Genomic DNA, 57,671 nt, shown 5'->3' on the forward strand with positions numbered 1-57,671 from the left:
CTGCGGCGATAGGCGTTGGCAACGGTGGCGGCCGGGACGCTTTCGAAGCCCGGGAAGAAATCGTCATAGGCTGCGGCGGATTCACTGAGCACGGTTGGGCTAATCAGGTTGATGCGCAGCCCACGACCCAATTCACAGGCTGCTGCGCGAACAAACCCTTCCAGACCGGCATTGATTGTTGCCGCATTTGTGCCTTGCGCGATGGGTTCATGAGCGATAATACCGCTAATGAGCGTAATCGAGCCGCCATCATTGAGGTAATGCTGCCCGGTTAAGGCCAGTCGTATTTGCCCTAACAGCTTATCCTGTAAACCCTGATTAAAATCCCGATCGGTCATGGTGGATAACGGCCCAAAGAACAAATTGCCGGTGGCGGAAACGATCGCGTCTACCCGACCGACTTTTTCAAACAATGCCTCGACACTCTTCTGGGAGGTGATATCGACCTGGTAATCACCCTGGCTGCGACCCACACGGATCATTTCATGTTTACGGCTTAATGTTTCTGTAACCGCACGACCCACCGTACCGCTGGCACCAACAATAACAATTTTCATAACCACCTCCGCAATAGTGTGAGCCGCTATTCTTTAATGAAAATGAAATCGGATAAACTGGCTAAAAGTTAGATGATTACTAACCAGGGGTTTGCAATATGGATAAACTGCGCGGCATGGAAACGTTTATCGCGGTGGTGGAGAGCGGGAGCTTTACCACCGCGGCAACGCGACTGGGGATGTCTGCGGTGATGGTGGGGAAATATATCACCCACCTTGAAGCGCAACTCGGTACGCGCCTGCTGGAGCGCAACACGCGTCGCCAGAGTCTGACCGATGCCGGTCGTGTCTATTTTGAAGAAGCCCGGCGTGTGCTGGAACAGGTGACGATAGCCGAACGTTCAGTGGAGCGTCTGCGGCTGGCGCCTGCGGGGACGCTGCGCATCAGCGCGCCAACCTCCTTTGGTGCCTGCGTGATCTCGCCGTTGGCCGCCTCGTTTTTACAGGCCTGGCCGGAAGTGCGAATTGAACTGGATCTGACCAATCGGATGGTCGATCTGGTGAATGAAGGGGTTGACCTGGCGATCCGCATTGGCGATATCCATCAGACTGATGTGGTGGCGAAATATCTGTGTCCGTACCGTATGGCGATTTGCGCTTCGCCGGATTATCTCGCTCGTCATGGCACCCCCTTCACGCCCGCGGATCTGGTGGATCATTTGTGCCTGTCCCACACCGTCTGGACGGCCCGCAACGAATGGATGCTACCGGGCGCAGGGGGCGAAGTCAGATGGAAACGCGATGCGATCCTGCGCTGTAACGATGGTCATGGCCTGCGTATGGCGGCAGTGGCGGGGGCGGGGCTGCTGTTACAACCGGAGGTGCTGCTGGCGGAAGAGTTAGCTACTGGCAGACTGGTGCGGGTGCTGGAGGCGTTTACGCCGCAGCCGCGACCCATTCATCTGCTGTGGCGGCAAGATTTGCGTGCGTTGCCGAAACTGACGCGGTTTGTCGAGCACGTTCTTAGTGCAGTTCAGGAATTAAGATGAAAATGCCGGATGGCGATGCCCATCCGGCATATTACTAGCCGATATCCACCTGCGGTTTGCTGTTACGCTTACGGATCAGGCGCAGCACCGGCGGGATCACGATAACCAGTACCGCCATCACCAGCAGCACTTTTGCTACGCCGCTGGCCCACAGAATATCCATGCTGCCGTTACTGATAGACAGCGCCCGGCGCAGATTTTGCTCCAGCATTTCGCCCAGCACGAAGCCTAAAATTAATGGCGACATCGGGAAGTGCATCTTACGCAGAATGTAGCCTAGTACGCCAAGGGCGACCATCAACACCAGATCAAAGGTAGTGCTGTGAACGGCGTACACGCCTACCGCTGAGACTGCTGCGATAGCGGGCACCAAAAACCACAGTGGGATGGTCAGCATACGGGTAAACAGACCGATCAGCGGGATGTTCATCACCAGCAGCATCACGTTGGCAATCAGCAGCGCCGCAATCAGTCCCCAAACGATATCCGGTTGTTCGGTGAACATCGCCGGGCCAGGGGTGATGTTGTACAGGGTCAGCGCGCCCATCATCACTGCCGTGGTGCCGGAGCCTGGAACGCCGAGCGTCAGCATCGGAATAAAAGAGCCACAGGCCGAGGCATTGTTCGCGGCCTCAGGTGCCGCCACACCGCGAATATCCCCTTTGCCGAAGCTGTCGCTGTTGCCGCTGAGCTTTTTCTCGGTCATGTATGTGATAGCGCTGGCAATGGTGGCCCCTGCGCCAGGCAGGACGCCGACGAAAAAGCCGATCACCGATGAACGCAGGGTGGCGCCCACGCACTGCGCACCTTCTTTGGCATTGAACAACATGCGGCCCGTTTTACGCACCAGCGTCTGGCCACTGCTGGTATGTTCCAGCATTAACAGTATTTCTGAGACAGAGAACAACCCAATTACTACCACGATAAACTGCACGCCGTCGGAGAGATGAACACTGTCAAAGGTAAAGCGATAAACCCCGGTGTTGGCGTCCACGCCGACGGTCGCAAGGCCGAGACCGATAAGCGCTGCCAGAAATGATTTCAGTGGATTTTGCGCCATCATGCTGCCGAGACAGGCAATGGCGAAAACCATTAAGGCAAAGTATTCCGCCGGACCGAAGGCCAGCGACCATTGGGCTAACGCTGGGGCAAACAGAATGATGCCGCCGATAGCGATAAGCGAACCAAAGAATGAGCTGACCGCCGAGATAGAGAGCGCGACGCCGCCGCGCCCTTGCTGCGCCATCGGGTAGCCATCCAGCGCAGTCATAATCGCTGCCGCATCGCCGGGCACGTTCAGCAGGATGGAGGAGATACGCCCGCCGTATTCACAACCAATGTAGACCGTCGCCAGCAGGATCAGCGCGGATTCAGCCGGCAGGTGCAAAGCGAAAGCCAGCGGCAGCAGGATCGCCACGCCGTTGATAGGCCCGAGGCCGGGCAGCAGCCCGACGATGGTGCCGACAAAGCAGCCAATCAAGGCGATAACCAGGTTTTCCGGCGTCATCGCCACCGCGAAACCCTGAGAAAGATAAATCCAGGTATCCATCGTTTCTCCGTTAACCCAGCCAGGCGCCGAGTGGTAAGGTGACGTCAAGCAGCCGGTCGAAGGCATACCACAACAGAATACCGAGGACCGCGCCGGAAATACCCGCAGCCGGAATGGTTGCGCCGAACAGCATGCCAATCACCACGGTAAGAATGGCGGTGGCGATGGGAAAACCGAGCCATTCAAAACCCCAGGCGTACATCAACAGAACAATCACCATCGTCAGCAGCTTTTGCAGCACATGACGGCGAGGCCAACTGATGGTGTCCGGGTGGCGCAACAGCAGCGCCACGGCGCATAACAGCATCAGGCTGATAATGCCCAGCGGAAAGGGACGCGGGCCAACCGGCTCATAGCTGTATTCGCTGCTGATTTGCCAGGCCACGAACAGCCCGGCTATACAGAGCAACAGCCAGATACCTGCAAAAATACGATCGCTCATCATCTTTGCCTCTGCGCTTATTTCGCCAGACCGAAGGCTTTCGCCTGCTCACGATAATCCGTGACCTGCTTCTTCACGTACTCGTCGAGCTGCTTACCGCTCATGTTGAACTCGAACAGGCCGCGGAGATCGCGCTGCTTTTTAAATTCCTCGGTTTGCTGGAGTTTGTTAAAGGCATCGACCCACCACTGGTATTCGGCATCACTGACTTTTGGTCCAACGTAGAAGCCACGAATGATCGGCCACACCAGGCCGTAACCCTGCTCTTTGGCGGTTGGCACATTGGCTAACTGACCCGGCAGGCGTTCTTCCGAGAACACCGCCAGCACGCGGATTTTTTCGCCGCTGAGATAAGGCACCATCTCGCTGAGATCGCCGGAAACTACCTGTACGTGATTGCCCATCAACGCGGTAACCGGTTCGCCGCCGCCTTCAAAGGCTACATAGCGCATCTTGTGCGGATCGACATTGGCTTTTTGCGCCAGCAGCGCCGACTTCATCCAGTCCTGACTACCGATTGAGGCACCCGCGCCAATAACTACGCTGTTAGGATCTTTTTCCATTGCCGTCAGCAGATCTTTCAGCGTCTTCCATGGTGAGTCCTGGCGTACGGCGATCATGCCGTAATCCGTGCCCACGCTTGCCAACCAGCGCACGTCATCCACGCCATAGCGACCAAATTTACCTTGTGACAGGTTCAACAGGGAGCCGCCGGAGAAAGCCACCACGGTACCTGCTTCAGCCGGGCGTTGAGCGACGATTGCGTTATAGGCCACAGCGCCAACGCCGCCGGGCATGTAGGTTACGCGCATCGGTTTTTCGATAGCGCCGGTTTCCATCATGCTCACCTGAATCAGCTTGCAGGTGAGATCGAAGCCACCGCCGGGTTTCGCCGGGGCGATACATTCGGTGCGCGATGGCGCTTGTTCTGCCAGAACAGAGGTACTCATCAGTAAAATGCTTGCAGTAAGGGTACGAAGTAATTGTTTTTTCATTGTTTATCCTCACACCGGAAAACCGGATTTTCAGGTACGAAAGAAGATTTTTGTGATTATGTGAGCCGATGTGTAGCAGTTCGGTTGCGTGATTGTTAAAACATTAACCTTTCAATTCCCTTTCAATGCGGCAGAAACTTTACAGGATGTGATATGCGTCTCTTATTAGCGGAAGATAACCGTGAGTTAGCTCACTGGCTGGAGAAAGCGCTGGTGCAAAACGGTTTTGCCGTTGACTGCGTTTTTGATGGTCAGGCGGCCGATCATCTTTTACATAGTGAAACGTACGCGCTGGCGGTGCTGGACATCAATATGCCGGGGCTGGACGGTCTTGAAGTCGTCCAGCGGCTGCGCAAGCGCGGCCAGACGCTCCCCGTTCTGCTGTTGACGGCGCGCAGCGCGGTGGCCGACAGGGTGAAAGGGTTAAACGTCGGGGCCGATGATTATCTGGCAAAGCCGTTTGAAATTGAGGAACTGGATGCCCGGCTGCGGGCTTTGCTTCGTCGCAGCGCGGGGCAGGTACAAGGCATACAGCAACTGGGCGAACTGGCATTTCATGATGAAGGCTACTTTCTGTTGCAGGGGCAACCGTTGGCGCTTACGCCGCGTGAGCAGGCCCTGCTGACGGTGCTGATGTACCGTCGGTTGCGCCCGGTTTCGCGCCAGCAGTTGTTTGAGCAGGTCTTTAGTTTGAGCGATGAGGTCAGCCCAGAAAGTATCGAACTGTACATCCATCGTCTGCGTAAAAAACTTCAGGGAAGCGATGTACGCATCGCCACGCTACGTGGTCTGGGCTATGTGCTGGAGCGTAGCGATGAGGTGGGTTAAGCCTCAGTCGTTGTATCTGCAACTGCTGATGTTTCTGGGATTACCGCTGCTGTTGCTGTGGGGGCTGTCGGCGTTTAACAGCTATGTCAGCGCGTTACAGGCGGCGACGCAGGCGTATGATCGGACGCTGCTCTCGTCCGCCAGAACCGTCTCTGAGCGGTTAGTGGTGCGTAATAAACGGCTGGAAGTGAATGTGCCGTGGGTGGTGTTGGACAGCTTTGAACTGAATATGAACGACAGGCTGTATTACAAAGTGGTCGACCCGGCGGGGAAGGTGATATCAGGTTATGACGATTTACCTGCGATGCCGCCTGCCACCTCGCGCACACGACTTTATCCGGCGCTGGCGTGGTTTTATCACACTGAATATCGCGGCGAAGCAATCCGCGTGGCGCGTTTGCTACAGCCCGTCAACGAGGGTGGTATTATCGGCATGGCAGAGATTTATGTCGCTGAAACGCTGCAATCACGGCGTTATCTGGCGCGACAGTTGCTGTTCTCCTCGTGGGTTTCGCAAGGACTGCTGGTAATGCTCACGCTGGTGCTGGTTGGCTGGCTGCTGCGCCGGGTGCTACGTCCGATGCGCCAGTTGTCATCGCTGATGGTACGTCGCGAGCCTGGGCTGCTGACGCCGTTGCCGGAGCTGTTGCCGTGGTCGGAAACCCGTCTGCTGATTGTGGCGTTTAACCGCTATCTGGACCGACTGCGCGGCCTTATCTCTCGTCAGGAACGCTTCAGCGCGGACGCATCCCATCAGCTCAAAACGCCGCTGGCGGTACTGAAAACTCAGGCGGCGGTAGCCCTCGCCAGCCCGCAGCCTCAGCAGTGGTACGAGAGTTTACAGGCCATGAGCGTGACTCTGGATAACACGATTCAACTGACGGAAAGGCTGCTTCAGCTGTCGGCTGTGAAGCGCAAAGAGCAGGGAGAAAAGCACTTCTCACCGGTTAATTTGTATGAGGTGGTACAAAGCAGTTGTTTTACCCGGCTGGCGCAGGCACGCAGTAAAGCTATCGATCTGGGTTATGAGGGGGAACAGGGCGCGGTGTGGATTGAGGGCGATGAAGTCCTGCTCGGCGAACTGTGTGGGAATCTACTTGATAACGCCCTGAAATATACGCCGCCGCATGGTGTGGTGACAGCCCGACTGCAGCGTGAAGGCGAAGCCGTGGTGCTGATGATCGAGGATAGCGGACCAGGTATAGATGATCAGATGGTTCATCAGGCGATGCTACCGTTTCATCGACTCGATAACGTTGGCAATGTCCCAGGCGCAGGAATTGGTCTGGCGCTAGTTAACGACATTGCGCGTTTACACCGTACACATCCGCAGCTGACACGTAGCGAAATCTTAGGTGGGTTAAGCGTGCGGGTGCGCTTTTTAAGCGTTGCTGGCTGAGATATTTTTATTGTGGTGTTTAGCCGCAATGGAAGGGTGATTCAAAATAAATCAAATAACACCATTGTGAAATTTGTCATACCTAAAATGTTTTCGCGTAGACCATAAATTGTTAACTGTCAATGATGGTTTTGTTGTGAAAAATCGTCTTTTTTGATTTTATGGTAAATGGTTTGGTTGTGTTAATTTCCTTTGAAATCATAGTTATAAAATCACGCAGCGGCGAATTTTCACACATGCAAACATTATTTTTTACATTTACTGACAATGGAGCATTGCGTTTTTTAGACTTGTGATATAATTAGCATCATGAAATGAGAAAAAAATAATTAAATATCAATAGATAATGGGCTGAGATATGCTTAAAAAATCGCTAAAGATTAGCAGTCAAGGATATCCAGTCTTTTTAAAACTGGTTGATTTTATCGTTATTAATGTGACGTTAATTTTTAGTGCTCATCTGCTGGGGTTGATGCCATTTAACACCATTGCTATTCTGAGTATTCTGTTCTCCGTCTTTTTTTTATTGTTTGCGGAATATATCAAAATTTATCAGCAAAAGATTAAAACGATTGGTTTGCGTAATCAAAAGCGGTTACTTTTTTGTACGCTGTTGGCTATATTTTTTAACGAGCTGGTGAGTATGACGGTGGCAGAGCCGGAGTCCCTCGGTTACTTAGACAGGCTACCTTCGCCTTTTTATTCTGCCATTATTTACTGGTACTTTATTCCATTACCTTTTCTTTATTACATTCGCTTTTTTATTTTTAAATATTCAACGAAAAAGAGTATGCGCGTGGCGATTATTGGTTTGACCGACAATGGTCTGGCCGCGGAAAGCGCATTACTGAATGAGTACGCCGATATCAAATTGGATTTGGCTTTTTATGATGAGCGTGCGTTATCGCGCTGTGGCGACATCGTTGATAAGGTCAAAAGCCCATTTCGTGGCCCGGTGATTAATCTGGTTGAGGAAGCCCGACTGGGAAATATAGACGAAATCTATATCGCTTTACCGATGGTGGCGCTGCATCGCATCCGCCATTTTTTGACCATGATGTCAGACACCACCGTAGATACCTATATTGTTCCTGACTTTTATACCTACAGCAACAATATGTCCAAGTTACGTTCTATCCATAACCTGCAAACCATCGGCATCTTTAGCTCGCCGTTTGAAGGGGCGGGTTCGTTTATTAAGCGGGCAGAGGATTTGGTGCTTGGCAGTATCATTATGCTGATGATTTCGTCGCTGATGTTGGTTATTGCTATTGGTATCAAACTCACTTCTCGTGGGCCGGTGTTTTTCAAACAAGACAGGTATGGCCTGAGTGGGCAAAAAATTAAGGTCTGGAAATTTCGCACTATGCGCGTTATGGAGAATTCCGATACGGTAATTCAGGCCACGAAAAACGATCCGCGGGTGACGAAATTCGGTAGCTTCTTACGCCGTACGTCGCTGGATGAACTTCCGCAATTTATTAACGTATTGCAGGGAAGTATGTCGATTGTGGGTCCCAGACCCCATGCGGTTACGCATAATGAGCAGTATCGCAAACAGGTCGAAAATTACATGATCCGCCATAAGGTAAAGCCTGGCATCACCGGACTTGCGCAGATTAACGGTTTTCGTGGGGAAATCGATGCGCTTTATAAGATGGAAAAACGGGTTCAGTACGATATTGAGTACATTCAAAACTGGTCACTTTGGCTGGATATAAAAATTATCATTAAAACTATTTTCAAAGGATTTGTCGGTAAGAATGCATACTAAATTAATCGTTATTACCGGAATCGTGATATCGCAGCCCGCATGGGCTGATTTAACACCGAAATCACACATCGGCTTTGCGGGGATCGACTTCCAGGGCAAGGTCGCTGTGGATTATGGTTATAATGATAACGTGACTTATCAGCCACATAACAGCGATGCTGTCGGTTCCTCGTTTCAGAGCGCAGCGCCAGTGCTGAGTATGATCGGCGAGCGCGGTCAGGATAAGTATTTACTGATGTACTCTGGGGATTACCGTAACTACTCAAGCGATTCTGCTGATAACTACACCGATCATTTTTTCCGTTTTAATGGGGCCTGGCGTTATGGACTCATGCATGGCTTAACCCTCAATCTGGAGGATTCACTTGGGCATGAATCCCGTGGCCGCGGAATTACTGAGGGTTTTTTACCCAGTCAGTTTCAGCAATATGGGATTACCTCACCGCTGACGACAAATTTCATCAACAGTGAACTGCGCTACAGCTATGGCGCGCCTGATGGGCGTGGCAAAGCGGAACTGGCGTTGTTATACAAAAAACTGACTTTCGGTAATACTTCTGATGTACAGGATACCAGTGAGGATTTTTACCATTACATTCAGGAACAGGAATGGCATGAAAATAGCTTGGTCGCGGAAATTTTTGACCAATACACATCCAGAACACGCTTTCGCTATAGCTTTATTACTAACCAGCGTCGCTATGACAACAACTCAGAAAAAGATACTAATGAATACTATTTGCTGTACGGCATGAAATCGCAGTTGACTGGAAAAACCAACGTCGACATGAATATTTCATGGTTGTACAAAACATTTGAAAACAGCGCAAACTCGCATGATTTTAATGGTCTGAACTGGGACATAAAAGCAGAGTGGAAGCCGCTACAACAGTCGGTTTTCACGGCCCACTCGGCGCAAAGCATTAAAGACCCGTCGGAAGTTGGGGGATATATTTTAGTGACCCAGTATGGCATTTCTTACCAGCATTTCTGGTTAGGTAATCGTTTTTCGACTTTGCTGGATTATTCATACACTGCGGAAGACTATAAAAAACAGAACAAGGACCGGCATGATAAAGATGGGGTGTTTAGCGTCACAATGAGCTACGACTATACGCCATCGGTTAATTTTGAGATTAAATATCAATTAGATACATTGAATTCGAATAAGGATACTGACTCGTTTTATATCGGTCCTAACGACAACCAGGAAGTTATTAGAACGTTGGGTTATGATAATTCTATGATTATGCTTAAAGCTAAGGTTCAGATCTAAAATGAAAATAATAGAACTGTGCGCGTTTTTGCTATTCAGTATCCTGGTGGTCGGGTGCTCAGCGTCCGGCCCAAGATTAATGGACGATCCTGCTACAGTTCAGCAGGATTACCGGCTTGGGGCGGGGGATACTGTCAATATCGCTGTTCACGGTCAACCCGATATGACGATGCGGTTTATTTTGGATAAGAGCGGGGAGATTAATTTTCCGTTTGTGGGCGCTCTTAAATTAAAAGATAAAACTGTCGATCAAGTGACCAACGAATTAACTCAACGGTTGACGGGAGATTACTTTACCACGCCGATGGTGACGGTGAGCATTGCCGAGTTCCGTAAATACTATGTTTCAGGTGAGGTGAAAAGTCCGAACGGATTTGCCTGGGAGCCAGGTCTTACCGTCGAGAAATCTATTGCGCAGGCAGGGGGATTTACAGATCGTGCTGACCGACAAGATATCAACATTCGCCTGTCTGGCAGCAATCAGCTGCTTGAGAATGTCGATTTAACGCACTCTGTTCATCCTGGGGATGTCGTGATTATTGGCATGGGGTTCTTCTGACGATGAAACTATCTATAGTGGAAAACGGCAAAAAACGAGAAAACACTGTCGAATTCTCCCGCTTTGCCAAAGAGCTGAAAAAGAACGCCTGGAAAATCGTGCTGGCCGGTATCGTTGCCGGGGTAGTGGCATATCCAATAATCAGCATGATGTCCTCAAAGTATGTCTCAACGGCGACGGTACTGATTAAAGCCCAGGCCGATAACGTTTCTCCGTTCCCACAGGTTGATGGTTTCGATTCAACGCGCAGTGGTTACTACGAAACGCAATATGCGTTGATGCATTCACGTATTGTGCTTGAGCAAGCCGTTCGCGATATGAAGCTGGATGAAAACCCGGAATTTATTGGGGAAAAAACCGGTGGACAGGGGGCGGAAAGCAGTGAAAACCGACAGTTGAGGATGGAGCAAGCGCTGAAAACGTTGTCGAAAAACCTGAATGTTATCGGTATTCGTACAACGAACCTGGCATCTATCACCTATGAATCCCCCTCACCGCTGGTGGCTGCTGACGTTGCGAATGGCGTCGCGCAGGCTTTCATCAACTATACGGTGGAGCAAAAGCGCCTGAAAGTAGAGAAAGCCCGCGAACTGAATTTTGAAAAAATGGAAGAGATTCAGAAGTCGATAGCGAAACAAAAAGAGGAGATGGACAGCTATCTGAAAAACGCCGGGCTGCTGACCTTTCGCGGTATCGATGGTTTTGAAACCGAGCAGTTAAGTATCGTCACCAATCGCCTGGCTGATGCGACCCAGCGTCGCGTTGCCGCTGAATCTGTCTATAACGAGGTGAACAGCGGAGGGCGGTCGGCGGAGAGCGTTATCTCTCAACCTTCGATCTCTAACCACGCCCAGATTCAGGATTTACGTATCGCGTTAATTCAGGCGCAGCGCACGTTGTCTGAACTGCGCAAAGTATACGGGCCGAAAAATCCCGCAATTTTAAAAGCAGAAGCTGATGTCAAGTCGATCCAAAGTCAAACCGGACGGGTACTGGGTGAGCTGAAAGAGGGGTTACGTCAGCAATATCTGGCGGCGCTGGCGGATGAAAAGAACTATCAGCAGCAGGTGGCGCAGCAGAAAGAGATCTTCCAGAAAATGGCCTCAAAACGCGATGCCTGGAACAGCCAAAAGCTGTCGTTAGATAAAATGGAAGATCTGTATAAATCGCTGTATCAACGTACTCAGGAACTGTCGCTGTCCGGCGTGAATGCTGACGCGGTGTTATATGATCCTGCCGTTCCCGCGCTAAAACCCGCGAAACCGAATAAATCCCTCTTGTTGGTGATGGTGGTTCTGCTGGTGGTGGTGTTCAGTATCATGTATTTCATTGTCAAAGCGGCGATGGACAACTCAATCCGTACGTTGAGTCGTATGAAAAAACGCCTGAACGTTACTCCGCTGGGCGAAATCCGTCGTTTTAGCGGAACCTCAGGGCGCGCACAGGTTTGCGACATGATCCTCAAGAATCCACTGAATGCCGATATTGTGCACGGTATCCGTACCCGGATTATATTGGATAATCGACCATTGCAGACGCTCGCCGTGGCGTCGACGGAGCACTGTGAAGGGCGCTCATTGCTGGCGAGTCTGTTAGCAAACTCCTTTAGTTTCGACCAGAAAACGCTGCTTATCGATGCGGATTTCTTCAATACTGACGGACTCTCATCCGAGCTGGCATCGGCAACGTCCGCAGGCGTAGCGGAACTGCTGCGTGGGGAGACCCAGCTTGAACAGGCGCGGATCAAGCTCAGTGATAATCTCGATTTTATCCCGCACGGGAAGACCACCCTCTCTTCTCTGCTGATGTTGTCGTCCGGGCACCTTGAGCCTTTAATGCACGAACTGAAATCCCACTATCAACGCATCATTATTGATGTGGCTGCCGTGAATCAGAGTCAGGATGTGCAATTGATTAAACGTGCCGTTGATGGCGTTATTTTCATCGTGAAAGCCGGCTCGGGTTCGGCGGGGCATATAGCCAACGCGCTGGATAAGATCGAGGAAAATGATGGCGTTGTGATTGGCGCTGTGCTGAATGCGGTTGAAGAAAAGGACCTTGAAACGCAAGAGGGTCTGCGCTCACTGAACTTCAGTACCGATCAACTGATGACGACGCCAGGCCGCGTATGAGTCTACTGAAGAGCGCCTCCACGATAGCCGGTTCATCAGTCATCTCACAGTTGATTGGTGCGCTGTCTATCTGGTTGATCTCACATAAGTACGATATGGCTGAAGTGGGGCTTTATGCGCTCAACTACAGTATTGCCGTGGTGGGCGCTCAGGTCTGTACCTTTGCATCACAGCTTTTAATTCCTAAACAGCAGGATGATGAACTGGTACAGAATGTCGTGTTTTGTCTGATACAAAGCACGATTATTGCCTTACCCTACGCCGTATTGACCGCGTGGTTGTTCCACCAGAGCATCCTGTTCCTCTATTTACTGACGCTTGCTACGGCGTGGGTTCTCATCTCGGAAAACCTGTCGCTGCGCACAGCTAACTTTCGTTTTCTGATCTTCCAGCGCATTTCTGTTTCTGTGGTGGTATTACTTTCGATACTGGTTACGCATCATGTGCAGCTGTTTTATTGGTCGTGGGCCTGTGCGACGATGGTACTGACGGTAAGCTGTATATTGCATTCGTTTGATATTCGTTCGGTGGCGGTCCAGCATTTACGACCCGCCAGCAACTGGCATTTTTTTAAACAGAATATTCATCACATTACTAAAGTCGGCAGCGCTGAGGTGTTGGCAATGGCCAGCAGCAATTTGCCGATTATGCTGATTAACTTCTGGTTTTCGGCGCTGACCGCCGGTTATTTTTCCGTGGTCAGCCGCTTCTGCCTGGCGCCGGTGGTGATCATCGGGAACGCGGTACGTAATACTATTTTTTCCAAGTGGTCTATCGATTTTAGAAATAACACCTTTAATTATCAGGAATATACCCGGGTACGGATGCTGCTGCTGGTGTTGGGAGTTATCTGTACTCTTGGCGTGTTTATTTTCTATCCGATTGTGATGCGCCTCGGTTTTAGCGAAGACTGGATTAACTCCATTGAAACGTCTCGCTACATGCTACCCTACCTGTTCCCGGCGCTGGCGATAAGCCCCCTGACGGTCATAGAGCTAATTTTTGGCTCCCATCGCTATTTTCTGCGCATCCAGTTGGAGCAACTGGCGATTGTGCTATTCGCTTTTGTCGTGACGCCCTATTTTTATAAAGACTATGCAACGTCGGTGATTTTGTTTTCTTCACTGACATTTATTCGCTATGCCTTTATTTATTTGAAAATGAACAAGCGGGCTAATCTGCTGAAAGACAGGCCGGTGATACTATGACGCTGAATACCGGATATTATTTACAAGGTTATACCTTCGTTACGCTGATCCTGTGTGGCCTGGTGCAATACTTTACCGGCATACAGTCGGTGCTATGGATCCCCTTTTTTCTGACCCTGTTGATGGTGGGATTATTGGTGATGCAGACGCGGGATGGCTCGCTGCGTCTGGATGCGCAGGAGACGATAGTGCTGGCGCTGTATTTCTCGTTCCTGATACTGGCCGGGGCCTCAACTCTGATTCAGGGCGGGATCACCGTCGCGATTGTGGCCTTTAAAAATGAAATTGCGCTGTCGCTGGTGATGATCTGCTTGCTGCTGGGATTTTGCCGGGAGTCGCAGATTTATCGCGTGGCTCGCTATTTATACTGGGTGTTTTACGCGCAGATCCCGGTCATGATTTATCAGGTTTTACTGGTTGTTCCCCAGCGTGTCGCGGTGCGTGGTGAAGATGAAAAATGGGATTCCGTGGTGGGTACCTTTGGCGGCGACCCGATGGGGGGAGGTAACACTGCCGCGATGGGCCTGTTTTGCCTGCTGATTATGCTGTTAAAGGTCTCTGAGTATAAGCACGGACTGACCACGTTTAAATCCATGGCGTTGCACATTGTGCTCGGGATCGGGCTGTGCATTATTGGTGAAGTAAAGTTCGTTATCCTGCTATCGCCTCTATTCCTGGCGTGGGTGTGGATCTCACCGAGCTACGTTAAAGATGTTAGTAAGGTTAATCTGAAGACGTTGTTGGTTATTGTGGCGGGGATGTTGCTGCTGATTAGCCTGTCGATAGTTATCCTTGCATATTATTATTCTACTGCGTTTGGCGGCGATCCGTCGAAAAGCGCGTTGAGTATTTTTATCGACTCTTTGAGCTATATTTTTGACCCGAACTACATTATGTCTACCGGGGAGTTAGGGCGCTTTACGACTTTCCTGTTCTGGCTAAAAAATAATGATCTGTGGGGACTGTCAGGAACGTTATTTGGCTATGGACTCAACGCCACTAACAGCGGGAGTACGGTATCGCCGGGCTTTCTGAATATTATTTATAACTTAATCCTCGACTCGACTTCTCTGAGTATGCTGCTGTGGGAAGTGGGTGTGATTGGCACGTTAATCTTCATTAGCTTATTTATTTATATCCTGAAAATATGTCAGCCCAAGCCTTTACTGATGCTTGAACAACTGGACCCGCAGGATCTTCAGTTGTTGAGCTTTGCTCCGGCATTTAATGCTTTTGCGATTGCTTGCTTAATTAGCTTACCTTACAGCCAGATACTGATGATTACACCGATGTTACAATTCCTGTTCTATTTATCACTAGGATCAAGTTTAGTGATTCGTCGAACCGTCCTTCGCTGCGTAGGGTAATTGTATGGACAATAAACCGTTTATTTCAGTGAGTATCAAAACGCTCAATGAATCTGAATGTATTGAGAAAACAATTGATAGTATCCGTAAACAGCTTGTTGATTATCCACATAAAATTATTGTGGCAGATAGTCTGTCAACGGATAACACCCAGCAGTTGGCGATCGATAAAGGGGTGACTGTGGTGTCATTAACCGATCCAGGCGATCGTTGCTGTGGTGTCGGACATCAGTTGGGTTACCTTTATAGTGAAGGGGAATATCTGTTGCTGATGGACGGCGACATGGAGCTGGAAGAAGGATTTGTGGATCAGGCTGTCGCGTTTTTGCAGGCGGAACCGGAATACGCTGGCGTAGCGGGAACCGTCGAAATGGACGATGCCGTTAACTATGAATTTAAATCGCGTAAGCAACGCATTAATAAAATCTATCCCGTAGGGGATAGCGACCATTTAGGCGGCGGGGGGCTATATCGCCGCTCCGCCATTGAGAAAATTGGTTATCTCACCAACCGTAATCTGCATGCTTATGAAGAAGCTGAACTTGGCCTGCGGTTACTTGACGCGGGTTATAAATTACGTCGTCTGAATATTCCGTATTTTATTCATACTTCGCATACCATGCCGACCTTTCAGATGCTGAAGCATCGCTGGAAAAGCGGATACTATCAGGCTCCGGGCGAATTTTTACGTTGCGCCTGGGGAAAGCCTTATTTCATTAAAGCGTTAAAAATGGTTAAAAACGAGGCGATTTTTGCTGTTTACCTGGTTGCCTTGTTCATTGCGGCGGTGACCTTTAATCTCGAAATTTTCGATATCGCATTTCTGCCATTGCTTGCCTTTGTGATACTGAAAACCGTGCAGAATCGGTCGTTATTGAATGGCCTGCAAAGCGTGATGAACTTAGCTGTGCTTTCCGCGGGGCTTGTTAAAGGGTTAACACATCCGCTACGCGATCCGTTGACTCCGCCTGACAGTAAAATCATTCATGAATAACTAAGGCAGACGCCATGAAAGTTTTATTAGTAAATAAGTTTTTTTTCATCAAAGGCGGCGCGGAAACGGTTTATTTTCAAGAGCGCGATATGCTGAAACAGGCCGGAGTGCAGGTGATTGATTTCTCGATGCAGCATGAGAAAAATTTCCCTTCGGACTATGCGGATTATTTTGTCAGCAATGTGGACTACCACCAGGAAAGTAATTTGTTGGGTGGGCTCAAAACGGCGGTTAACTTTATTCATAATTCGCAGGCCTGCAAAAAGATGCTGGCGTTATTGCAAAAAGAGCGCCCGGATATCGTTCATTTTCATAATATCTATCACCAATTAACGCCGGCGCTGATAAAAGTTGCGCGCAATTTTGGCTGCAAAACGGTACTGACTGCGCATGACTATAAGATTGTCTGCCCTACGTATTCCATGTTGCGCGACGGCAAAGTGTGTGACTCCTGTATCACCGGCACGGTTTTTAATGCTTTCAGGTATCGTTGCCAGGAAGGTTCCGCCTCAAAAAGCTTATTGCTCTCTCTGGAGGCAACCTGGCAATACATTGCGCAAAATTACCAAGCGCTGGATGTGATCGTTTCGCCGAGCGTTTTTTTACGCGGGGTGCTGCTGCGTACGCTGCCGAAGTCGCGCATTGATGTGATCGTCAATGGCGTAGATGACAGTCGTCCTCTGGATGAGGCAAGCGATGAAGGCTATATGCTGTTCTTTGGTCGCCTGAGCCGTGAAAAAGGGGTGGCAACGCTGTTGGCGGCACATGAGAAAATGCAGAACAAAGCGCCGTTGAAAATTGTGGGCCACGGCCCGCTACATGACGAGTTAGTCGCCAAATACCCGGATGTTGAATTTTTAGGTTATGTGCAGCAAGGGGAAGCCCTTGATAAGCTTATTAAGCATGCACGGGCGGTAATCCTTCCTTCTGAATGTTATGAAAACTGTTCCATGGCGATATTAGAGGCGATGTCCCTGGGCAAGCCGGTGATTGGATCGCGCATTGGCGGGATCCCGGAACAAATTCGTGACGGTAGCGAAGGGATTTTATTCGAGCCGGGCAACGTGCAAGCGTTGGCGAATGCGATGGATACGCTGGCCGACTCGCCAGAGAAAGCACGGGTTATGGGGTTACATGGTCGGGCGCGATTAAGTGAAAAATATGCGCTAAGCAAACATATGGACACCTTGCTGGCGCTGTATAAAGAACTGCTGAGCAGGCCATAGTATGAAAAAAATAACGGTTTTTGGCACACGAGGTATTCCGGATGTGTTGGGCGGCGTGGAGACTCACTGCCAGAATCTTTATCCTGCTATTAAACAGCAGCTCGATGTTGATATTTGTGTTATCGCTCGCTCACCGTATGTGAATTACAAACGGTCAACGTATAAGAAAGTCGAAACCTATGCGCTGTGGGCGCCCAAAAAACGCTCGCTGGAAGCGATTGTGCATTCCGTTTTAGCGGCATTGAGGACAGTTTTCGACCATTCGGATATTGTGCATGTGCATGCTATCGGACCGGGCCTTGTGATTCCATTATTACGCGTCCTGGGTAAAAAGGTCGTTTTTACCCACCATGGGCCTGACTACGATCGTCAGAAATGGGGATTCATTGCCAAAAAAATACTGTTGCTGGGTGAGCGCTGGGCGGTGAGATACGCCCACGAGGTGATTGTGATTTCTGAGGTGATTAATCAACTGATCCAGAAAAAACATGGTCGCTATGACGCGCATTTAATTCACAACGGCGTGAACGAGCCGCGGTTGTTATCTGAGCTGACTATCGAAAATACGCTCTCCCGCTTTGGGCTACAGCCGAAAAATTATCTTGTGGTGGTTGGACGATTTGTAGAAGAAAAAGGGATGCATGACGCCATCGCCGCTTATCAACATAGCGGTTTGACCCTGCCGCTGGTGTTAATTGGCGATGCAGATCATCCGACCGAATACAGCATTCGCCTCAAAAAGCTGGCCGCCGACACGCCTGGTGTGGTGATGACCGGATTTTTACGCGGTGATGAACTGCAGGCGGTATTTTCACAGGCGAAACTGTTTGTGATGCCTTCATATCACGAAGGTCTACCTATTGCGCTGCTGGAAGCGATGTCCTTTTCTCTTCCCGCTGTGGTCAGTGATATTCCGGCTAACCTTGAAGTTCAGTTACCTGTCGCAGCCTATTTTAAGGTTGGGGACGTGAACAGTCTGGCCGGGAAATTAACCCAGTGGGTGACAGCCAATCGTGTGGACTATCGTGTATATTTGCAAAACTATAATTGGCATGAAATCGCCAAAAAGACAGTCAACGTCTACCACTCAATTGATAAAGATATAGGTTAATTTTGACCAGTCCTCAAAATCGTCCCCCCGTCATCGAACGGTTCTATGCTCACCTTGATGAGCAAATAGCGGAGGAGTTGACCCCGGAACAAAAAGCAGGGGTGGAAAACGCGATCCTGGCCTCGACATTGGCTGCACGGCATCAGATTGATATTCGCCGGAGTTTTCCTTTTTTCAGTAAACGTTTTTATCTGGTTTTTTTGTTTGGCAGAGATTTACGCCGCCAGCATCGCCAGGAATCGACCTTGTCGCGGATCTTGCTCACTTTTTTGCTGTTGATCGCCGTGCTGTTCGTCACCTGCTGCATATTGCTGACGCTGTATATGATCAAATCAGCGCTAGGTATTGATGTATTCCAAAATTTTCACGTCGGTATTTGGGACTGGTGGTTAAACCTGAAAAAACACTAGTGTTATTAAACCTGCGAGGGCGTTACTGCGATGAAGTGTCAATGGGTTTCTGCGCTGTTGGGTATGTTCCTCCCGCTGTCGGTGATGGCCGCATTAACGACCGTAACCCCCAAAGCATTGACGGGGCCGTTGACCAACCCGGGGATTGGCGTTGCCAGTTTTCATCAGGGATACGGTGAAACGCTGAGCCTGGCGGATTATCCCAATACCGGGTTCGAGTATGAGCGATTTTATTGGCGAGATTTGGAACCTGTTGAAGGGCAGTACAATTTTGCGCTGGTGGATGATGCCTTTAGATACGCTGCGGCGCACCGTCCCGCGATGAATGTCGGGCTACGATTTATGGCGCTTGCCGACCCGGCGGATGGCACTAAAATTCCCGACTGGCTGATTAAAAAAGGCGTAAAAGGAACCTGGACGTCTGATAATAAGACGTTTGTACCGGATTTAGATGACCCACTGTTTATCGAATACAGCCAGCGTCTGCTCAACACATTGGGTCAGCGCTACGATGGTAATGAGAATCTCGCTTTTGTTGATATCGGCATGGTGGGTTCGTGGGGCGAGTGGCATAACAGCAACTTCCCCGATCTGAAGCCACTCCTGGAGCGATACACCACCGGACAGTTGGATCGCTACGTTGCGATGCACTTTTCTGCCTTTCCCAAAACGCCCAAAATTATGCTGATAAGCGGTGGGCAAAGCCTGGCAAATGCGGTGGCGCGTGGGGCCGGGTGGCGAGCGGACTGTTGGGGTGACCTGCGCGTGTTTTCAGACGCCTGGAATCATATGCAAGATGATTACCCGCAGCGATTACTGGCAGCGCAGCAAAGTTATGCAGGGTTTAACGATGCCTGGAAACGCGCGCCGGTGAGTCTGGAAATCTGTTCGTATATGCAGGACTGGAAGAATTCTTTTCATTATACGCGCGCCGAAGTACAGGGGATTTTTGACTGGGCGATCAAGCAGCATGCCAGTACCATCAACCTGAAATCGAGAGCGATACCCAGCGATTATCGACCGATTGTCGACGATGCGCTGACCAAACTGGGCTATCGATTTCGCTTAGCATCCCTGAGCCATGAGGCTGTGTGGAGCGGTGGACAAACGCTGACGTTGAACAGTACCTGGTATAACGATGGTGTGGCACCGATCTACCTGCCCTATACGCTGTCATTTCGTGTGGTAGACAGTACCAATAAGGTGGTGGCGCAAGGTAATGCGGCGGATGATATACGACGTTGGCTCCCGGGAATTCATCAGGTCAGTTATGCGCTGCCTATGCCGGGTCGGCTGGCGAAAGGGCAATATGCGATTGAGGTTGCGATGCTGGATAAATCCGGTGCCGCGAGAATCAACTTTGCCAATGAAGGGAAGCAGAGCAACGGCTGGTATCGTGTATCAACCATAACGTCGCGCTAGCCCGCTAAAGCCACGAGCCAGACGACCTGGCTCGTTGCAGAGAACATCACAGGTTATAACCATTCGGGTTATTTTTTTGCCAGTTCCACGTGTCGCGCATCATTTCATCAAGGCTGTAGATAGCCTGCCAGCCTAACTCTTTTCGCGCCAGAGAAGGGTCTGACCAACACTCGGCAATGTCTCCGGGTCTTCTGGCGACAAACTGATAATTAATTTTTGTCTGCGCCGCTTTTTCAAACGCCTCAATAAGGTCAAGTACGGAATACCCGACTCCGGTACCAAGATTAATCACCTTGTAAGCTGCGCCTTTGTTCTGGCAATCCAACGCGGCTAAGTGGCCGGTCGCCAGGTCCATAACGTGTATGTAATCACGAACGCCGGTCCCGTCGGAGGTTGGATAGTCATTGCCGTATACCGACACGGTTTCAAGTTTACCAATTGCGACCTGGGAGATATACGGGACCAGATTATTAGGAACACCGTTAGGATCTTCGCCAATTCGACCCGATGGATGGGCTCCGGCCGGGTTAAAATAGCGCAGGCAGGTGATGCGAAAATCGGGCTGTGCGCGTGAAAAATCGGCCAGAATCTGTTCGACCATTAATTTAGACGTGCCGTACGGATTGGTCGTACCGCCCGTGCGTGATTGCTCGCTTAGCGGCACGCTTTCCGGATTACCGTATACCGTGGCCGATGAGCTAAAAATAAAACGATTAACGCCCGCGGCCAGCATCTCATCCAGTAATACCAGCGTACCAGTGACGTTGTTTTCATAGTAGGCGAGGGGTTCTTTTATCGACTCTGAAACCGATTTTAGTCCCGCAAAATGAATGACATCAGTGATATTATGGCGGGTGAAAATGTTCTTTAAGGCCTGCCGATTCCGAACGTCGGCGATATAGACAGTCGGTTCCCTGCCGGCAAGTTCCGCGACTCTGTCCAGCGAGACTCGAGAAGAGTTCGACAGATTATCAACGACAACGACATCATCGCCTCTTTCCAGTAGTGTTAAAACAGTATGTGAACCAATATAACCTGCGCCACCAGTGACAAGAATTGCCATACAGACTCCAGATAAATGCTAGAAACCCGAACGATTTTCCACCAACGCCACCCGAAAATCCAGTGAATCAGTTATATCGATGGGAGAGATATACATTCCTGTATTTTATCATGCATTTATATGATAATTTTTTAAAAATCGCCAACAAACTGAACTTGTTTATTTTAGTGTCATAAACAATATAATTATTTGAGAAGTTTAGTGTATGGACACCATCACTGTGGTTGATCGAGGAATTGATTTTCTCGATCAGGCTTTCATCAAATATAGTATTGCTTAATGTGACTAATTCTTTGATGTAGATGGATTTTCCGTAGGTTTCAGGCGTGCATTCTTGGGTGAGGAAGTACATTTTGTTATCGACAAGGTAGGGCGCACCCGCTCCCCGATGGTGATGGTTGCTCACCTTCAATGAGGGGGCAATCCGCTGCCACTGCCCATAGATATTCTCAGCAGAGTGAATAATAATTTCATTATCCATTGTGGTGGATAAAAGATAACAGGTTTCATTAATTGTGAGAAACACATTATCTGTTACTTCAGTATCCGATATTAAGACTTTGATTTTCTTCCAGCGTACCGGAAACTCTACCGACTGAAACAGTATGACTTCTTTTCTTTCTGAAGACTCGGGGATCATGAATAGCTGATCGTTGATATGAATCAGGAAAGGGAATGACAAATGACACTTTAAGTCGTCAAAGCCCTCAAGTTTAACATCATCGATTTCAGTCAGTTCACGATCCAGAATACGGCATCTTAGCGTACCTTTCGAGTTTCGAAAGCTAAAAGCTTCATAAAAAACATACAGTTTATCGGCCTTTTCAATAATAAAAGGGTCGGCCTGAAACGTATATTTCTTTTTTAACTGCTGGGCAGCAGTTTTACTCAGTATTTCCAGAGTATTATCGGGGAATAAGTGTGAGCCATGATCTTTCAGAATCATGATGTCCCATGACTCATGATAGAATAACATTTTTATCATTCGTTTTATTTTCGCTAGCATTTGCGCATACTCCTTGTTATCGCCTGCAACTTGAAAAAATGCCTATAGGGACAGCCGTTTTGCAGGTCACTACATGTCATTTGCCGCAATGTTGAATGAATGCGCGATGACTGATGTAGAAATATCTACGCCTATCTTAAAAACTAGTTGCAGATGTTTTTTTGTCGGTAGCACAAAAGTAGGAAAAAATGTCCAGAGCATCCTTGCTCCAGTGGAGGGGTTACTCGAAATGCACCTGCGGGTTGTCAGCAAGGGAAACGTAGGTTTTGCTGTTTTTATCCAGGGTACGAATTTCACCACTTTCGATGTCATACACCCAGCCATGCAGACGCAGCGCATTATTTCGCAGTCCAACAGCTACTGAAGGATGCGTTTTAATATTGTTCAACTGCGCAATAACGTTCTCTTCCACCATGGCGTTAACTTTATCGATGGGGTTATCCCAGGTTTTTTTCTCAACCACGGCTTTGGCGGCATCGGCATAATGTAGCCAGTGAGCCACTGCGGGCATCGGATCCAGAGGCTGGCTATCAGCAATGGCTTTCATCGCGCCACAGTTGGAATGACCACAGATGACGATATCCGTCACACCAAGTGCAACTACCGCATATTCGATAGTGGCGGAGACACCACCAGGTTCGGGACCGAAAGACGGTACGATATTGCCGGCGTTGCGAATAACGAAAAGCTGCCCCGGCTCTTGCTGGGTCACCAGTTCCGGCACCAGACGGCTATCGGAACAGGAAATGAAAAGCGCTTTTGGATTCTGGCTGGATGCCAGGCTGCGAAAGAGTTCCTTACGTTGAGGGAAAATCTCTTTTTGGAAGTTGAGGAAGCCCTCAATGATATGTTGCATAGCAGTGTCTCTTTTTTCTGTTTGAACAGGTTATGATGAAGATCACACTTTCCAGTTTAACACCAGCCGACAGAAGGGAAAGACTTTATAGCAGTTTTGCAACATTTCTGGCTAATTTTGCCCCACCATGGCAGGGCAAGTATCGTGATGTACGCTACGCGTTTTGCCGTTTCTGGTAGGCCGCTTTTAGGCGGCTCATGGCTTCTACCAGGACAGAACGCGGACAGCCCACGTTGAGTCTCATGTGACCCTCTCCGCCAGGACCATATTGTGCGCCTGGCGACAGACCAAGCTTCGCTTCATGCACAAAAAAATCGCTTAGTTGTGCATCGTTGAGACCCATTTTTTCCGCATTCAGAAACAGAAGATAAGATGCGCCGCCATATACGACAGATATCAAGGGACAGTGCTTTTCAATGTCGCGTTTAACAAACGCGACATTGTCAGCCAGATAGGCCAGTAGTTTCTGGTGCCAGTCGCCACAATGAGTAAACGCGCTGTAAATGGCCGCTTGCTGTAATGAATGCGTCTCGGCAAGGTAGCAGTTATCAAGAAAGTGATAGAACTGATGGCGTAACTCATCGTTTTTAATAATGGCTATTCCGCCCTGGAGTGCTGCCGTATTGAAGGTTTTACTGATTGAGGTCAGTACAATTGATTTGCTGCCTGACGTTTCATTGAGCGTAAAAAATGGCAAATGGCGCTTACCTGGCAGGGTTAAATCGCTATGCACTTCATCAGACAGAATGATGACGCCAGCCTGCTGGCAATAATGGCTAACTTGTTCCAGCGTTTCCCGCGACCACACCATTCCCCCCGGATTATGCGGTGACGGGAAAAGAAACATTTTGCACTGCTTGAGCTTCTCGCTGAAATCATGCCAGTCAAATTCATAATACCCGTCTTTTTCAATAAGGCGCGTTTGGATTAAATTCCTGCCGCTGGTTTTCACCAGGTTAGGGTAGGGATCATATATTGGCGTACAGGTCAATATATTATCGCCTGGTCGGGTAAGCGCCATTAAAGAAAGTACGATGGTTTTTATAACCCCAGGAATAAAATGCAACCAGTGCGGCCTGACGTCGGCATCATACTGTTGTGCATACCAATGGATCACGGATTCTTTCCATTGCGGATAATCCAGGTTATATCCTTGTACAGGCTGCGCGACTACTGAACGCAGCGTGTTCATTACAGGTTCCGGCGTCACAAAATCCATATCTGCAATCCATAATGGCAATACATCGGTGGTGCCGTACATTTGTTGTAATTGACCGTATTTGCGGCAATTAGCATCCCTTATGACAATTTCATCAAACAAAGACATTGCTGACTCCTGGAAAGCCTCTGAAAAATAGGTTTAGCAACGCAAACAGCGAAGAATATCTATTTTATTGATATATTAAATTTACCCCGGTGATAGCTGTTATTAGCCTATGATTTTTGCTCAACCATATTTTCAGCAGCTTCATTTGGCTCATATTTCGCAATGCCAATACCCGTTGCCGCCCACAGCAAGGCAAAGATGACGCCGCTATAACACAGAATTGCCCATGGTAAATAATCAAGCGTTGCCACGCCCAGCATCGTGGCGCAATAAACGCCTGAAGCAGACCAGGGAATAATCGGCTCAACCACGGTTCCGGCATCTTCGGTGGTTCGTGAAAGATTTTTTGCTGCCAACCCCCGTTTTTTATACTCATCTTTAAAGGCGTCGCCACACAGTAGCAGTGGCAGAGTCCCGTTTGCCGTACAGGCACAGATGGTGAAGGTCGTAACAATCGTGGTGGCCACCAGGCGGAATGTGGATTGAACCCCTTTGGTCAGCGCGTTAATTACGGTGTGTAAAGAGCCTGTCGCGCTCATTGCACCGGCAAAACTGAAGGCGCTGAAGACGGTGACAAAACTGCTGAACATAGATATTGCGCCACCTCTTTCCAGCAAGCGGGAGACATCGGAGGACAGTGCGGGCAGGTTATCCCCGGTAAGCATCGCGAGTTTAAAACCGCTGACTACGGATTCGCCAACGGACGAAGCGGTGAATTGCTGGAAGACTAATGCCAGAATCATCGACACTATCGTAGACAAAAAGAGCATCGGAATTGGTGGTCTTTTTGACAGTGAGCCATATAAAACGATGATCGGCGGTAACAACAACAGAATGTTAAAATGATAAATCTGGCCGATAGCGTTCATTAAGCTGGTGATATTTTCAGGAGCACTGGATGAGGCATCAATACCCATACCCATATAGCTATAAATAATGCAGCAAATTATAAACCCCGGGCCGGTGGTCCACAGCAGATGACCGATATGCGAGTACAGATTTACACCGGCAGCCAGCGCCGCCATGTTGGTTGAATCAGAAACCGGTGAGAGCTTATCACCAAACCAGCAGCCTGAGACAATGGCGCCTGCGGCAATAGGCAGCGAAACATTAAGACCAATTGCCACGCCAATCATGGCTATCCCCACGGTCCCGATAGAGCCCCAGGAAGTACCGGTACAAACTGAGATCAGCGCACCCAGCATAAATGCTGAAATATAGAAATACTGCGGGTTAATCCATTTTAAACCATAATAAATCATCATCGGGATAGTGCCTGACACCATCCATGCGCCAATTAAGAAACCGATACTGGCGACAATTAATATGACTGGCAGCGCTTCAGATATTTTATTGCAAATAGCTTGTAGAATATCATCCCACGTGTAGCCATGAGCGACGGCGATAAATGAGGCGGTTGCTGTGCCCATCAGGATCATGGGTTCGGCACGAATATTGAATATAAAATATCCGATGCTAATCCCGCCCAGCATGACTATCATAGGTAAAACTGACCAACAGAAAGACAATTTCTTTCTGTTGTTGGAGGTGCAGCTATTTAATTGCATAATTCCATCCCAATCATTAATGGTTGAACACGTCAAATAACTACCCGCTACAGGTTACTCAGCATTGAGCAACATAGTTGCCAGAGCTCTGCTGAACTCTATTTTATTAACTGTGTCAGGTTATCTATTTTGACCTGCAGTTCTGGTATTTCTTTTTTGTAGTAGGATAAGAGAAAATTTGGCGAATGAATTACCCCTCGGCATAAGGTGAGTGATTTCGTCGTTGTTGGCTCAGTTTGCGATACTGCTGCGGTGGCATGCCGACATATTTATGGAACGAGCTATAAAAGCGGCTACTGGAGCGAAAACCAGCAATCGTGGCGATATCCAAAATTGTTTTATCCGTATCGCTGAGTAACGCTCGCACATGGTTGATACGCATCGCCGTAATGTACTGTTTCATCGTCAGTTGCATCACCCGGTGAAAAATACCCATCGCATAATTGGGATTGAGCTTAACGTGCTCGGCAATGGCATCAACCGTGAGCTGTTTGTCGCAGTTAGCGGCGATAAACTCCAACATTTGGCTGACGTAAAACTGTGAATGCCGTGAAATACTGTTTTTCTGCGTCCGTGGTGTTTTATTACCCAGCACTGGCCGCCAACCTGAGAGGCTAAAACGCTTGAGCATCAAGGCGATTTCATCGATGGCTAACTGGCGAATCTGCTCGTTGTCGCTGCTAAGTTCACTTTGCCAGCGCTGTACTTCAAAAGCGCTCAGTTGCTGCGAGGCAAGCGAAGTAACCACCATCCCGTGCGTCACGTGGTTGATCAAATCCCTGTCCAGCGGCCAGGATAAAAACAAATGCATCGGCAAATTGAAGATAGCCATTTGTTTACAATGCCCGGCATCGATGAGCTGATGGGGAGTACAGGCCCAGAACAAGGTGATAAAACCCTGTTTGCTTTTCACCACTTCGTCGTTAAAAAGGTACTCCACATCACCATCGAACGGTACATTCACCTCAACCTGACCATGCCAGTGGCTGTAGGTCATGGCCAGCGGCGCCCGCAGTTCGACGTCCATACGCTGATACTCTGAATAGAGCGCCAACGGACTTCTCGTCTTTTTTTCATAGCTGCGGCACATATGTGGGTCGAGTGGCAGCTGCGGGGTACTTTTTGCCATTATGGAGGGTTCCTGGATAGTGAATCTGACCATGGTGTAGCGTCAAAGCATGAACATAGCTTAACCGAAAAAAAGCGCCGTTTTCTCTCCATTTTCGCCAAATTATTCCCAAAAACTCAGATCCTGTGCCTCTCGCTTGCCAATCTGAGTTATCGGGAGTGGTGAGCTTTAATCACAAAAATACGTATTCGGAGGTGTTCGCTTTGCAAAATGTCATCGCTTTTTTTGCCAATAAATCGGAGTTATAGCGATAGCCAGTCATCATGGAATACCTTACATTTTTATATGTATCCACACCTCAAGGAATCATCATGTCCAGACTCCGTACTTTAGCAACGGCTTTAGTCGCCGTTGCCGCGATGACGATGTGCGCCACCCCTGTATTCGCTAACCCCGGTAACGGCAATGGTAATAGTGGCAACCATGGTAATAGCGGAAACAAGGGTAATAGTGGTAACAGCCAGAAAGGAAACGCTGGCCAAAAAAATAATTCACATACAGAACAGCGTAAAATTTATGGCAAGCCGGATCATGTGGATAGTGACATCAGCTATAACGTGGCCAGGCAGTATGCTGTCAGATACGGTTTGACGGGGTATAAATCACTGCCGCCAGGCATTGCCAAAAATCTGGCGCGAGGAAAACCGCTTCCTCCGGGGATCGCTAAAAAAAGTGTCCCACCCTCTATGTTGAATCAACTGCCGTATTACCCTGGCTATGAATGGCAGGTCGTTGGCGACAATTTGGTGTTGATTGCACTGAGCACGGCGATTGTCACTGCTGTTATTAATGGTGTGTTTGATTAAGTCGCCACGGAATTAATTTGCTCTGTTGTTCCTGCCGAAAGCCCGCGTTACGCGGGCTTTTACGTTAAGTAAGATGGGGTTCATAACCCGTATAGCTTTATTTTTCGATAAAGCGTGGCAATGCTGATCCCCAGTTCAGTCGCTGCCTGTTTTTTTCCCTCCACGCTTGCGCCAAATCGCTGGATGACATTTTCAATGGCCTCCCTTTCCGCTTGTTTTCCCTTATTAGCAAGCTGCTGAGGCTGGGCTGTCATCGACGTTTTTCTGCCGTCAGCTGCGGTGAGCAGGTAAGGAGGCAGATGGCTGGCGTTGATCCCAGCGGCTTCCCCGCGCATCACGAAAATATATTCGATGACGTTACGTAATTCACGAATGTTACCAGGCCAGTGCCAGGCATAGAGGCGGTTGATGACGTCATCGGGGAGTTTTTGCGACGGTCGCTGATAACTGACCGAAAACTCATCGGCAAAATATTGCGCGAGAACGGCAATATCTGCTCGTCGTTCGCGTAGAGAGGGAAGAACCAACGGGACCACGTTCAGTCGATAGAAAAGATCTTCGCGAAACTGATTATTCTCCACCATGGCGTTAATATTTTTGTTGGTTGCGGCAATAATTCGTACATCAATATTGATGGTGTTGTTAGACCCGACGCGAGTGATAGCCTTTTCCTGCAGAACCCTGAGCAGCTTAGCCTGCAGATGAAGCGGCATATCGCCGATCTCATCCAGAAACAGACTGCCGCCGTTGGCCAGCTCAAATTTTCCCACTCGACCTTTGGGATCGGCCCCGCTGAATGCGCCGCGCACATAGCCAAACAGTTCGCTTTCCAACAATTGTTCGGGAATAGCAGCACAGTTGATTGTCACGAAGGGGGCGGCTTTACGGGGGCTGCTCTGGTGAATGGCAAATGCCACGACCTCTTTTCCTGAGCCACTTTCGCCGGTAATGAGCACACTGGCATAGCTGTTGGCGATTTTACCGATGGTGCTTCTGAGCTGTTCCATCAAGGGGGAGTGACCAATCAACCGCACCTGGGTGTCGGCCTCATAAGGCGATGGAAGTAGGGTACTCAGGTAGTCGTGCGCGTCACGAAAGATAATCATGGTCAAGCGATCGTTATCCAAAGACGAGAGCGAAATTTGCTTGCACAGCACATGGTATTTCTGACCTTCGAGCGTCAGCCAGGCTTCCTCATCGCCATACAAACTGTCCCCGGTTGTTTCAATGGTCAACGGTAATCCCTGAACCTCGCGATTGAGAATGCGATCGGCTGAATGGTTGGCATGCCAGACAAGACCATGACCATCGATTGCCACGACGCCGCGGTCCATGGCGTCGATCAGACGGCGAAAAGCGCCCAGCGTTTCCTGCGCGCGTAAACGTTCCAGACATTCAAAAACCTTACTGGAAATCATCACGGCTATTTGCTCAATGAAAGTAACAAATTTCTCAATCTGGCTCAGGAGGGTGTCTCGCTGCGCCTGGGTTGAGCAAATAATCCCGATCACCCCAATGACGCGATTGTTGAGAAAAATTGGTGCGTTCAAATCCAGCATTTCAGAACAATAGTGGTGTTTTTCACATAACTGACACAGCGGATGTTCGCCAGGATTTTTGATCAGTACCGTTTCCCGCACCTGCAAAACGTGGCGGTAGATGTAGCCATTTTTTGCCACGTTTTCATTGAGCATATGCCGGTATTTACCGGTGCCAGCGATGCGCATTAAGGATTCATCAATGATCTCAACATCCGTTCCGGTGATGCCAGAAATAGCGTCGGCATAATTGCATATATCATCCTGAATATTGCTGAGTACTGAAATCATACTACTTCTCCGGCGCGTGTCGCATTTATCATGAAAAGTGATAAATAGGCGAACTAATCCCAAAATGATTTGCGAAAAATCAATCTACTGCTCTGTTTTAGTATGTTTTTTTTATTTTATCTTCCGCGATCACACTATTTATCAATTGTGAGAATTTATCAAAATGAAACGATAAACTAACACGATGATATTTTTTGCTGCAAATCTTTTCTTCTGTCTATTTAATTGAAATTTAAGTATTTATTAAAATGTTTATAAGATTTTACTCAATTAATAAAAAGCTGGTAAGCATTTTGCTCTATTGGCATTACCGATAGCGGAAATATCTCTGTATGACATCAATTGCAGGGAATGGATTACCAGCACAATGAGGTTTTATGATGCAGGAAAACTTATCATTTTTTATCAACCAGACACCGTTTACCGAACATCCGAACGCGCCGTTGGCGCCGTTTAGCCGCCAGGAGTTGGTCAAAGCGTTGAATTTTCATCGGTCTATTCCGGGATATTCCCCAACGCCGTTGTATACGCTGCCGGCACTTTCACAAAAACTGGGCGTAAAAAATATCTACCTCAAAGATGAGTCGCAGCGTTTTGGCCTGAAAGCCTTTAAAGCGCTGGGCGGTTCCTATGCAATGGCGTGCCATATCGCAGAATTACTCGGTAAAGATATCAGCGAATTACCGTTTGATGTGATGACCAGCGAAGAGGTGCGCCGCGATCTGCAAACCGTCACGTTTGCTACCACCACCGATGGCAATCATGGTCGCGGCGTTGCCTGGATGGCGCGACAGCTGAAGCAAAATGCCGTGGTTTACATGCCAAAAGGTTCTTCGCAGCAACGTCTGGCGTCTATCCGTAACGAAGGCGCTACCGCTGAAATCGTCGATATGAACTATGACGATGCGGTTCGCATGACTGCAGAACAGGCGGAAAAGCATGGCTGGATTGTGGTGCAGGATACCGCCTGGGAAGGGTATGAAAAAATCCCTCAGTGGATTATGCAGGGCTACGGCACGCTGATGCTGGAGGCGATCGACCAGCTGCATCAGGTTGCGCCGACGCATATTTTTGTTCAGGCAGGTGTTGGCTCGTTTGCCGGCATGGTTCAGGGAATGGTGACAGCAGCATGGGGAGAAAATCGCCCGAAAGTGATCGTCGCCGAGGCGTTAATTGCCGATTGTCTCTACCGCTCAGCCCGCTCGAAAGAGGGGGATGCCATAGCGGTGGGCGGAGATTTGCAAACCGTGATGGCTGGTCTCGCCTGCGGTGAGGCAAATAGCATCGGCTGGAAGCTGTTGCGTGATTATGCCACTGCATTTGCCTCCTGCCCGGATGAGGTTGCGGCGCTTGGCATGCGCATGTTGGGTAATCCGCTGGCAGGCGATCCGCAGATCGTTTCCGGTGAGTCCGGGGCGGTGACGACCGGCCTGCTGTCACTGTTGATGACCTCGCCTGAACTGGCGCAAACGCGTGCGCAACTGGGACTGGATGAGCATTCCCGCGTGTTGTTGATAAGTACTGAGGGTGACACTGACCCACAACAGTATCTGGATATTGTCTGGGGCGGTCAGTACCCGGGCATCAACAAATAATTTCCTGATTGAGAATAAGAACGGAGAAACCCATGTTATCTGCAAACCGTATTGAAGAAGTGATTAAAAACTGTCAGGCGTTAATCCAACAAAAAAGTTATTCCGGTCAGGAAGGAGACGTGGTTAATGCCATAAAAACAATGATGCAGCATTACCAGTTCGATGACATCCACGTTGATAAGTACGGCAACATTGTTGGCGGTATCGTGGGTAATCAGCCAGGGAAAACGCTGGTCCTTGATGGACATATTGACACCGTGCCGGTGAACGAAGAGAAGTGGACCCGCAACCCGTACGGCGGTGATATCGAAGATGGCAAAATTTATGGTCGCGGTACGACCGACATGAAAGGCGCCGTGGCGGCAATGATCTCCGCCGTGGGTTTTTTCGGTCAGGACAATCAGCGCAATTTTGCCGGGAAAATCTACGTTGCCTGCATCGTGCATGAAGAGTGCTTTGAAGGTATTGCCGCTCGCCTGGTCAGCGAGCGCTATAAGCCAGACTACGTAATCATCGGTGAAGCTTCCGAGCTAAACCTGAAAATTGGCCAGCGTGGCCGTGCTGAAATTGTGGTTGAAACGTTTGGTAAACCTGCGCACTCCGCCAACCCGCAGGCAGGGATTAACGCGGTGTATAAAATGGCGCAATTGATCGACAAAATTCGCACCATTACCCCGCCAACGCACCCGGTACTCGGGCCTGGCATTCTCGAACTGACCGACATTAAATCTTCGCCGTACCCGGGTGCCTCGGTCGTGCCGGATTACTGCCGCGCAACCTACGATCGCCGTTTGCTGGTGGGCGAAACCAAAGAAAGCGTCATTGCCCCGCTGGAAAATGTCCTGGCAGAATTCATCACACAGGATCCGCAGTTTAAGGCCCGTGTCTCCTACGCTGTGGGCCAGGAGTCTTGTTATACCGGTGCCACCATTGAGGGAGAGCGCTTCTTCCCGGGTTGGGTGTATGACGAGTCGGACGAATTCGTGCAAGCCGCTCTGGCTGGCGTCCGCGAGGCCGGGTTTAATCCGAGCATCACGCAATACTCATTTTGCACCAACGGTAGCCACTATGCGGGCGAAGCGGGAATTAAAACTATCGGCTTCGGACCTTCGCGTGAAAATCTGGCGCACACCATTGATGAGTATATCGAGATCGATCAGTTAACCGGTTCGGCCAGCGGCTATTACAGCATCATCCAGACACTCTATCGCCAATAAAAAGAACGATAAAAATCCTCTTACCTTACAGGCGGTGCCGCGCAGCGCCGCCGCAATGGAGAATAACGATGAAAACCATTTTCAAAAACGGAAATGTGATCGATGGGACGGGCAGTGAAGGCAGAATTGCCGATGTGGTCGTTGATGAAGGACGTATTGTCGCAATCGGTCAAATAGACGTTGGCGTCAATGAACAGGTCATTGATGCGACGGGAAAAATTATTTGTCCTGGTTTTATTGATACCCATACACACTCTGACTTGTCGGCGATTATTAACCCCGCGCTGTCGGCGAAAATTCGTCAGGGAATTACCACTGAATTGCTGGGGCAGGATGGCGTCGCGTTAGCGCCGTTGCCGGAAGAATATATTCCAGCGTGGCGTAAAAATATCGCCGGCCTTGACGGCGATACCGACAAAATAGACTGGAAATATAAGAATACGGACGGTTATCTCAATCTGCTGGCATCACGACATCCGGCGACAAACCTTGCCTATTTAGTTCCGCATGGCAACGTGCGCATGGAGGCGATGGGGCTGGATGGACGGCCTTCCACCCGTGAAGATGTGGCGAAGATGTGCGAAGTCCTTGAGCGGGAATTAAGAGCGGGAGCGTTTGGTCTTTCCACCGGGCTTATCTATATGCCTTGCGCCTTTGGTGATACTGCCGAAATGATTGAACTGTGCAAGGTCACGGCGAAATATAACGGGATCTTTGTGGTACATCAGCGCAGTGAAGCTGACGATATTATCAACTCAACGCAGGAACTGATTGATATCGCCAAAGCCACTGGCGTCTGGCTACATATTTCACATATGAAGGTTTGCGGAAAGAAAAACTGGGGGCTGATCGACCAGATGCTGGGGATGCTGGAGCAGGCGCAGGAAGAGGGGATCCGCATCTCTTTCGACCAGTATCCGTATGTGGCGGGTAGCACGATGCTTGGGGTGATCCTGCCGCCATGGGTCCACTCCGGTGGAACAGACAAATTGCTGGAACGCCTGGCCTCGCCTGAACTGCGCGCCAAAATGATCGAGGATATTCAGCAGGGTATTCCCGGCTGGGATAACTTTATCGATTTTGCCGGTCTGGACCAGATTTTTGTTACCAGCGTGAAAACGGCCAAAAATCAGGATGCCGTTGGTCTGAACCTCGTCCAGTTGGGGGAATTGCGCGGGAAAGACCCCTACAACGCCACCTTCGACCTGCTTTTTGAAGAAGAAAACGCCGTTGGAATGGTCGACTTCTACGGCACTGAAGAGCATGTGATTAAGTTTCTCTGTCGACCTGAGCAAAACGTTTGTACCGACGGTTTAATGGGGGCCGGAAAACCGCACCCTCGCGTGTTCGGCGCATTCCCACGTGTGCTCGGTAAATACGTACGTGAAGAGGGATGTCTGAGCTGGGAAGCGGCAATTCGCAAAATGACGGGTAAACCTGCTGAGGTGCTGGGCCTGCAGGATCGTGGGCTGCTGAAGGTGGGTTACGCGGCGGATATCGTGATGTTCGATCCGAACACTATCGCTGATAGGGGCACATTTGTTGAACCTAATCAGTATCCGCAAGGGATTGAAATTGTCATGGTTAATGGGCGCATTGCCTTAATTAATGGCACGGAAAGTTATGCCTGTAGCGGTACGGTTATAAGAAAAGAATATTAATAAATAACGCTAAACACGCATTGATCTATCGCGACTATTTATAGCCGCGGTAGATCACTACACCCTAAGGACATCACAATGAACCTACAAACATCTTTACCTTCAGGTAAACCGAAGACCTGGAAAGCAAGATATACCGTCCTGACATTGATCTGGCTGGCGTGGCTCCTCTCTTTTCTCGACAGAATGGTCATGAGCGTTTCGCTCCCTTATATCGGCAAAGATTTAAATCTGGATACGACCCAACAAGGTTTAATTATTAGCGCCTTTTTTATTGGTTATGCGGCATTTCAAATTCCCGGTGGTTTACTGGCGGATAAGTTTGGCTCACGTAAAATTATGGCCATTGGTATTGCCTGGTGGTCTGTTTTTACCAGCTTAACCGGGGCTGTGCTGACGCTACCGCTGATGCTGGCCGTACGCTTCTTCTTTGGTATCGGCGAAGGGTGCTTCCCGTCGGCCTCATGGAAAATGATTTCGACCTATTTCCCGTCGAAAGAACGCGGACGTGCGACGGCGATTCAATCAACGGTGAACACCTTAGGCCCGGCGCTGGCGGTCGTGGTTGCAGCAAGCATTATCGGGGCTTTTGGTTGGCATATGGTTTTTATCGTGCTGGGTATTCCTGGCCTGTTTATCGCCGCAGGTATCTACTTATTTACGCGTGACAACCCGAAAGATCACCCCGCCATTACGCAGCAGGATCTGGCGGAACTGGCCGTTGACGATCAGGGTGGTCTGCAAAACACCAGCGCTATCGCGTTTAAAGACGTACTCAAAATGCCGGTGCTGTGGCAAATGGCAAGTATCTGGTTTTTGTTTGATATCACCTTCTGGGGTTTTTCAACCTGGTTACCCAGTTACCTGATCACTGTACGTGAGTTTTCTCTGGCCAAGACCGGCGTAATGGCGGCAATTCCGTTCCTGTTTGGTGCAGGAGGGACTTTGTTAGGCGGATACTGTTCAGATAAATTCAAACCGATGCGTAAAACGTTGTACGTCGTAACCTCTGTCATTGCCGCAGGCTTCCTGTACCTGACCTTCAGCGTGAGCAGCGCAGATATGGCGGTGGTTTATCAGTGTATTTCAGCCCTGTTCATGTTCTTCGCTATGGCGACGTTCTGGGGAATTTTGATGGATACCATCCCCAGCAACATTATGGGACGGGCGTCGGGGATCGTTAACTTTGGCGGTCAGATGGCGGGCGTTGTTTCCGCACCTATCATCGGTTGGCTGATCCAAAGCAGTGCAGGAAGCTATAACAGCGCCTTTATCTTTATGATTGCCGCACTGTTATGTTCTGCCGTCGTTACGCTGACCGTGAAAAACTCGCGCGCGGTTGGAGCATTACCCAGTCAGGCTTGATTAATGTCTGTCTCCTGTGGCTCTGCTGTTTCAGGGCCACAGGGATTGACGGGTATTAGCGTTTAAGTACTCGCAATAACTGAATTTCCCGCCAGATGTACAGTTACCACGGCAATTCTATTTCTCTCCTTTTATTAAGAATTAAGCATAATAAATGAAAGACCAGTCCTACATGTGTAGGAATATTCTCTCTATTATGTGTTAATGATTTGATCTACAGAAAGGCTCAAGGTTTAATTCTTGTAAATCTAAATGTTATTTTTATGGTTTATTCATCTTGATTATGAAAAAATCATAAAATATACACGTGACTATGTTAGAATTTGTGTCCTGGGTCTGGCGCTTATAAATTAATAATATCGAAGACTCACCTGCACTATAGCCATCGCCTCTCTTTATTTATCGGGATTCTTATACGCAATGAACGCGATAATCGTTGATGATCACCCTTTGGCCCGCATTGCCATTCGCAACTTACTCGATACTAATGGTATCACTGTGACCACTGAGCTCGACAGTGGCGAGCAAGTCGTGCAGGTGGTTGAAAAAAACAAACCTGAGCTGCTAATTATCGATGTGGACATTCCTGGCATCAGTGGCATCGAGGTGCTGGAACAATTACGCAAGCGGCACTATGCTGGCGTGATCATTATCATTTCAGCAAAAAATGAATATTTTTATGGTAAACGCAGTGCTGAATACGGTGCCAACGGATTTGTGAGTAAAAAAGAAGGCATGAATAATATTCTTGCCGCTATCGAAGCCGCTAAAAATGGTTATAGTTATTTCCCCTTCTCCCTTGAGCACTTTACTGGCTCATCGGTCAGCGAGCAGGATAAACTTGATACATTATCGACACAGGAAATGAGAGTGTTGCGTTATATCCTTAATGGCATGGATTACAGCACTATTGCCAGTAAAATGAATATCAGTAATAAAACGGTGAGTACCTATAAAAGTCGTTTAATGGAAAAGTTAGATTGTTCCTCATTAATGGAAATTTATGATTACGCGCAAAGAAATAAAATAGGGTAGAGTAATGCTGGAACGCTTATTTATTTTTTTGATGGTCATATTTACCATCGGATTGTCTACGGGTGTGAGTTCAGCGCGTCAGGTTGAGCTAAAAAGTAACTATAATACTGCAGTGCAAAATATCAGTTTAAACAAGGAAGAAACCAACTGGTTGGTGCATAAAAAAACATTAGTGGTTGGCACCTGGTTACCGGAAGTCTCCCCTATTGTCTATCAAAACAGCGGGGAAAATTATCGGGGCGTTAACGCGGACTACCTTGCGCTAATGCAAAAAAGTCTCAATGTAAAAATTGTTATAAAGCAATATGATAACGAGCAGCAGGCGCTTGCCGCACTCGCTAATAATGATGTTGATACGTTGATAACCCAGCTTTCCCGGCGGCAGGATGTCGGCGGGGATTTACTGCGCACTTCAGCATTACTCACAACGTGGCCGACGCTTGTGACGTCATTAAAAAACACCATGCTACCGCTGACGACGCACCATAAGGTCAGCGTCGCATGTGTGCGGGATTGCCCTTTTCTTAACGTTATCCAGGACGCTTTTCCTGATGCTAAAGTCTCATTTTATGACGACGAGTATCAGGCAATGGCGTCGGTAGTGAACGATGATAACCAATATTATATTGGTAACAATATTACCACTAGTCATTGCATCTCGCGGTATTTCTCGCAATCCCTGGTTATTACGCATTATTTTGATAAGCAAGAACAATATAATTATTTTGTGGTTAATGAAAATCAACCGCTATTAAGAAATATCCTTGATGGTTTTATTACGTCAATAAGTAATGAAATCCATATGCAGGTGATGCAGAACTGGTTAAATCGCGGTAATCTTGCTTATCTGAATGCGCCTATTCCTTTCAGTCGTCAGGAAAAAGAATGGCTGAAGAATAAGCATACCATCCGCATTTTGATCAACCCGGATTATCCGCCCTATACGCTGGTAGATAGCAGCGGCGAGTTACGCGGTATTCTTGGCGATTTGCTGAATATTATTCATCTGCAAACGGGTCTTGATTTTGAACCTGTTTTAGCCACGTCCAGAAGTGAACAGACCAAACTCATTAGTGGTGGGCAGTGGGATATGTATCCGACGATCGCCCCGACTAACCAAAACCAGGACGATTCGGCATTTAGCGATCCGCTGATGAATGTTGCATTCGTGGTTATCACATCGCGCCAGGAAACAGCCGACTCGCTGCTGGAAAAACCGATACGCGTTGCTCTGCCTGCCGGACATATTCTGGAGCGTGGCCTCAAACAACGTTATCCGCAGGTGACATGGGTGAATGCGGATACCGGTAGCGCTGCCATGGCTATGGTCAAGGAGGGCGACGTTGATGCGGCAATTGCGACTGAATTGTCGGCAAAGTTCATTACCGATCATTACTACCAGAATAATATGCACTTCTTCCGGCTTCCTGATATGCCAGGTGCATCGGTGAGTTTTGCTATTTCTTCTCATGAGCCCATGCTGAAGTCTGTCATTGATAAGGCCCTGCAAGCCATACCTCCGCGTGAAATTTTACAGATGACGGAGAAGTGGTCGAAGATTTCCAATACCCAGGTTGATATCTGGAGCCGATATAGCAAACAGTTCTATCAACTGGTGGTATTTGCGCTGGTACTTATTGCTATTAGCCTGATCTGGGGGATATCACTCTCCCGTGAAGTCCGTAAAAGAAAGCAATCGCAGCGGTTACTGGAAGAACAGTTGCATCTCAAAGAGGTCTTATCTCAAGAGCTGGAGAGCGAAAAGAATAAAGCGATTGCCGCTACAAAAGCCAAAAGCCGTTTTCTTGCGAGCATGAGTCATGAGTTACGTACCCCGGTAAGCTCGATTGTTGGTTTTGTGGAATTACTCTCAAGCTCAGAGCTCAGTCCGGCACAACGCAAAGAGGCCATTGCTTTGACCGGGGCGACGGCCCAATCATTGCTGGGTCTGATTGGTAAGATTCTGGACGTTGATAAGATTGAATCCGGAAAATATGAGGTTGTTCCCCAGTGGACCGATCTCTCGCAGCTTATTGAATTGCAGTGCCACTCTTTCGATGCTCTGGCCAGGCAGAAAGGTATATCGCTTGCCTGCGTCAGCCAGTTGCCAGTAAACGAGCGGGTATTTGTCGATCAGCAGGCTTTGCGGCAAATTCTCACCAATCTGGTGGGCAATGCGCTGAAATTTACGGTGCAGGGTAGTATTCATGTTACGGCCCGTCTGGCTCCGGACACAGATAATCACGGCACCCTGACGATCGTCATCAGTGATACCGGTTGCGGCATTAGCGAAGAAGAGCAGGCTGGACTGTTCCATCGTTATGCTCAGGGGCGTTGCGGGCGTCAACAAACGGGGTCAGGCCTGGGGTTATTTATCTGCAAAGAACTGGTAACGCTAATGGGCGGTACGCTGGAGCTGAGGAGTATTCTGTCGCAGGGAACCACGTTCACAATTACGCTTCCGGTTGAAACTGCCCGACAATCGATAGTACCGGATGGAGATACCCCTGGCGCTGTGTTGCCGTTACCGTGTCTGTCGATTCTGATTGCAGACGATAATCCTACTAACCGGCTGCTGCTTAAACGCCAGTTGAATACCATTGGCTATAGCGTGGATGAGGCCTGTGATGGCGAGGAAGCCGAAGCTAAACTGGCCAAAAAATCATACGACCTGTTGATAACCGATGTGAATATGCCGAAGAAAGACGGGTTTGATCTCGCGGCTTCGCTACGTCGTCAACAACCTCACTTGCAAATATGGGGGCTGACGGCCAGTGCGCTCCCGCAGTCACGCGATCGATGTCTGCAAAACGGTATGAATTTGTGTCTGTTTAAGCCGGTCTCAATCCAGACGCTGACGCATGAATTGAGCAAAATCGACACGGGCTATGCGTCTCCTTGTGCAATCCGGCATTTAAAATTCAATGTACTGACTGAAAATACCGGTGGCGATCGCGCATTAATGAACGAGATACTCGAAACATTCCGTGAGGCAACGCTGAATGATTTACAAGCGGCTAAGAAAGCCGTTGCGCAAGATGAGCCGCAGCTGTTTTTACGGGCGCTTCATCGGTTGCATGGTTCGGCGCAAATTCTGGGTATCACCGCGCTTCAGACGCTGTGCGAACCTTTTGAGTCTATGCGACATGACGATCTTCCGCTGGCTGTACGGCAACAGGCATTACAGAAAATTGTTGCTGTCATGCGGGAAATTGAAATTGAGATCGACAGTCTGATGAGCCATTAATCCCCCCTGATCGGGTAGCCGTAGCAGTCCGATCAGGAGAGAAATGTCTTGATTCATCACTCGTTAGTGCAGAGTATTACTGGCCTGCACCCACCATTTCGCTATCAATAACAATGCCTTCTTCAGCACCTTTTAACACAAGGTTAGCCTCATAAAATTTACCCGTGGACAGCAGTTTTTGGGCGCTGGCAACGGCTTTACGCGTCTGATTCAAAGGCATCAGGTATTGGGTCTGAAGCACGCTGATCCCTGCCAGTTGCAAGGTATCCACTGCACCTTTCCAGTCACCTTTGGCCATTTTGCCATTTGCGGTTTTGATAGCAGATTCTTTTTCCGGCGTCGCAATATAGTCTTCTGATAATGCGATCGTAGCGTTAATAATTACGTACTGATCGTCAATCATCTTCGCCTTAGGCGCTGCTTTGACAAATTTCGCCCAGTCGCTGCTGTCGCCTGCCAACAGGGAAGCGGCGTCATTGGTTAATTTTTTTGCGCTGTCAGGCTGTCCGTGAAACAGAGCCAGACGAGCAAGTTGAATATCACGCATCGCATTGGCGCCTTGTACGGCGACCTGCATAATATCGGCTGCTTCTTTTTGTACATTTGCTGTGGCTGTTTGTGCCGCAGTAGTAGTAGTGGCAGATGCCATTACCGGAGCTGAGCCCATCATAGTTGCAAGCAGACCTGCAAGAATAATCTTTTTCATTACGTTCTCCTGAATAAAGTTGGTATTGTTCACCAAACGCAATAATCATATTAAATAAGTTTAAAGAGAGGAATCAGAGCCAGGATAAAATAATGAGCGTTTAATCCTACAGGTGTCAGACGTCTGACATGTGTAGGATTAAACGCATAGCGACATTCCTTTATTCTTATATACGTATCCTTATCTGAAGCTTTATTATTTCATTGTAAGTGATATGTATTTTGTGATTATTAACTCTTTTATTAGTAGGTTACATTACGTTTACATGTAACGGAGGATGTATGTTCATTTTTAATCAGCAAGCTCTGAGAACGTTTAATGAAAAAACACTTTCTCATTATAAAAGACACGCAACAATTATGGCGGTGCTGTTGTTGATATGTGGTATTTGCTGCTTAATCTATCCTATCGCTGCTGGCGTTTATTTAAGCTATACGACAGGTTTTATGTTCCTGGTATGCGGTTTTTATTCTATCTATAGCCTGTTTAGCGCTGGGAAGAAGCAGTTGAAAGCCAAATTTACCTATGCATTTTTTGCTATCGCATGGTTACTGCTGGGGTACTGTTTCCTTGTTAACCCTGTGATCGGCATGAATTCGTTAGCTATGGTTTTTTGCTGCTTGTTTATTCTTGGTGGTATTTTTCGTGTGGCTTCCGGAGTTCAAATGTTCCGCAGTCCGGGCTATGTCTGGAACATTTTTATCGGCATTTTAGATCTGCTTATTGCTGGCGTATGGCTGAATATGGATCCCGATAAGTCTTACGTGTTTACTTCGATTTTTATTGGAGTCGAGATGATCTTCAGTTCTTTGGCTTTTATCAGCCTGCGTAGAAATACGAAGTTGGCATCAACAGATAAACTAGCCAATAACAACTAATCCTGTCTCTGGAGTGTATCGTGAATATTAAAATGATGGTTTCAGCTGTTGTGATTATGACCTCTGTTTTGGCACCGATGAGCTGTGCGTTTGCTACTCAGGCAACCGAAGCTGCGCCACAAGATATGACCTGTAAAGAATTTGCTGATATGAGTCGGCAATACATGACGGCAATTGCCTTTGTGATTGTTAATAAAAATTCTGATTTTAAAGGCGATGATTATGTTCCGCTGCATGAGGTGGAAACTGTCGCTGTTCCGAAAATGATTAACATGTGTCATCAGCACCCGAATACGAAATTGGGCGAATTGGCCGTAAATCTGCACACGATTGATTAACCGTTTTGATAGCCTGGCTTTAGTTAGAATTGACAACCTCTGTCCCTACACCCGCATTTCCCCTCACAATAAAATAACTCACCCTGCTATCCACGAGGAAACTCGCTGGATAGCTGTGTCTGCTAACAACCGTAGGTCTGATAAGTGAAGCGCCATTCCTGGGATCTTATTACCCGATCCCAGGGATAAGCATCTACAAGGGCAGGGAATTAATGCCGGGTTTTAAATCGCGCCAGCATGTTTTCGACAAGAACAAAGAAGACCGGAACAAAGTAGATCGCCAGCACGGTCGCGGCCAGCATCCCACCGATAACGCCCGTACCGACGGCGTTTTGCGCGCCAGAGCCTGCGCCGTCACTTATTGCCAGTGGGATAACCCCCAGAATGAAGGCCAATGACGTCATCAAAATAGGACGTAAACGCATTTGCGCAGCTTCCACCGCAGCTTCAAGCGGCGTTTTTCCTTCTTTTTGCATAATCTCGACGGCAAACTCGACGATCAGAATAGCGTTTTTAGCTGAGAGTCCCATGGTGGTGAGCAGGCCAACCTGGAAGTAAACATCATTGCTCAGGCCACGCAGATCGGTCGCCAGCAAAGCCCCGACCACCCCGATTGGTACAACCAGCATCACGGAAAACGGTATTGACCAGCTTTCATACAGTGCTGCCAGCGCCAGAAATACGACGATCAGAGAAATGCCGTACAGCATTGGCGCCTGGTGGGTAGACAGCGCCTCCTGATACGACAGCCCCGTCCAGGCATAACCGACGCCCGCGGGCAGTTTATTAATCAGTGATGCCATAAATTTCATCGCATCGCCGCTGCTTTTCCCTGCGACCGGTTGGCCGAGAATTTCCATTGCAGGCTGTCCGTTGTAGCGTTCAAGACGGGGAGAGCCGTAGGTCCATTCGGTTGATGAGCAGGCCGAAAGCGGCGTCATCGCGCCGGAGGCGTTACGTACGTACCAGTGATTGATATTGTCCGGCAGCATACGGAACGGCGTATCGGCCTGCACATACACTTTTTTAACGCGTCCCTGGTTAAGGAAATCATTGACGTAGCGGCTACCAAACGCTGTAGAGATGGTCTGATTGATATCCGCCAATGCCACACCCATCGCCTCTGCTTTTGTCGCGTTGACGTGGATACGAAACATCGGCGTATCTTCCAGCCCATTTGGGCGCACTCCGTTAACTTCATCGGGTGACTGGCTGGCCAAAGCCAGGAGCTGGTTGCGGGCCTGCATCATTTTTTCATGCCCAAGATTGCCGTTATCCAGCAACTCCATATCAAAACCTGAAGCGGTACCCAATTCCGCGACTGCGGGTAAATTGAACGGATAAACGACGGCATTATTAATGGTGCTTAAAGCCATCATTGCCCGGCGAATGATGGCGGTAACCGAGTTTTCTTCGCCAACACGTTCTGACCACGGTTTCAGGCTGATAAACGCCAGACCGTTATTTTGCCCCTGTCCGCTGAAGCCAAATCCGCCAACGGTAAAAACAGACGCGACATTTTTCTGTTCTTTTGTCAGATAGTAATCCGTTATTTCCCCAAGCACTTTGCTGGTATTTACCATCGTTGAACCGGAAGGTAATTGCGCCGTGGTCATGAATACGCCCTGATCTTCTTCAGGCAAAAAGGAGGTAGGAGTACGGAGAAACAGTACCATCATGCCAGCACCAATCACTAAATAGACCACCATATAACGGCCGGTGCAACGTAACAGTCTACGGGTGCTGTCCGTGTAGTGATGGGTGCATTTCTCCATGAAGTGATTGAAACGGGTAAACAGAAAATGGGTGTTTTCTTTTTCTCCCTCGTGGGATTTTAACAGCATGGCGCAGAGTGCGGGCGTCAGGCTCATCGCCACGAACACCGACAGCAGCATGGAGGAAATTAAGGTGATGGAAAACTGACGGAAAATCTCACCCGTTGCCCCGCTCATAAATGCCATTGGCATAAACACGGCGGATAAGACGACGGCAATACCGACCAGTGCTCTCTGGAGCTGACCCATCGCTTTATGCGTCGCCGCTTTTGGTGACAAGTGCTCTTCGGCAATAATACGTTCTACGTTCTCAACCACCACGATGGCATCATCAACTAACAATCCTATTGCCAGCACCATGCCAAACATCGTGAGCGTATTGATCGAAAAACCGGCAACGTCGAGTATCGCAAAGGTTCCAAGGATAACAACCGGAACCGCGATAGTGGGGATAAGCGTCGCGCGGAAACTTTGCAAAAACAGGTACATGACGAGGAATACCAGGATGATTGCCTCGATCAATGTATGAAAAACACCCTGAATTGAAATCTCGATAAAGGGGGTAGTGTCATAGGGATAAACGGTTTTCATGCTGGCCGGAAACCAGGCTGATAACCTGTTCAGCTCTTGTTTAACGGCCTGGGATGTTTCAAGGGCATTGGCGCCAGCGGCAAGTTTAATTGCAATCCCTGCGGCGGGTTTTCCGTTGTAACGTGCCACCGTGGCATAATTTTCCGCACCCAGTTCAATGCGTGCGACATCGCGCAGCAGAACCTGGGAGCCGTCCTGCTGAACTTTAAGAAAGATCTTGCCGAATTCATCGGTAGTTTGCAGGCGTGTCTGAACAATGATCGACGCATTTAACTGCTGGTCGGCTGATTGCGGCATTCCTCCCAGCTGTCCGCCCGATATCTGGTTATTCTGTACTTTGAGTTGGGTAATAACGTCCTGCGGCGTAAGGTTATATTTGTCGAGCTTTTGCGGATCCAGCCAGATACGCATGGCGTATTGCGAACCGAATAACTGTACGCTCCCGACCCCGGGGGTGCGGCTTAGTGGATCTTTAATATTTGACGCCACATAGTCAGCAATATCATATTGGCTCAAACTGTTATTATCAGAGATAAAACCGGCGACCATTAAGATATTGCTGCTGGATTTATCAACGCTGATCCCTTGCTGCTGGACTTCCTGTGGCAAGGAAGGCATCGCCAGCTGCAGTTTATTCTGTACCTGAACCTGCGCTATATCAGGTGAAGTCCCCGTTTTAAAGGTCAGGATAATCGACGCATTACCGGCCGCATCGCTGGTGGATGACATATACATCAGGCCATCAAGCCCGTTCATATTCTGTTCAATCACCTGAGTCACCGAGTCTTCAACGGTCTTGGCGTCTGCACCGGGGTAGGCTGCGCTAATGGTAATTGTGGGGGGAGCAATTTGCGGATATTGCGCGATGGGTAAGTTCATTATCGCGATACCGCCGGTAAACATCATGATAATGGCGAGCACCCAGGCGAAAACCGGGCGCTCAATAAAAAAGTTAGCCATGAAGAAGGTGTCCTTAATACCTGAAATATTACTGTTCAGTTGCCGTGTCAGGTGTGTTTGGTTTTGCTGCGAGGATTTTGGCTTTAATTCCCGGACGGATTCTTTGTAATCCGGATACAATGACCCGATCGCCAGGATGTAATCCCGTAGTCACCAACCATTGATTGCCTACAGCCTTCACCGCATTTATTTCGCGTAGTTGCACCACGTTTTCTTGATCGAGGATTAACGCAGTGGCCTTTCCCTGCTCGTTATGCGTAATCCCTTGCTGTGGGACCATTAAAACATTCTGTTGGCTGCCCTCATCCAGCAATGCTGTGACGTACATACCGGGTAAAATTTCACCCTCAGGATTGGGGAACACGGCGCGCAAGGTCACGGAGCCGGTAGTCTCATCGACGGCAGGATCGGAAAACTCAAGCGTGCCGGTATAGCGATAGGGCTTGCCATTTTCCAGCATCAGCTCAACCGGAATTTTGCCCTTTTGCTGGGCAATTTTCCCACTGGCTTTTTCTTCTTTCAGGCGTAAGAAGTCTTGTACTGACTGCGTTAAATCAACATAAATAGGATCCAGTCTTTGCACGGTAACCAGCGCGTTTCCCTGATTCGCGGTGACCAGAGCACCCACGGTTACGGAGGATTTACCGCTGATGCCCTCAATCGGCGAGGTGACATTGGCATAACGCAGGTTGATGGTGGCCTGCTCAAGATCCGCTTTGGCGACGGCGACATTGGCTTCTGCTTCATTAAGCTGTGAGCGCGTCGTGTCGTAGTCCTGACGGCTGACGTAATTGGATTTTATTAATGCTGACTGCCGATTTAATGTCAGTCGCACATTATTGGCCGTCGCCTGTGCCTTTGCCAGTGCGCCTCTGGCTGCATCCAGCCTGGCCTGCAACGGGGCGGGATCAATTTGATACAGTGACTCTCCTTTGCTGACTTTGTCACCTTCAATAAAATTACGTTTGATGATGATCCCCCCAACCTGAGGGCGGATTTCGGCGATCTCAAATGAAACCGCGCGGCCAGGAAGCTCGCTTTTAATATTCACTGAGGAAGGCGCTAAGGTAACAACGCCGACCTCGGGTTCCATGGCGGTTTTTACTGCAGGTTTATTATCGCAGGCGGTAATAATGACGCTGCTAAAAAATAATGGTATCAACAGTAAGCATTTTCTGTTCATAGTAATCCCTGAAGAATTCGTAAGCACAAATGTTTTTTATGGCATGCAGGGTGGGGGAGTTATCGGTAAATAACAGAAGATGGTCAGGCATGAGAAAAGTAACGCCCATTTTTGCGCTAAAAGTTAGCGGTTAAATTATATGCAGCAGAAATAATGAATATTTAGCGAAGGATCGCATGGAGCACGATGACGCAATAAGCGAAACGCGGAGTGATTAAAATGCGTGTTGGCAAACACTCGACTCCGGAGTCTATTCGCATCATCGTACTACAGGGATTATTTCACTAGCTCTGGCGTAACCTCGGTTACGGTACTTGCGGAGTAGGGCATTCCCCACATCGGTCCGGGCCAGAACGCGCCATAACCGTAATCCCACATATTATAGGTCGTGTTTACGGACTCAGTTAAATGCCAAACCTGAATGCCTTGTAAATCAACTTTAACAAAGTTGTACGGGATTTTGTTGATGAATCCTTGTTCATCTCCTTGAATTGTCCCTAAAATAGTCACGAAGTGGTTTCTGTAATTTACCGGATCGAGAAAACCATTCTGTTGGGCAAGAATACGTCCCTGATAGCTGGCGTCTATTTGTGGTTTAGCGTCGTTGTTCAGCGGCAGAACGGCGATTTCCAGTACCGTATCCGTTTTGGTGTTAATTACATTGATGACTTTACCCCCAAATCGGGCCTGCTGGCCTGTATATAACCCCGGTTGGTTATGCACGGAGATAAAGTTCTTTTGTATATCTGGTTGATTATTACCTTTGATATTTTCAGGAATTGAAGCACATGATGCCAGAGTGAAAGCAAGGGCAATAATCAGCAACCCTTTTTGTTTTTTCATTTTACTTTCCTGCTAAAAAAGACAGGCCTATAGTAAACCTTTACTCATTAATGTCAGCAGGCGCGAGGCTGATTATCTAAAATTAATATAATTGTAGCTTATGGTAATAACAGACAGTATTTTAGCGGGTCGCAGGGAGAGTGGATGGCGGTCAACAACTGTGAGGTGCTGATGATACCACAAGGTTATTACACGGTGGCGACCATGGCAGGATAATCACGTTAGGGGCGTTTGAACTCAGTCATCATCACGTTCTGCGGATTTAAGTCAGGAACGTGTCAACGCTATTCAGGGCGGGTCATGCTAATAATAAAAGCCGCGAAAGCGGCTTTTATTATTGAATGGCTGGAGGATTATTCGCTGACTTTTTTCTCAACGGAGGCTGCACCTTCTTTGGTCTTATTCCAGCCTTTCTCGGTAACTTCTTTTGTTGCATTCCAACCTTTTTCAGCGCCTTCCTTGGTTGTATTCCAGGCTTTTTGTGAGCCCTCACTCACCTTGCTACTCAGGTCATCTTGCTTACCTTCAGCAGCATGTTTTGCTTTTAATTTTTGCTCTTCACCCTGATTCTGCGCCTGATGCAGTTTCTCTTTTGCAGTATTCGCGTTTTCGTGCGCGGCAGCGACATCATTATCGGTTGCGTGTGTTGTTGCGGCAATAACAGGAGAAGCCAGCAGAATTGCAGATAATGCGATAATTGTCTTTTTCATAATATCCTCGCTTAGCGTTATAAGTTATTAGCGTGATGAAGCATGACATAAAAACGAAGCGCTGACTTTAGGAAAAAACTGTAAGTGCTGCTAACGTTATTTATCCATTTTGTGCAGCTTTGAGCAATTAATACGGTTATTTTTATGGCGGGTATTGTTTTTTTGCGCGAAAGGGAAGGTGTAAAAATTGTAGTGATAATGTTGATATGAAAAGTTTTATCTGTTTGATTTTTATGTGATTGATTGGGGCGTTATAGGCTGGTCGTTCGTTTCCGAAGGTGAGCGTTTCTATCAAATAATTCACTCTCTTGATTTTTCCGGCCTGTAGACCATGCTTATTTCATACGGGCATAAACAATAACGTCGTTTATCGCAAAAGTGATACCGATAGAGGGCTTTTGGTATGTCCAATGATGTGCCTTTAACAATAAGAGAGCACCATGCTTGAACTCCGTCCTAATTGCGAATGCTGTGATAAAGATCTGCCACCTGAATCAAAAGGGGCATACATCTGTTCATTCGAATGCACATTTTGCGCCGATTGCGTGACCCAACGGCTTAATGGCCAGTGCCCGAACTGCGGAGGGGAGCTGGTGCGACGTCCAATACGCCCCGAAGCATCCCTCCTGCGGCATCCTGCATCCACTCAGCGTCACTATCAACAATAGAGATGCAAACTATGTTCGCTCGTTGCTTGTAACGGTCTCCGTGATCCTGCTAGCCGTCCGCATAGTGCCGTAAGCGGACGTTGCAGTACATTTCGCTTTCGACTCGAATCGGACTGAGGTAACGTAGCGGAAATATTGTTCCAGACTCGACCAAAATGCCTTCCATCGAAACGTTTATGACCTTCCTTCTTGCGCTGACTCTACTGGAGATTTCTCCGGGGCCAGACATGATGCTGACTATCGCCCGAGGAGTCGGCCAGGGAAGACGTATTGCATTGCTTACGGTACTGGGGAATGTATTTGTAGCTGGTTTTGTGCAAGTTTCTTTTCTTGTCCTGGGACTGGTAACCGTTGTTCATGCCTGGCCGGTTGCGCTAGATCTGCTAAGGTGGGCCGGTGCGGCTTATCTGATGTGGTTGGGCATAAAAATGATAGCGACTTCAGGCACAGATACCCGGCTGCGAAAAACAGCCAAAATTTCTGACTGGAATGCCGTCAAGGAAGGCGCCCTGAATAGCCTGACTAACCCAAAATCCCTACTGTTCATGTTTGCTTTTCTTCCTCAGTTTGTCGATCCCGTCGCCGGTCCTGTCTGGCTGCAATTGCTTATTCTGGGTAGTATCCAAAAGCTGGCAGGAATTGTTTCCTTGGGGTCAGTCGCGATGGCATCTGGGACATTTGGAAACTGGCTAGGTAAACACCCAGGCTTTATTAAATGGCAGGAGCGATTTACAGGCGTTGTCATGATAGGCCTCGGCATCCGCATGTTGTTTAGCGGGTCTGGTGTAGTATCGAAATCTACCAGTTAAGTTTTACCGAAGCGGTAAACCCAGTGTCCGTTCCTCGCTCATAGCGGACCTCAGCTCAGGTAACTTGTCCACTTCGTGCCAGAAGTGGACATCTAAGCCGTTTCAGAGAGTTAAGTGAAGGGGAAGCCTTCAAGTATGTTAATTATCAAATCGAGTGGGAAGATGATTTCATTAGTTTGTTTGAGCTCTTCTAAGCTCCACCAATAGTGCTCGCGAATGACTTCTTTTTCGTTGTTACTCCAACCAGATCGGTCAATATCTGATTTATCTGCAGTAATAATAAAGAAATGTTCTTCAGCAAGAACGTTCTCACCACCTGGCAACATCATAGGGAAGGTTCTGGCGGCTATTTGTGGTCCCGCCGTTTTTCTTGTCAGGCCCGTTTCTTCAAATAATTCACGTAACGCCGCCTGCTCAAAAGACTCGTTGTGCTCAAGTCCTCCCCCTGGCGTTGCCCAGTAATTTTTTCCATCCAGAGCATCATCTTTATGGCAGAACCTAAAGAGCAGAACGTGATTTTCAGGTGAAAGAACTATCAATCGAGAGGATGGACGAGTACGCATTTATTCCCTCTTAAATAAAATTCAAACCCTCATTGCGGATTTTCATATAAGCATAAATTGCAGTCTGCAAGCGCGCATAGAGAATGTGTTTTCTTGCCACGATGGCCGATTCAGGCAGAGTGATTCACCATTACGCGTAGTTGCTGTTTTATCAGCGTACTATCCTGGAAAGGATAAAATCCACACGCTCCTCAACAGAAACGCATGGCAATTCAATCAACTGATAACCATACATACGGTATGTTTGCACCATTGCGTGATATGTCGCGACGGCGATCTCGAAAGATTGCTTGCGCTCGGTATCCTGTACATATATGTCACGCCAGGGGGGGGCAATAAATACTGTTCGGTTATAGCGAAATCTCTCGATGGCGTTTTCCACATGCTTCGGTATGGTAAGCTCTGAAAGACGTAAATAACCTACAACATCAGGAACACCACGGTCGAAGAAGCAGGGTCTTGTTTGCCCTTCTGCTTCGTGCCATGAACGCATTTCCCAGGATAGCATGAGCTCTGCGAACGCAGTTTGATTGGCCCATGGCAATGCATCACCGCCGATGTTAACCTGGTCTTGTATAACACCTCGTCCAGCTTCTTTAGAACACCAAAAACCTCTTTTTATAATGGTATCAATTATCGTGCTTTTGCCTGACCCTGGGCCACCTGTGAGAATGAAACGATGTTGAAAAGATGAAGACATTGAACCCTCCTGAACATTTATAGACGCGATGAAGTAGCAATTCTTATGGCGTATTTTCCCGTGTCGGCAGATTACTTGTTGATGGTTTGACTAACTACATTTTATCCTGGCTTGCATATCCGCTACTCGTTCTGACAGGATGTTCTAAAACTGTGCTAGCAATACGACTGATAGGTGGGCAGGATTTCACCATTCGATGGAATCTGAGGGCGTTGCCAATGCGGATGATCAAACGTTCCCCCAACTAAACGCTGCACTTCGCTCTCTGGTCTTACCCACCAATAGTGGGCATGCGGCTAAGTGAGCGTCTTCGAAGGACATGACTGTTCCTGCAAAAATATCTGGCCTGAATATAAACTACTCGATATTCTGAAATGCTTTGTATTTTTTGTGAACAGGAAAAAGTATGCTTAGTACATTACCCGATTTACACAGAAGTTTTGCAGAGCAACTCAAGCTTAAATTCCAGTCTGATTCGCGAATTCATTCCCTTCTTGCTGGCGGCTCGATTATCCATGGCGGATTTGATAAATACTCCGATCTGGATTTTGTCGTTGTTGTAGACCCTCTCCACTATGACGAAATCATGGCTCAGCGTATTGTGTTCGCCGGAACACTGGGTCACCTGCTCCATGCTTTCACCGGGGAACATGTGGGAGAGCCTCGTCTGCTTATCTGCCTGTATGGTCCCGAACTCCTTCATGTCGATCTGAAATTCGTCACCCTGGAAATGCTCACTAAACGCGTTGAGGAGCCAGCAGTGTTATTTACCCGTGATAGCACTGCTCTGGAGCGCCAACTGGCAAAATTTAGTGCTCAGTGGCCCAACATGACGCCGGAGTGGTTTGAGTCCCGAGCCTGGATCTGGCTTCATTATGCAGTGGTTAAGCTGGGAAGAGGCGAACTCTTTGAAGCGATAGGCATGCTGGCATTCTTCCGCGAGCAAGTGCTGGGACCTATGCTGTACCGTCGTGCCAATCTACCGCAACGTGGGGTTCGCCGCATCGAATTCCTCAGCATTGATCCTGATGACTTGCTGACTTCCACGCTGGCAACGCACGATCGTGATTCCGTCAGCATGGCCATCAGAAAGGCTGTTGATGCTTATATCACGCTGCGGGCTGATGCGTTGCCGGAAAATATCGCAGACGATGCGGCACGTTGGGCTGTTCTTGCCATGCTCGAAGCCAGAACCTGACCTTAAAAGGTTTGGTCTGTTCCGCACTCATGTTCAGACGATGTTTGCTAAAAAATGGTCGTCTGAATTTCGGTTGTGAGGTTCTTCCTGAGTGCTTAGATTCATTTTCAATCTATCGAGAGGATATGAATATGAACTTTGCAGAACGCCACTATCAGCATGAGCCTCTTCTTATCGCCAACGTCTGGGATGCCGCCAGTGCTGTCGCAGCGCAAAAAGCAGGCTATCAGGTACTGGGAACGTCCAGTGCAGCTATAGCGTCCACACTGGGATATGACGACGGCCAGGAAATGCCGTTTGATGAGTTATTTTATATGGTCACCCGGATCCGGGCTGTCAGCAACCTGCCATTGAGCGTTGACATGGAAGCAGGGTATGGTGATTCAGCCGAAGAGATAGCAGCCAATCTGAGGCGCCTTGCTCAGACAGGCGTCGCAGGCGTTAACCTCGAAGACAGCCGAGTCATAAACGGGGTTCGTCAGCTTGACGATGCCTCTGATTTTTCCCGTAACCTGAGAGCAGTGTGCAATATGCTGAGAAGGGAAGATTATCGTCTGTTTATGAATATCCGGACTGACACGTACTTGCTCGGGCATGAAGACGCGTTGCAGGAGACGATATTACGGGGTCAACGCTATAAAGCTGCAGGTGCCGACGGCCTTTTTGTTCCCTGCCTGACGTCAGAGAAAGACATTAGCCTCATAGCAGAGGCAACGGGATTGCCCCTGAATGTCATGTGTATGCCCGATCTACCGTCATTCGACAGGCTGAAACGGGCCGGGGCAAGCCGCATTTCAATGGGCAATTTTGTTCATTCGGCCATGCAGTCAACGCTGACTGATGTCATGCATGCGATTCGAACTCGTCAGACGTTTGAAGGACTTTTTGGTGATGAAAATAACCGATAAGAATTTGTGTGATATCTGGTATCAGGCATTACTTGAACGAGCTCCAGAATATACTGGCGTGTTTTTTGTTGGCGTCAAAACCACTGGCGTATTCTGTATTTCTGTATGCCGGGCACGAAAGCCCAAACGCGAAAATGTCGAATTTTATAAAGATGCTAAATCGGCCCTGGCGGCCGGGTTTCGTCCCTGTAAAGTCTGCAGACCCGCAGAAAATGCGCACAGCGCGCCATTATTTGTTGAACAGGCGCTTGCGCTTGTCAGGCGCGATATAAAATCCCGTGTAGCTGACACGCAGCTTCGCCAGCATGGCATCAGCCCGGAGCGGGTAAGACGCTGGTTCCTGCAACACCATGGCATCACTTTTCAGGCTTTCCAGCGAATGCAGCGGGTGAATATTGCCCTGCAGGAGCTGAAAAGCGGACGAGCGGCGACTGACGTTGCGCTGGACAATGGCTATGAATCCCTGAGCGGCTTTGGTTATACCTACAAGCGGCTTACTGGCGCAGCGCCGACTCAGGCAACCCAGGTGATTGTCATTCACCGGTTTACCACTATGCTTGGACCGATGTTTGTCTGTGCTACAGAGAGGGGTGTCTGTCTGCTGGAGTTTACCGATCGCCGGATGTTAGAAACAGAATTTCGCGATATCCAGCGTTTATTTAACGCCAGAATTGTCACCGGAGAAAACAGCCATACCCGGCAGACAGTAAAAGAAATCAGCGAGTATTTTGCCGGAACTCGCCGACAGTTTGAGCTCTCTGTCGATACTCCGGGCAGTGATTTTCAACAATCTGTCTGGCATGAGCTGCGTGCAGTTCCATATGGCCAGACCTCACACTATCAGGCGATTTCAATTCGGCTTAATAAGCCCAATGCTGTGCGCGCCGTCGCTGCAGCTAATGGCGCAAACCGAATTGCGATAGTGATCCCTTGTCACCGGATAATTGGAAAAGATGGCAAAATGACTGGTTATGGTGGTGGTATTTCGCGCAAAGAATGGCTCATTGAGCATGAGAGAAACAACGCTTAATGGCTTGATGTTCTAATGCAGCCGGAAAATTTCAGCTCTGTATAAGTGCCTTGAGTTTGTAATCTATGAAGTTTTTCGCAAGTAAAGGTTAGTATATCGTTCAAAACTGACCATGCCTTCTTTTTCTTGGGGCTTAGCTTTAAGGATCTCGTTGTTAGTGAGGGGGCGTGTGATACGCGCCATGTCTGGAATCTTTCCATAGTTAGTACACGTTTAATGGACCACAATATAGCGTGTACCTAAACGTGTACCAATTTTCTCTGGATTTAGCCGGATGCCCTCGGGCAACAACAGACACAAAAAAGCCCGCAGGGCTTGCGCCGTGCGGGCTCTTAGGACTTCATCGGATGACTCTGGTAATCACCGATGGAGAATTTTGGTGGAGCTGGCGGGAGTTGAACCCGCGTCCGAAATTCCTACATCCTCGGTACTACATGCTTAGTTCGTCTTTACATTCGCCTGGCACCTGCGGACGGACACGCCACTACCAGACTAGCCTGATTAGTTTTAACGCTTCAACCCCAGGCAGGGCATCCACGCGATCTCTTTTGGGTTTGACCTCTCTTTGATCCCCGTCTTAAGAGCGGAAGCTAGGGAGAGAGGGCTCAGAGCAGGTTATTAAGCTGCTAAAGCGTAGTTTTCGTCGTTTGCGACTATTTTTTTGCGGCTTTTTACGAGGCCAACCGCCCCTCGGCATGCACCTTGGGTTTCGCGAATCCCGTCGAATCCAGAATCAGCCCCAATGTGTTAGAGCAAGTATAACAGACTTGTGACACGCGTGACCAGCCCCCGCAACCCCTTATCCTCAAGGATTTACCGCTCGCGCAGCGCTTCTTTAGCCCGATTAAATGGTTTGATTAAATAGTCGGCGATGGTTTTTTCACCTGTTTTTATATCCACTGTGGCAATCATGCCCGGTACGATGGAGAAATGGCGTCCCAGTTTGTTCTCCAGGTAGTCCTGATGGGTACGGATAAACACGCGGTAGTAGAAGATTTCCGGTTTCGCTTTATCCTGGATGGTGTCCGGAGAGATGGTTTCAACTACGCCTTCCAGACCGCCATAAATGGCGTAGTCATAAGCGGTTATCTTGACCAGCGCTCGCTGGCCTGGGTGAATAAATGCGATATCACGCGGCGACAGACGGGTTTCAATCAGTAGATGATCGTCTATTGGCACTATTTCCATCATTTCGCCATTGGGTGGGATAACCCCGCCAATGGTGGTGACCTGGATATTTTTCACAATACCGCGCATGGGCGCGCGCACTGTCAGCCGGGTGACGGAATCCTCACGTCCTTTCAAAATAGCTGCCAGCATATCCACTTCGGCGTTGGCTTTAGACAGCGCTTCACGCGCCTGCACGAAGTATTGGGAACGCAGGTCGGTAATTTTTAATCCCAGATCGCTTTTTTGTCGTTGCAGGCGCAGCACTTCCACATGGCTGGCGGCGCCGCTTTTCTCCAGGCGCTGGGTAATGGCCAGCTCTTTGTTAACTGAGACCAGCGCGTCCTGCAGTTCCGCCATAGAATCAGCAAGCTGCGCGCGGCGGCTTTTATACAGACGCGTTTCGGAGGCGATGAGATCCGGCCAGGCGCGCAGTGAATCGGGAAAGGTCAGCGGCAGATCGTTAACTTCAGCATTAAGCCGCGCGCTGGAAGCCAGCGAGGCGCGATAGCGGGCGGCGCTTTCCCCAACGTTGGACTCAGAGCGGGTAGGATCGAGGCGTGCCACGATTTGATTGGCCTGCACCTTATCGCCCTCGCGCACCGTCAGCTCGGCGAGGATCCCGCCATCCAGCGACTGCAATACCTGCTCACGTGAGCTGGGGATCACTTTCCCGCTGCCGGTCGACACTTCATCCAGTTTACCGAAATACGCCCAGATACCCAGCACGGCAAACAACAGCGTGCTGAGCAGAATAATGCGGCTGGCCCCGGAAAAACGGTGTTCGCGGCGGATATCGAGATCGTCCATGGCGGCGTCATGCGGATTGGTTTTCATTTTTCCACTCCCGACCGTGAGTCGGTACAGGTGCCCGACTCGCATTCAACGCCTGCGCTTTCGGGGCATCCATCACCAGTTGACCTTCTTTCAACACCACCACGCGCTCAACCAGCTCCAGAACCGGCACGCGATGGGTGGCGACAATCAATGTGCGGTTGCCCAGCCACAGGTTCAGCCGCTGAATAAACTCCCGCTCGGTATGTTCATCCAGTGAAGCACTGGGTTCGTCGAGTAGTACGATATTGGGCGAGCGCAGCAGCATTCTTGCCAGCAAAATCGACTGCCTCTGTCCCCCGGACAGACCGTTGCCGCCCTCCATAATCGGATGCGCCAGCCCTTTGGCGAGTTGTTTAACAAAAGCCGCTGCGCCGCTGACCTCCAGCGCTTCGAATATCTGCGCGTCGCTGGCATGCGGCGCGCCGAGAGTCAGGTTCTCACGCAGGGTGCCGAAAAACAGGCGCGCATTCTGGCTGAGAAAACCGATGTTGCGGCGTAAATCGGCCATATCGATTTGCGCCAGGCTCAGGTTATCGAGTCGGACCTCGCCCTGAATAATCTCCACGCCGCCCGCCATGGCCTGCAGCAGCGTTGATTTCCCCGCGCCGTTACGACCGAGGATCGCTATTCGTTCCCCGGGCATGATCTCCAGACGGGAGATACGCAGCGGAACGCGCTGATCGTCGCTGTGGTAGCGAAAGTGCGCGTTTTCAAAGAGATAATGACCGTGAAGAATCTCCTGATGTACCCGATCTTCATCGTACTGCGTTTCGGTAGGGAGCTGCATGATGCTGTCCAACCCCATCTTCGCTGCTTTAACCTGCTGCCAGCGGGCCAGCACGCCGCATAGGTTAGCCATTGGGGCAATCATTCTGGAACCGAGCATGGAGGCGGCCACCACGGCCCCGGTGGTCATCGTGCCTTCAATGACCATCGGCGCGCCGAACATAATAATGGCGGCGTAGACCAGACTCTGTACCGACATGCCCCAGCCAATCAGCCCCTGAGTCAGCTTGCGCGTGCGCAGTCCGGACTCTCCGGTAATGCGGATGTAGCTGTTCCACTGCTGTAAAAAGCGGTTTTCCGCCTGCATCAGCTTGATGTCCTCCAGCCCCTGAACGCTTTCAACCAGTACCGCATTACGCAGGGTGGATTCATGTGCGGCCTGGTTGGCGAGCACAGCCAGCTTCTTCTGTAACAGTAAACCTGGCAGGATCATCAGCAGGGCGGCGACGGGCGCTATCCATGCCAGCGGCGGGGCAATGCAGGCCAGTACCACGATAAACAGAAAGAAAAAAGGCAGATCGACAATAGTCGACATGGTCGAGGAGGTGATCATCTCGCGAACCTGCTCCAGCTCGCGGAGTTGAGAAATAAAGCTCCCCGTCGAGCGAGGTACGGCGCTATTACGCAGCCGCAGGGCATGGCTGAATACCCGATCGGAAATGCGCATATCGGCGCGTTTACCCAGCAGATCCATAATGTGGGTACGTGCTTCGCGCAGCAGAAAGCCAAACAGGACCGCCACCAGAACGCCGGTTGAGAGAACATACAGCGTCGGATATGACTGCGCCGGAATCACCCGATCGTAGACCTGCATCGAAAAGATAATCCCGGAGAGCGACAGAACGTTAATCAGAAAAGCGGCAACCATCACTGGCAGGTAAGGGTGGATATCCTGTAAAACCAGTTCGCGCATCCAGTCGGGTTTAAAGCGAGAAATATAGCGGTCTACCCGACTGTCTTTTAGCGCCGAAAGCGGACGCAGCGCGGTAATGCTTACGATCTCTGGCACAAGCTCTGCGACCGTCACCCGGTTACGTTGCCCCTCTTCGGCGATGATAAAAACATCCAGTGCATCGTCA

48 protein-coding genes and 1 other RNA gene (2 of these 49 cut by a window edge) are annotated in these 57,671 nt (G+C 49.0%); 28 read left to right on the forward strand and 21 right to left on the reverse strand.

Going from position 1 to position 57,671, the window contains the following annotated elements:
• On the reverse strand, positions 1-557 hold the 5' portion of the coding sequence (locus FDX14_RS11005) for a short chain dehydrogenase (RefSeq protein WP_137349512.1). 46 nt of this gene lie to the left of the window's left edge; only the first 557 of its 603 coding nucleotides appear in the window; its start codon is at positions 555-557; its stop codon lies off the left edge, out of view.
• 98 nt (positions 558-655) lie between these two features.
• Here FDX14_RS11005 and FDX14_RS11010 point away from each other — a divergent pair, with 98 nt between their 5' ends.
• Positions 656-1,546 (forward strand): LysR substrate-binding domain-containing protein, encoded by an 891-nt coding sequence (locus tag FDX14_RS11010; RefSeq protein WP_079226110.1) that lies wholly within the window; start codon positions 656-658, stop codon positions 1,544-1,546.
• A 34-nt stretch (positions 1,547-1,580) separates the two neighbouring features.
• Here the strand turns inward: FDX14_RS11010 and FDX14_RS11015 are convergent, their stop codons facing one another.
• From FDX14_RS11015 to FDX14_RS11025, 3 genes are read right to left on the reverse strand one after another with little or no spacing between them, the layout of a single operon-like run.
• Positions 1,581-3,095 carry a tripartite tricarboxylate transporter permease gene (locus tag FDX14_RS11015; RefSeq protein WP_042313169.1) on the reverse strand — a complete coding sequence of 505 codons (1,515 nt, stop codon included), beginning with the start codon at positions 3,093-3,095 and terminating at the stop codon, positions 1,581-1,583.
• Positions 3,096-3,105: 10 nt separating this feature from the next.
• Entirely contained in the window at positions 3,106-3,540 is a 435-nt protein-coding gene (locus FDX14_RS11020; protein WP_094301039.1) for a tripartite tricarboxylate transporter TctB family protein, read from the reverse strand.
• Between the two features lie 14 nt (positions 3,541-3,554).
• On the reverse strand, positions 3,555-4,532 hold the full coding sequence (locus FDX14_RS11025) for a Bug family tripartite tricarboxylate transporter substrate binding protein (protein WP_137349513.1): 978 nt from the start codon (positions 4,530-4,532) through the stop codon (positions 3,555-3,557).
• Positions 4,533-4,685: 153 nt separating this feature from the next.
• Between FDX14_RS11025 and tctD the strand changes: the two genes are divergently transcribed.
• The 13 genes from tctD (at position 4,686) to FDX14_RS11090 (ending at position 20,238) form a co-directional block, all read left to right on the forward strand.
• The gene (tctD, locus tag FDX14_RS11030) at positions 4,686-5,360 is read left to right on the forward strand and encodes a transcriptional regulator TctD (RefSeq protein ID WP_042313173.1); all 675 of its coding nucleotides are present in this window, start codon (positions 4,686-4,688) and stop codon (positions 5,358-5,360) included.
• Positions 5,347-6,759 carry a sensor histidine kinase gene (locus FDX14_RS11035; protein ID WP_042313175.1) on the forward strand — a complete coding sequence of 471 codons (1,413 nt, stop codon included), beginning with the start codon at positions 5,347-5,349 and terminating at the stop codon, positions 6,757-6,759. The genes tctD and FDX14_RS11035 overlap by 14 nt, the downstream gene beginning before the upstream one ends.
• A 358-nt stretch (positions 6,760-7,117) precedes the next feature.
• The gene (locus tag FDX14_RS11040; RefSeq protein ID WP_061382311.1) at positions 7,118-8,533 is read left to right on the forward strand and encodes an undecaprenyl-phosphate glucose phosphotransferase; all 1,416 of its coding nucleotides are present in this window, start codon (positions 7,118-7,120) and stop codon (positions 8,531-8,533) included.
• Complete coding sequence (locus FDX14_RS11045) at positions 8,523-9,809, forward strand: outer membrane beta-barrel protein (protein WP_061382310.1); 1,287 nt, start codon at positions 8,523-8,525, stop codon at positions 9,807-9,809. Before FDX14_RS11040 ends, FDX14_RS11045 begins: the two co-directional genes overlap by 11 nt.
• 1 nt (position 9,810) lies before the next feature.
• On the forward strand, positions 9,811-10,368 hold the full coding sequence (locus FDX14_RS11050; RefSeq protein WP_042313183.1) for a polysaccharide biosynthesis/export family protein: 558 nt from the start codon (positions 9,811-9,813) through the stop codon (positions 10,366-10,368).
• 2 nt (positions 10,369-10,370) lie between these two features.
• Positions 10,371-12,500 (forward strand): GumC family protein, encoded by a 2,130-nt coding sequence (locus FDX14_RS11055; protein ID WP_137349514.1) that lies wholly within the window; start codon positions 10,371-10,373, stop codon positions 12,498-12,500.
• Positions 12,497-13,708 carry a lipopolysaccharide biosynthesis protein gene (locus FDX14_RS11060; RefSeq protein ID WP_042313188.1) on the forward strand — a complete coding sequence of 404 codons (1,212 nt, stop codon included), beginning with the start codon at positions 12,497-12,499 and terminating at the stop codon, positions 13,706-13,708. Before FDX14_RS11055 ends, FDX14_RS11060 begins: the two co-directional genes overlap by 4 nt.
• Positions 13,705-15,075 carry a capsular biosynthesis protein gene (locus FDX14_RS11065; RefSeq protein ID WP_137349515.1) on the forward strand — a complete coding sequence of 457 codons (1,371 nt, stop codon included), beginning with the start codon at positions 13,705-13,707 and terminating at the stop codon, positions 15,073-15,075. Before FDX14_RS11060 ends, FDX14_RS11065 begins: the two co-directional genes overlap by 4 nt.
• A 4-nt stretch (positions 15,076-15,079) precedes the next feature.
• Positions 15,080-16,069 (forward strand): glycosyltransferase family 2 protein, encoded by a 990-nt coding sequence (locus tag FDX14_RS11070; RefSeq protein ID WP_042313193.1) that lies wholly within the window; start codon positions 15,080-15,082, stop codon positions 16,067-16,069.
• A gap of 14 nt (positions 16,070-16,083) precedes the next feature.
• The gene (locus tag FDX14_RS11075) at positions 16,084-17,295 is read left to right on the forward strand and encodes a glycosyltransferase family 4 protein (RefSeq protein ID WP_042313195.1); all 1,212 of its coding nucleotides are present in this window, start codon (positions 16,084-16,086) and stop codon (positions 17,293-17,295) included.
• Between the two features lies 1 nt (position 17,296).
• On the forward strand, positions 17,297-18,406 hold the full coding sequence (locus tag FDX14_RS11080; RefSeq protein ID WP_079226115.1) for a glycosyltransferase family 4 protein: 1,110 nt from the start codon (positions 17,297-17,299) through the stop codon (positions 18,404-18,406).
• Between the two features lie 2 nt (positions 18,407-18,408).
• Positions 18,409-18,816: a membrane protein gene (locus tag FDX14_RS11085; protein WP_042313200.1), complete on the forward strand. Its 408-nt coding sequence runs from the start codon at positions 18,409-18,411 to the stop codon at positions 18,814-18,816.
• Between the two features lie 30 nt (positions 18,817-18,846).
• Positions 18,847-20,238 carry a DUF4832 domain-containing protein gene (locus tag FDX14_RS11090; protein WP_137349516.1) on the forward strand — a complete coding sequence of 464 codons (1,392 nt, stop codon included), beginning with the start codon at positions 18,847-18,849 and terminating at the stop codon, positions 20,236-20,238.
• Positions 20,239-20,284: 46 nt separating this feature from the next.
• Here the strand turns inward: FDX14_RS11090 and galE are convergent, their stop codons facing one another.
• The 6 genes from galE to melR all read right to left on the reverse strand — a co-directional run bounded on the left by galE (position 20,285) and on the right by melR (position 27,187).
• On the reverse strand, positions 20,285-21,301 hold the full coding sequence (gene galE / locus FDX14_RS11095) for a UDP-glucose 4-epimerase GalE (protein ID WP_137349517.1): 1,017 nt from the start codon (positions 21,299-21,301) through the stop codon (positions 20,285-20,287).
• Between the two features lie 67 nt (positions 21,302-21,368).
• Complete coding sequence (locus tag FDX14_RS11100; RefSeq protein WP_137349518.1) at positions 21,369-22,307, reverse strand: glucosamine inositolphosphorylceramide transferase family protein; 939 nt, start codon at positions 22,305-22,307, stop codon at positions 21,369-21,371.
• A 220-nt stretch (positions 22,308-22,527) separates the two neighbouring features.
• Entirely contained in the window at positions 22,528-23,163 is a 636-nt protein-coding gene (locus FDX14_RS11105) for a carbonic anhydrase (RefSeq protein ID WP_038632863.1), read from the reverse strand.
• A 154-nt stretch (positions 23,164-23,317) separates the two neighbouring features.
• The gene (locus FDX14_RS11110; protein WP_061382302.1) at positions 23,318-24,490 is read right to left on the reverse strand and encodes a MalY/PatB family protein; all 1,173 of its coding nucleotides are present in this window, start codon (positions 24,488-24,490) and stop codon (positions 23,318-23,320) included.
• A gap of 107 nt (positions 24,491-24,597) precedes the next feature.
• Positions 24,598-26,058, reverse strand: a complete 1,461-nt coding sequence (gene nhaC / locus FDX14_RS11115) for a Na+/H+ antiporter NhaC (RefSeq protein ID WP_137349519.1) — start codon at positions 26,056-26,058, stop codon at positions 24,598-24,600.
• Between the two features lie 190 nt (positions 26,059-26,248).
• Positions 26,249-27,187, reverse strand: a complete 939-nt coding sequence (melR, locus tag FDX14_RS11120) for a transcriptional regulator MelR (protein ID WP_042313217.1) — start codon at positions 27,185-27,187, stop codon at positions 26,249-26,251.
• A gap of 311 nt (positions 27,188-27,498) precedes the next feature.
• On the opposite strand from melR, the gene FDX14_RS11125 reads away from it, so the two are divergent.
• Positions 27,499-27,993, forward strand: a complete 495-nt coding sequence (locus FDX14_RS11125; RefSeq protein ID WP_137349543.1) for an anti-virulence regulator CigR family protein — start codon at positions 27,499-27,501, stop codon at positions 27,991-27,993.
• An 80-nt stretch (positions 27,994-28,073) separates the two neighbouring features.
• On the opposite strand, the gene FDX14_RS11130 is transcribed toward FDX14_RS11125, so the two are convergent.
• Complete coding sequence (locus FDX14_RS11130; RefSeq protein WP_061382300.1) at positions 28,074-29,822, reverse strand: sigma-54 interaction domain-containing protein; 1,749 nt, start codon at positions 29,820-29,822, stop codon at positions 28,074-28,076.
• 380 nt (positions 29,823-30,202) lie between these two features.
• Between FDX14_RS11130 and dpaL the strand changes: the two genes are divergently transcribed.
• From dpaL to FDX14_RS11160, 6 genes are all read left to right on the forward strand, one after another.
• The gene (gene dpaL / locus FDX14_RS11135; RefSeq protein WP_137349544.1) at positions 30,203-31,417 is read left to right on the forward strand and encodes a diaminopropionate ammonia-lyase; all 1,215 of its coding nucleotides are present in this window, start codon (positions 30,203-30,205) and stop codon (positions 31,415-31,417) included.
• Between the two features lie 32 nt (positions 31,418-31,449).
• Entirely contained in the window at positions 31,450-32,634 is a 1,185-nt protein-coding gene (locus tag FDX14_RS11140; protein ID WP_137349520.1) for a YgeY family selenium metabolism-linked hydrolase, read from the forward strand.
• Positions 32,635-32,702: 68 nt separating this feature from the next.
• Positions 32,703-34,295, forward strand: a complete 1,593-nt coding sequence (locus FDX14_RS11145) for an N-acyl-D-amino-acid deacylase family protein (RefSeq protein WP_137349521.1) — start codon at positions 32,703-32,705, stop codon at positions 34,293-34,295.
• Between the two features lie 78 nt (positions 34,296-34,373).
• Positions 34,374-35,660, forward strand: coding sequence for an MFS transporter (locus FDX14_RS11150; protein WP_042313230.1), 1,287 nt, complete (start codon positions 34,374-34,376; stop codon positions 35,658-35,660).
• Positions 35,661-36,080: 420 nt separating this feature from the next.
• A complete protein-coding gene (evgA, locus tag FDX14_RS11155; RefSeq protein WP_042313232.1) occupies positions 36,081-36,695 on the forward strand; it encodes an acid-sensing system DNA-binding response regulator EvgA in 615 nt (204 codons plus the stop codon).
• Between the two features lie 4 nt (positions 36,696-36,699).
• Positions 36,700-39,942 carry a response regulator gene (locus tag FDX14_RS11160; RefSeq protein WP_137349522.1) on the forward strand — a complete coding sequence of 1,081 codons (3,243 nt, stop codon included), beginning with the start codon at positions 36,700-36,702 and terminating at the stop codon, positions 39,940-39,942.
• Between the two features lie 76 nt (positions 39,943-40,018).
• On the opposite strand, the gene FDX14_RS11165 is transcribed toward FDX14_RS11160, so the two are convergent.
• Positions 40,019-40,648 (reverse strand): YfdX family protein, encoded by a 630-nt coding sequence (locus tag FDX14_RS11165; protein WP_061382295.1) that lies wholly within the window; start codon positions 40,646-40,648, stop codon positions 40,019-40,021.
• 281 nt (positions 40,649-40,929) lie between these two features.
• Here FDX14_RS11165 and FDX14_RS11170 point away from each other — a divergent pair, with 281 nt between their 5' ends.
• Together FDX14_RS11170 and FDX14_RS11175 are read left to right on the forward strand one after the other, a co-directional pair.
• Entirely contained in the window at positions 40,930-41,526 is a 597-nt protein-coding gene (locus FDX14_RS11170; protein ID WP_137349523.1) for a DUF308 domain-containing protein, read from the forward strand.
• Complete coding sequence (locus tag FDX14_RS11175; protein ID WP_079226122.1) at positions 41,526-41,864, forward strand: HdeA/HdeB family chaperone; 339 nt, start codon at positions 41,526-41,528, stop codon at positions 41,862-41,864. Before FDX14_RS11170 ends, FDX14_RS11175 begins: the two co-directional genes overlap by 1 nt.
• Positions 41,865-42,073: 209 nt before the next feature.
• Here the strand turns inward: FDX14_RS11175 and FDX14_RS11180 are convergent, their stop codons facing one another.
• The 4 genes from FDX14_RS11180 to FDX14_RS11195 all read right to left on the reverse strand — a co-directional run bounded on the left by FDX14_RS11180 (position 42,074) and on the right by FDX14_RS11195 (position 47,926).
• Positions 42,074-45,190, reverse strand: a complete 3,117-nt coding sequence (locus tag FDX14_RS11180) for an efflux RND transporter permease subunit (protein WP_137349524.1) — start codon at positions 45,188-45,190, stop codon at positions 42,074-42,076.
• Between the two features lie 28 nt (positions 45,191-45,218).
• Entirely contained in the window at positions 45,219-46,373 is a 1,155-nt protein-coding gene (locus FDX14_RS11185) for an efflux RND transporter periplasmic adaptor subunit (RefSeq protein ID WP_137349525.1), read from the reverse strand.
• A gap of 276 nt (positions 46,374-46,649) precedes the next feature.
• Entirely contained in the window at positions 46,650-47,216 is a 567-nt protein-coding gene (locus FDX14_RS11190) for a Slp family lipoprotein (protein ID WP_137349526.1), read from the reverse strand.
• A gap of 353 nt (positions 47,217-47,569) precedes the next feature.
• Complete coding sequence (locus tag FDX14_RS11195; protein WP_137349527.1) at positions 47,570-47,926, reverse strand: KPN_00521 family repetitive protein; 357 nt, start codon at positions 47,924-47,926, stop codon at positions 47,570-47,572.
• A 440-nt stretch (positions 47,927-48,366) separates the two neighbouring features.
• On the opposite strand from FDX14_RS11195, the gene FDX14_RS11200 reads away from it, so the two are divergent.
• On the forward strand, positions 48,367-48,594 hold the full coding sequence (locus FDX14_RS11200; protein ID WP_137349528.1) for a DUF1272 domain-containing protein: 228 nt from the start codon (positions 48,367-48,369) through the stop codon (positions 48,592-48,594).
• Between the two features lie 155 nt (positions 48,595-48,749).
• A complete protein-coding gene (locus FDX14_RS11205; RefSeq protein ID WP_137349529.1) occupies positions 48,750-49,403 on the forward strand; it encodes a LysE family translocator in 654 nt (217 codons plus the stop codon).
• 110 nt (positions 49,404-49,513) lie between these two features.
• Here FDX14_RS11205 and FDX14_RS11210 read toward each other — a convergent pair whose 3' ends face one another.
• Positions 49,514-49,966 carry an NUDIX hydrolase gene (locus FDX14_RS11210; protein WP_137349530.1) on the reverse strand — a complete coding sequence of 151 codons (453 nt, stop codon included), beginning with the start codon at positions 49,964-49,966 and terminating at the stop codon, positions 49,514-49,516.
• Between the two features lie 151 nt (positions 49,967-50,117).
• On the reverse strand, positions 50,118-50,666 hold the full coding sequence (locus tag FDX14_RS11215) for an AAA family ATPase (RefSeq protein WP_137349531.1): 549 nt from the start codon (positions 50,664-50,666) through the stop codon (positions 50,118-50,120).
• 406 nt (positions 50,667-51,072) lie between these two features.
• Between FDX14_RS11215 and FDX14_RS11220 the strand changes: the two genes are divergently transcribed.
• The 3 genes from FDX14_RS11220 (at position 51,073) to FDX14_RS11230 (ending at position 53,802) form a co-directional block, all read left to right on the forward strand.
• Positions 51,073-51,864 carry a hypothetical protein gene (locus tag FDX14_RS11220; protein ID WP_061382287.1) on the forward strand — a complete coding sequence of 264 codons (792 nt, stop codon included), beginning with the start codon at positions 51,073-51,075 and terminating at the stop codon, positions 51,862-51,864.
• A 131-nt stretch (positions 51,865-51,995) separates the two neighbouring features.
• Positions 51,996-52,772, forward strand: a complete 777-nt coding sequence (locus FDX14_RS11225) for an isocitrate lyase/PEP mutase family protein (RefSeq protein WP_061382286.1) — start codon at positions 51,996-51,998, stop codon at positions 52,770-52,772.
• Positions 52,756-53,802 carry a bifunctional transcriptional activator/DNA repair enzyme AdaA gene (locus FDX14_RS11230; RefSeq protein WP_137349545.1) on the forward strand — a complete coding sequence of 349 codons (1,047 nt, stop codon included), beginning with the start codon at positions 52,756-52,758 and terminating at the stop codon, positions 53,800-53,802. The genes FDX14_RS11225 and FDX14_RS11230 overlap by 17 nt, the downstream gene beginning before the upstream one ends.
• Positions 53,803-54,179: 377 nt before the next feature.
• On the opposite strand, the gene ssrA is transcribed toward FDX14_RS11230, so the two are convergent.
• The 3 genes from ssrA to FDX14_RS11245 form a co-directional block, all read right to left on the reverse strand.
• Positions 54,180-54,543, reverse strand: a transfer-messenger RNA (tmRNA) gene (gene ssrA / locus FDX14_RS11235).
• A gap of 72 nt (positions 54,544-54,615) precedes the next feature.
• The gene (locus FDX14_RS11240; protein WP_137349546.1) at positions 54,616-55,779 is read right to left on the reverse strand and encodes a beta-barrel domain-containing protein; all 1,164 of its coding nucleotides are present in this window, start codon (positions 55,777-55,779) and stop codon (positions 54,616-54,618) included.
• Between the two features lie 7 nt (positions 55,780-55,786).
• Positions 55,787-57,671, reverse strand: the 3' portion of a protein-coding gene (locus FDX14_RS11245) for a type I secretion system permease/ATPase (RefSeq protein WP_137349532.1). 302 nt of this gene lie beyond the right edge of the window; the window shows 1,885 of its 2,187 coding nt (coding positions 303-2,187); its start codon lies beyond the right edge, outside the window — the gene reads right to left on this strand; it ends in the stop codon at positions 55,787-55,789.

The organism is Citrobacter sp. wls710 (genome assembly GCF_005281115.1).
Lineage (GTDB): Bacteria > Pseudomonadota > Gammaproteobacteria > Enterobacterales > Enterobacteriaceae > Citrobacter > Citrobacter werkmanii.

What these genes read in the sequence shown, in the direction of transcription:
- FDX14_RS11010 (WP_079226110.1), top strand. Translation starts at nt 656, where the DNA reads ATGGATAAACTGCGCGGCATGGAAACGTTTATCGCGGTGGTGGAGAGC.
- FDX14_RS11015 (WP_042313169.1), bottom strand. Translation starts at nt 3,095, where the DNA reads ATGGATACCTGGATTTATCTTTCTCAGGGTTTCGCGGTGGCGATGACG.
- FDX14_RS11020 (WP_094301039.1), bottom strand. Translation starts at nt 3,540, where the DNA reads ATGATGAGCGATCGTATTTTTGCAGGTATCTGGCTGTTGCTCTGTATA.
- FDX14_RS11025 (WP_137349513.1), bottom strand. Translation starts at nt 4,532, where the DNA reads ATGAAAAAACAATTACTTCGTACCCTTACTGCAAGCATTTTACTGATG.
- tctD (WP_042313173.1), top strand. Translation starts at nt 4,686, where the DNA reads ATGCGTCTCTTATTAGCGGAAGATAACCGTGAGTTAGCTCACTGGCTG.
- FDX14_RS11035 (WP_042313175.1), top strand. Translation starts at nt 5,347, where the DNA reads ATGAGGTGGGTTAAGCCTCAGTCGTTGTATCTGCAACTGCTGATGTTT.
- FDX14_RS11040 (WP_061382311.1), top strand. Translation starts at nt 7,118, where the DNA reads ATGCTTAAAAAATCGCTAAAGATTAGCAGTCAAGGATATCCAGTCTTT.
- FDX14_RS11045 (WP_061382310.1), top strand. Translation starts at nt 8,523, where the DNA reads ATGCATACTAAATTAATCGTTATTACCGGAATCGTGATATCGCAGCCC.
- FDX14_RS11050 (WP_042313183.1), top strand. Translation starts at nt 9,811, where the DNA reads ATGAAAATAATAGAACTGTGCGCGTTTTTGCTATTCAGTATCCTGGTG.
- FDX14_RS11055 (WP_137349514.1), top strand. Translation starts at nt 10,371, where the DNA reads ATGAAACTATCTATAGTGGAAAACGGCAAAAAACGAGAAAACACTGTC.
- FDX14_RS11060 (WP_042313188.1), top strand. Translation starts at nt 12,497, where the DNA reads ATGAGTCTACTGAAGAGCGCCTCCACGATAGCCGGTTCATCAGTCATC.
- FDX14_RS11065 (WP_137349515.1), top strand. Translation starts at nt 13,705, where the DNA reads ATGACGCTGAATACCGGATATTATTTACAAGGTTATACCTTCGTTACG.
- FDX14_RS11070 (WP_042313193.1), top strand. Translation starts at nt 15,080, where the DNA reads ATGGACAATAAACCGTTTATTTCAGTGAGTATCAAAACGCTCAATGAA.
- FDX14_RS11075 (WP_042313195.1), top strand. Translation starts at nt 16,084, where the DNA reads ATGAAAGTTTTATTAGTAAATAAGTTTTTTTTCATCAAAGGCGGCGCG.
- FDX14_RS11080 (WP_079226115.1), top strand. Translation starts at nt 17,297, where the DNA reads ATGAAAAAAATAACGGTTTTTGGCACACGAGGTATTCCGGATGTGTTG.
- FDX14_RS11090 (WP_137349516.1), top strand. Translation starts at nt 18,847, where the DNA reads ATGAAGTGTCAATGGGTTTCTGCGCTGTTGGGTATGTTCCTCCCGCTG.
- galE (WP_137349517.1), bottom strand. Translation starts at nt 21,301, where the DNA reads ATGGCAATTCTTGTCACTGGTGGCGCAGGTTATATTGGTTCACATACT.
- FDX14_RS11100 (WP_137349518.1), bottom strand. Translation starts at nt 22,307, where the DNA reads ATGCTAGCGAAAATAAAACGAATGATAAAAATGTTATTCTATCATGAG.
- FDX14_RS11105 (WP_038632863.1), bottom strand. Translation starts at nt 23,163, where the DNA reads ATGCAACATATCATTGAGGGCTTCCTCAACTTCCAAAAAGAGATTTTC.
- FDX14_RS11110 (WP_061382302.1), bottom strand. Translation starts at nt 24,490, where the DNA reads ATGTCTTTGTTTGATGAAATTGTCATAAGGGATGCTAATTGCCGCAAA.
- nhaC (WP_137349519.1), bottom strand. Translation starts at nt 26,058, where the DNA reads ATGCAATTAAATAGCTGCACCTCCAACAACAGAAAGAAATTGTCTTTC.
- melR (WP_042313217.1), bottom strand. Translation starts at nt 27,187, where the DNA reads ATGGCAAAAAGTACCCCGCAGCTGCCACTCGACCCACATATGTGCCGC.
- FDX14_RS11125 (WP_137349543.1), top strand. Translation starts at nt 27,499, where the DNA reads ATGTCCAGACTCCGTACTTTAGCAACGGCTTTAGTCGCCGTTGCCGCG.
- FDX14_RS11130 (WP_061382300.1), bottom strand. Translation starts at nt 29,822, where the DNA reads ATGATTTCAGTACTCAGCAATATTCAGGATGATATATGCAATTATGCC.
- dpaL (WP_137349544.1), top strand. Translation starts at nt 30,203, where the DNA reads ATGCAGGAAAACTTATCATTTTTTATCAACCAGACACCGTTTACCGAA.
- FDX14_RS11140 (WP_137349520.1), top strand. Translation starts at nt 31,450, where the DNA reads ATGTTATCTGCAAACCGTATTGAAGAAGTGATTAAAAACTGTCAGGCG.
- FDX14_RS11145 (WP_137349521.1), top strand. Translation starts at nt 32,703, where the DNA reads ATGAAAACCATTTTCAAAAACGGAAATGTGATCGATGGGACGGGCAGT.
- FDX14_RS11150 (WP_042313230.1), top strand. Translation starts at nt 34,374, where the DNA reads ATGAACCTACAAACATCTTTACCTTCAGGTAAACCGAAGACCTGGAAA.
- evgA (WP_042313232.1), top strand. Translation starts at nt 36,081, where the DNA reads ATGAACGCGATAATCGTTGATGATCACCCTTTGGCCCGCATTGCCATT.
- FDX14_RS11160 (WP_137349522.1), top strand. Translation starts at nt 36,700, where the DNA reads ATGCTGGAACGCTTATTTATTTTTTTGATGGTCATATTTACCATCGGA.
- FDX14_RS11165 (WP_061382295.1), bottom strand. Translation starts at nt 40,648, where the DNA reads ATGAAAAAGATTATTCTTGCAGGTCTGCTTGCAACTATGATGGGCTCA.
- FDX14_RS11170 (WP_137349523.1), top strand. Translation starts at nt 40,930, where the DNA reads ATGTTCATTTTTAATCAGCAAGCTCTGAGAACGTTTAATGAAAAAACA.
- FDX14_RS11180 (WP_137349524.1), bottom strand. Translation starts at nt 45,190, where the DNA reads ATGGCTAACTTTTTTATTGAGCGCCCGGTTTTCGCCTGGGTGCTCGCC.
- FDX14_RS11185 (WP_137349525.1), bottom strand. Translation starts at nt 46,373, where the DNA reads ATGAACAGAAAATGCTTACTGTTGATACCATTATTTTTTAGCAGCGTC.
- FDX14_RS11190 (WP_137349526.1), bottom strand. Translation starts at nt 47,216, where the DNA reads ATGAAAAAACAAAAAGGGTTGCTGATTATTGCCCTTGCTTTCACTCTG.
- FDX14_RS11195 (WP_137349527.1), bottom strand. Translation starts at nt 47,926, where the DNA reads ATGAAAAAGACAATTATCGCATTATCTGCAATTCTGCTGGCTTCTCCT.
- FDX14_RS11200 (WP_137349528.1), top strand. Translation starts at nt 48,367, where the DNA reads ATGCTTGAACTCCGTCCTAATTGCGAATGCTGTGATAAAGATCTGCCA.
- FDX14_RS11205 (WP_137349529.1), top strand. Translation starts at nt 48,750, where the DNA reads ATGCCTTCCATCGAAACGTTTATGACCTTCCTTCTTGCGCTGACTCTA.
- FDX14_RS11210 (WP_137349530.1), bottom strand. Translation starts at nt 49,966, where the DNA reads ATGCGTACTCGTCCATCCTCTCGATTGATAGTTCTTTCACCTGAAAAT.
- FDX14_RS11215 (WP_137349531.1), bottom strand. Translation starts at nt 50,666, where the DNA reads ATGTCTTCATCTTTTCAACATCGTTTCATTCTCACAGGTGGCCCAGGG.
- FDX14_RS11220 (WP_061382287.1), top strand. Translation starts at nt 51,073, where the DNA reads ATGCTTAGTACATTACCCGATTTACACAGAAGTTTTGCAGAGCAACTC.
- FDX14_RS11225 (WP_061382286.1), top strand. Translation starts at nt 51,996, where the DNA reads ATGAACTTTGCAGAACGCCACTATCAGCATGAGCCTCTTCTTATCGCC.
- FDX14_RS11230 (WP_137349545.1), top strand. Translation starts at nt 52,756, where the DNA reads ATGAAAATAACCGATAAGAATTTGTGTGATATCTGGTATCAGGCATTA.
- FDX14_RS11240 (WP_137349546.1), bottom strand. Translation starts at nt 55,779, where the DNA reads ATGGACGATCTCGATATCCGCCGCGAACACCGTTTTTCCGGGGCCAGC.